We start from the raw sequence: 57671 nt of genomic DNA, 5'->3' as shown, positions 1-57671 counted from the left end.
AATATCAGTTGCAAACGTACGCGCAGAGCATTTTTTGACCTATAATTTCCCCCAAAGTAACTCGTTAAAACAACCAAGGCCCTTGCGCCGCCGATGTTGAGTTGCCAAATGAACGAGCGGGCGCGCGCGGTGTGTTTGAACTGTGTGCCAAGCCAACCGCCTTAAACAACACGGAAGAGCGACGTGCCAACTGATTTCATTAGTGCCTTTCTTGACCAAATCGTCGCGTTTATTGCTGCGAATCCGGCCTTTGCGGGCTTTATCTGTTTCTTTGTGGCCATGGGCGAAGCGCTGTTTCTGGTGGGGCTGTTCTTCCCAAGCACCGTTGTGCTGGTTGGCGCTGGAACCCTCATCGGCCTGGGAGAGCTCAGTTTTTGGCCCCTGTTTGTATGGACGACAGCAGGAGCGGTGACAGGCGATGCTATTTCCTATTGGGTTGGCTACACTTTCAAGGATCGCCTGCGCAATCTTTGGCCGCTGAACAAATACCCCGAATGGCTCAAGCGCGGAGAAGACTATTTTGCAGAACATGGGGGTAAAAGCATATTCATTGGCCGCTTTGTACCTGGCGTGAAGTCTGTCGTGCCCGGCATTGCCGGTATGGCAGACATGAATTTTGTACGCTTTTCCGTGTTTAATGTGACTTCCGCATTCGCTTGGTCAGCGCTGCATTTGGTGCCCGGCGTGTTGGCGGGTTCAGCGCTATTTGCCATTGGCGAGATCGATACCCGGCTTGCCATTGTTTTGGGGGCGCTCTGCCTCGCGTTGTTTGTGGCGCTGGTGCTGGTACGCTGGCTTATCCTTTTCCTCCTGCCCATTCTTGCGGGCTCGCATCAGGCTTTTGTTAATTGGTTAGCGGGCCGCCCTGACCGGCTGTCGCAATGGATGGCAAAGACCTACGACCCGGAAAACCCGCGTTCTGTTGGTATGCTGGTCTCGGCAGCGGTCTTGCTGTTATGCCTGCCACTCAGCTTTTGGATCATCGGAGCGATTGCGACAGGCTCAACTATGGTGCGGGCTGATTTGGCGATCTACAATTTCTTCGAGGTAGCGCGCACACCTTGGCTGGATGAAGTGATGATTGCGCTATCAATGCTTGCAAGTGGGGTGGTCAGCGCCTGTGTTGCGGCCTCAGCCGCTATCTACCTCACCGGCCGAAAAGCCTGGCGGCGTGCGATTGGCCTTGCAATTTCCATAGCAAGTTCACTTGGCTTTGTGGTGTTAATGCGCGGATTGTTTTCGCGCGGCCATGCTTTGAGCGCCGGAATAAGCCCCGATGTGCTTTCCCCATTTGCTGGGCACACCACCGTGACAACCGTGCTGATGGGCACATTAGCAGTGCTGGTGGCCCATGAACGAAGCCGTCGCAGCAAAGCTCTTATTTACTCCGCTGTCGCCATTTACACCATCCTTATTGGCTTCTCACGCATCTACCTGGGAGAGCATTGGCTTTCGGATGTTTTGGCGGGCGGGCTGTTCGCCACGGCGATTGTCGGGGCCTTTGCATTTGTCTTTGGTCATATTCACAACGAGAAAGTTGCACGCACCTCGCTCGGTCTGCTGGTTGGGCTGGTGCTGGCCCTTGTTGGCGGGTTACACATCTACACTAATTTTTCTAGCGCTCAAAAGCGCTACGCACCGCGGGTCGAACTGCGATACATGACCGAGGCAGACTGGATTGACGGTGGCTGGAGCGAAGTTGCACCCCGCCGGATTTCACTCTCCGGTGAATTGAAAGAGCCCTTAGTATTGCAATGGCTGGGCACGCCAGAGGAACTGCAGGAAAACCTGAGTGCGCAAGGTTGGGAGCCAGCTGAGCGCTGGTCCCTACCTTCAGTGACTGGATTTGTTCAAGGTTCAACTCCGGCTGCGAAGCTGCCGCCATTGCTGCTTACCAATCTGGGCAATTTGCCTGCCCTTATTCTGGTACGCGAGACCGATGCCGATCACAGAGATGTGCTGTGGCTATGGGCCACGAACTTTAAGATTTTTAAAAAACAGGATGCTGCTGCGAGTGTTCTTTTTGTTGGTGCCGTTCAGGGCGAAGAAGCGATCCGCCTCTTGGGCGAGTTCTCCGGCGTGAAACAAGAAAAACAACCTGCAAAACTGGAGGGCATGTTCCATGGATTGCCAGTTGTGGGCTTGAAATGGCGCGAAGACGGCACAAAAATTATCCTTGCCTCTCCCCAACAGGAGGCAAAGTAGATTGTTTAGCAAAGGCTTTTGTTTTGTTCTGCCTCTGGCGCGCAGTACAGGTCGTAAAGCGTCGTCAAGATTGCTTCAACTTCGGCACTTGCTAGAGAGTAGTAGATGGTTTGCGCGCTGCGCCGCGTTGCCACCAAGCTGTTGGCACGCATTTTGGCTAGGTGCTGACTAAGTGCAGATTGGCTCAGGTTTACCTCTTGCGCCAATTCCCCCACAGCGCATTCTCCCTGAAGCAATTTACACAATACCATCAGTCTTTTAGGGTGGGCCATTGATGTCAACAACTTGGCGGCCTGTTCCGCATTTTCTTCAAGTTGAGTGATGTCCATTTGGTTCAACGATTTGTCCTCTGTTGGCACATAGTTGAGTGATACAACTAACTTTACATTTCAGTGACGTAAAGGGTCTAATTGAATAGTTTTGATCGATTGCACGTATAAATTGGGTAATCCCGCAATAAATCTACCGAGTGATGTCACCAATTTCTGCTTCGGGACTAACATTTTGGGCGACAAGTGCTTGCCGTTCAGGTAATGCTGCTTTGTAAGCAGCACGAGTAGAAATCAGTGAAATTCCCTTGGTTTCATTCTCCTTTTTATCTGTTCAAACACAGGGTAACAGTTTTGAGCAACTTCGACACGCTTGGTGTGACACGTATCTTCCAGTTGGCCTTGGAGCGGATGGAGTACAAGGAACCAACACCTATTCAATCCGCTGCTATTCCTCCTATTCTTGCGGGCAAAGACCTACTGGGCCTTGCACAAACGGGCACCGGCAAAACTGCCGCCTTTGCAGTGCCGTTGCTACAACGCTTGCATGAAAGCAGGTTTAGAGCAGCGCCGCGCGGCGTTCGGGCATTAATTCTCTCGCCAACCCGTGAGTTAGCAGAACAAACGACTAAGAACGTCAAGGCCTATTGCGGCCGTTTAAAAATGTATGTCGGTAGCGCGGTTGGTGGTGTGCCGATTGTAACACAACAGCGCGCTCTGGAGCGGGGGCTTGATGTCCTTGTCGCAACACCCGGGCGCTTACTTGACCTTCATAAACGCGGTAAAGTCCACTTTGATGAGCTTGAAGTCTTTGTTCTGGATGAAGCTGACCAGATGCTCGACATGGGGTTTATCGCCGAACTGGAGGAAATCGCTTACCTTCTTCCCAAGAAGCGGCAAACCCTGCTGTTTTCTGCAACAATGCCAAGCGAGATCGCCAAGTTGGCGCAACGCTATCTGCATAAGCCAGAACGCATTGACGTAACGCCGCCGACAGCGACCGCAGACAAAGCTGACCAGCTCATCGCCCATGTAGAAAGCACGCAGAAGCTTGAGTTGTTGAAGAGTATTCTTGCACAAGAAGATTGCCGCAAGGCGCTGATCTTCACGTTGACCAAGCGCGGTGCCGTTTGGCTTGGCAAGGAACTTTCTGCATTAGAGCTGCCCTCTGCCGTGCTACAAGGCGATATGAACCAGATGGCGCGCAACACCACCCTGCAAGCCTTTACAGCCGGGCGGGTGCGCTATCTTGTGGCGACCGATGTGGCTGCGCGCGGGATCGACATCTCCGACATCACACACGTGATTAACTGGGATATGCCTAATGTCGCCGAAAACTATGTGCACCGCATTGGCCGCACGGCGCGAGCGGGAGCGAGCGGCACGGCGATTTCTTTCTGCACACCGCAAGAACGCGGGATGCTGCAGCAAATTCAGTCTCTGATCAAACAGAAGATCCCCGAAATGGAGGGGTTTACCTTCTTCCCATCTGATCAAGAGCCAAAGTCTATCCGCAAGTTTAACGGCCAGAGCAAAAAGGCTGGGGCGAGCCCGAAGAAGAAATCGACGGCACGCCCAGACGCTCAGGCAAAGCAAGCCAGCAAGCCAAAGTCAAAGGCCAAGCCTTTTGTGCGGCGGCAAAGCGAGGCCAACAAAAGCTCTAGCGCACCAAGCAGTGGCGGTACAGGTGGTTATTTGAAGCGCAAACCCGCCTCGAGCGATTAACCAGCTTAGACTGCTGCGAGGGGTGCTGATGATGTGTTAGGCTTAATTTGCTTAGCAGTAAGAGAGGCACCCCTTGGCAAATCGCATTCGTTTAAATAATCCGCTGATTGATGGACGACAATCAGAGCGCGCCCTCGCAGTGCAGCGAGGGGTGCAGCGGTATCTGCGTAGGCTAGGCTGGTTTAGTGCCTGCGAGATCATCCTTGCAAACGGGCGACGTGCCGATATTTTTTGCTTGAACGACAAAGGCGAGATTTGGATCATCGAGATTAAATCCTCACTTGAGGATTTGCGCGCCGATCAAAAATGGCCAGAGTACCGCGATTATTGCGACCAAATTTCCTTCGCTACGCTTGCAGATGTGCCTTTGCAGGCGTTTCCTGCCGATGCAGGGTTAATAATAGCAGATGCCTATGGGGCTGAAGAGGTTAGGCCTGCACCCTTACACAAGCTAAGTGCAGCGCGGCGCAAATCTGTAACCCTGCGCGCCATGAAGCAAATAACCAACAAGCTTCACGACATACTCGATCCAGAGCGGGTGGAGCTATCCGGCTACTAGCTGCTTGTTTTTGGCTGGAGATTCTTTGCGATTACCGAGATGATCCGCTCTGCAGCCTCCTGCTTTGATAGTTTAGGCAGGCTCTCTACCCCCCCGGCTGTCACCAAATGCACGGTATTGCTATCACCACCCATGACATTGTGCTGTGCACTAACATCATTGGCAACTATCATATCCGCGCCTTTGCGCTCCAGCTTTGAGCGGGCATTTTGCAAAAGGTTTTGCGTTTCAGCTGCAAAGCCGATGACCAGCTGTGGCCGGTTTGCACGTAGATGCCCGATACCACGTAGAATATCTGGATTTTCTGTTAAGTGCAGCACAGGCAAGGAGCCTGTGCCGTCCTTTTTCATCTTCTCTTGCGCGTTGGCACTGGTGCGCCAATCCGCTACAGCTGCGGCCATGATGGCGATATCTGCCGGTAGCGCCTCATTTACAGCATCTTGCATCTGCTGTGCGGTTTCTACCTTGATAAGCTTCGCCCCAGAGGGCGCTTGAAGGCCCACCGGCCCCGAGATCAGTGTCACCTCTGCGCCTTGCTTGAGCGCTGCTTCAGCCAGTGCATAACCCTGCTTTCCCGAGGACCGGTTGGCGATGTAGCGGACCGGGTCAATGGGCTCATGTGTCGGGCCAGCGGTAATCAGCACGTGCTTGCCGTTTAGCGCGCCGCTACGGTTGGCAAAGTGCTGTTCGACGGCGGCGACTATCTCCAGCGGCTCTGCCATGCGCCCAACACCTGCTTCATTTTTCTCTGCCATCTCGCCCGCTGAGGGGCCAACAAATCGCACGCCATCGGCCTGTAACTGTGCAAGGTTTCTCTGTGTTGCCGGATGGGCCCACATGCGGCTGTTCATGGCCGGAGCCATAAGCACAGGCTTATCAGTGGCGAGCAACACACAAGTGGCGAGATTATCTGCCAAACCATTGGCAAGCTTAGCCATGGTGTTGGCTGTTGCCGGAGCAACCACGATCAAATCAGCTTCACGGGAAAGGCGGATATGCCCGACATCATGCTCGGCTGCGCGATCAAACAGCTTTGTGAAGACTTGATCCCCGGTAAGCGCACCCACAGCAAGTGGCGTGACGAACTGGCATGCGCCTTCTGTCATTATTGCACGGACTTTAGCGCCCCGTTCTTGTAACCGGCGGATAAGATCGAGCGATTTGTAAGCGGCTATTCCACCGGTAATAATCAGAGCAATGCGTTTTCCGGCCAACATACGCGGCAAACTCCAGCAATTGAGGTCTTCGCTCTTTCCTAGAGCAAATTGCCATCGCTTTCCATGGTTTGTAGCGAGTTTTGTTAAGCGCATGCAGTCGCATCAGACAAATAAAAAGGCCCGCACAGGTCGGGCCTTTTTATCAAGTATAAAGTCCGAGCTTGCTCGGTCCGCTTACACTAGAAGTGCTTGGAGAACGTGCGCGGTGCTGGTGAAGCCACTTTTGCATCACCTCGTCCATTGATTTCATAGATAGCAAGACCGCGCTCGTTCCGCCCGTTAGGCTGGAAGCGGAACACCCCATCAATACCAAGGAAACCGTCGGCATTTGTCAACACACGCTGGGAGAAGCGATCCATACCTGCGGAACGGACAAGGCCGGCAGCCAGAATGGTTGCATCATAAGCCAGAGACGCATTGCGCGGCGGCGCTACCCCGTAGGCCTGCTGATAGCGACCAGCAAAGCGGTCATAATTGCTGTTATCCGGCGCAGGGAACCAGCTGCCTGCCATGACCGGTGTTTTCATCATGTCGCTGGTATTCCAAAGGCCAGAGCCCAACAGCTTAACAGCGCCGGTTGAAGCGCCTTTTTCGGTCAAGACCTGCATAACAAAGGGAGGAACACCACCGCCCTCTGGAATATAAAGCGAATCAACCTGCGAAACGATGCTGCTCAGATTGTTCACGCGGGCCCGAATGTCTTCCGCATTACCGGGCGCATAACGCTCGATGGTGACAATCCGGCCACCTACACGGCCAACAGCTTGGCGGAAGGCAGCTTCCACCACAGCGCCGTACGAGTTATTTGGTAGCAGCGCCGCATAGGAGCTGCGCTCTTGCTCGTGTGCAAAGGAAACAATGCGATTTACATCGGATTCGGGCAGGAAGCTGAGCAGGTAGGTTCCTGGGGCAGCTACATTGGTATCTGAGGAGAACCCGATAATCGGTACGTTGGAGCGTCGGGCCACCATAGATGCACCGCGCACCGCCTGCGAGTAAACAGGGCCGATAATCAACTCGGCACCTTCAGCAATTGCGGCTTGCGCAGCAAATTCTGCCCCTGCCTGTGTACCTTGGGTATCCTTGACCAACAGCTTGATATCAGCGCCTTGGAAATCGGCGAGCGCCATTCGTGCAGCGTTTTCAAACGTAGAGGCAACCGAGGCTGAGCCTTGCATTTGTCCCGAATAGGGTAGCAGCAAGGCGACGTGCACTTGACCACCGCCAATGGTCTGGCCGGTTGCGACGGGCTCGATCACGCGCTCTTGCCCGCTTGGGCCTTCATAAATAGGTGCGTTCATGCAGCCAGCCAGCAGAGCCATCGCCCCGAGGGTTGCTGCCTTCACCGCACTGGCAAATGTCTTCTTTGGTAGCTCAGCGCATGTGTCGCTCATCTTTTCCCCACCATCGCAGCCGTCCGCTTGCCCGCGGAGTGTCGGCTGGGTAAATTCTTCGCTCAAACCTTAGCCAGTGCTGATATGGAAATGCAACACCACTAGCGTTTTCTGCTGTTTGATCTGCGGTTTTACAAAACCTCGCCGCATTATAAAGCCCGAAACCTCTTTGAAGCTGGAGTTTTGCGCGAAATGCGCGCAAAAAACGCGTCTCATCATTGATTAGTTCAACAAATGTTCGCTACATGAGGGCAATCTGTGAACAAACTCCTGATTAAGAGGGCGCTAATTTGTCTAGTTTCTCCGAGGATTGCGGCAGCTTTCTGATCAAAGATCAGCAATTTCGCGCGCCGAAGCTTGAAGGTGCGCTTTACATTGTCGCGACACCGATCGGGAATTTGGGTGACATTACCCTGCGCGCCCTCGAAACTCTCGCAGGCTGCGATGTTCTTGCCTGTGAGGATACAAGGGTCACCGGCATTTTGCTGCAACGCTATGGCATCCGCAGTAAAATGATGGTCTATCACGAGCATAATGGCGAAAAACAGAGGCCTCTAATCCTGGAGGCCTTAGCCCAAGGGAAGTCTGTCGCGCTGGTTTCAGATGCTGGCACGCCGCTGATATCTGACCCTGGATATAAACTGGTTGCCGAGGTGCGCGGTGCCGGGCACAAGATTGTGCCAATCCCCGGCGCCTCAGCCATGCTTGCCGGATTGGTTGGTGCCGGATTGCCATCAGATACTCTAACCTTTGCCGGTTTCCTGCCAAATAAAAGCACTGCGCGCTGCAAACGCCTGCAAGAACTCGCATTAACACGCGCCACTCTCATTTTCTACGAGAGCCCGCATCGGCTGCAAGCTTCTTTGCAGGACATGGTGCAGTGCTTTGGAGCAGAGCACAAAGCCGTGGTGGCGCGAGAGTTGACCAAGCGCTTTGAGGAGTTTGCGCATGGCACACTCGCCGAACTGGTTACCCACTTTTCAGGGGATCGCGTCAAAGGAGAAATTGCTATCCTGATTGCTCCGGGAGAGGCGCACGAGCCAGATGCCACGCAAGCAGAAGATATGCTCAAAGCTGCGTTAAAAGAGATGCCTGTGAGCGCAGCTGCCAAACAGGTGTCCAAGGCAACTGGGGTTGATCGTAAAACGTTGTATGCCCGCGCGCTGGAGCTGAAAGATGCAGGGAGTGAAGCCGGATAGGCAACTGAGTGAGGCACAAAAACGACGGCGAGCGGCCGCAGCCCACTTGGCGCATAGCCCGCAAGAGAGAGCGCAGCGGCGCGGCTTAGCAGCTGAAGCCTTGGCAAAGGATTTTCTGGAGCAAGAGAACTGGCATATTCTGGCGCAGCGATACAAATGCTCGGCAGGTGAAATAGACCTGATTGCAACGCGCGCAGATACGCTTTGTTTTTTCGAGGTAAAAGCACGGCAATCCATAGAGGTTGGGCTACATGCCGTTTCACCCCGTGCCCAGCGCAGAATTGAACGCGCCTCTCGTATCTGGCTGTCGCAGCAAACCGGCTATGAGCTTTATTCCTATCGCTATGATTTATTGGTCGTTCTGCCCAGCGCCTACATCCATCATTTGCCTTGCTTTTTTGAAGGTGGGTAACCGAGCTTTCGACCAAGTTGCATTTTATTTTCATCCTACCATAGACAAACAGCGCCTCCCATCGCATATCTACGATAAATGCCGGTATCGACCGGCCTTGTTGGGCGGCATCTATGCCGCGTCGCGTTGGAGACCCGAATGCCTTTAAAAATCGCTGTGCAAATGGACCATATCGCATCCATCAATATTGCTGGAGACAGTGCCTTCGCCCTGATGCTGGAGGCGCAAGCACGCGGACATCAACTCTATCATTATACCCCTGATCGCCTTGCGCTGTGGGGGGAGCAAGTGATGTGCACTGTCGAGCCTGTGACCGTGCAGGACGAAGTTGGCAATCATTATTGCTTTGGCGAACCAGAGCGGGTGGATATGTCCACCATGGACATCGTGTTGATGCGTCAGGATCCTCCATTTGATCTGGCTTATATCGCAGCAACCCATTTGCTTGAGAAAATCCATCCGAGCACTTTGGTGGTGAACAATCCGGTTTCGGTGCGCAATGCACCGGAGAAACTGTTTGTCACCCAGTTTGCCGATTTAATGCCGCCCACGTTGATCACCCACGATAAGAGCGAGATTGATCTGTTCCGCGCCCAGTACGGCGATATTGTGATGAAGCCACTGTTTGGACATGGCGGGGCGGCGGTTTTTCGCGTAACCAAAGATGACCTGAATTACGGCTCTCTTTACGATTTTTTCGCGGTCACATTCCGCGAGCCTTGGGTCATCCAGCAGTTCTTGCCCAATGTAAAGCACGGCGACAAGCGCATTTTGCTGGTTGATGGTGAATTTGCTGGCGCAGTGAACAGAGTGCCTGCCTCGGGGGATCTTCGCTCCAATATGGTGCGCGGCGGTTCGCCAAAGGACAGCGACTTGACTGAGCAGGAGCGCGAGATTTGCCGACGCCTTGGCCCCGCGCTAAAGGAGCAGGGGCTTATTCTAGTTGGAATTGATGTAATCGACGGAAAATTGACCGAGATTAACGTCACCGCGCCGACCGGTATTCGCGCAATTAAAAACCTTGGTGGCCCAGATGTTGCCGCTAGGGTAATGGATGTGCTGGAGGCAAAGCGCGCCGCAATGTAGCGCGCGCGGGCGACGCGCTCGTCTTAGCAAGAAAGAGTGGCGCAGTCGGATGAGAATCCGGCGCGCTACGCCGCTTGCGTGCCCCTGTCTTCTTAACAAGAACACGCCCCTCACTTATCAAAGGTGATTATCCGGCATCCTGACAATTGCTAGTAGCCTCCTCCATTCTCTCATTGTTAGTTTAGCAAATAGAGAAGCAGGGGGGCCTATGTTTTCCAGAGTGTGCGGTGTTGCCTTTCAAGGGGTCGAGGCGGTTGATGTTGATGTGCAAGTACAGATCGGCCCTGGTGCTGTGCAATTCTCTATTGTCGGCCTCCCAGACAAAGCTGTTGCCGAAAGCCGGGAAAGGGTGCGCGCGGCCTTACTAGCAACAGGCCTAGCGCTGCCTGCAAAGCGGGTTACTGTAAACCTTGCACCGGCCGATCTCCCAAAGGAAGGCTCGCATTTTGACCTCGCGATAGCCCTTGGCCTCTTATGTGCCATGGAGATTATCCCACCTGACGCACTAGATAGTTTTGCAATTCTGGGAGAATTGTCGCTAAACGGCGAAATTGTGGGGGTTAGCGGGGTCTTGCCAGCGGCCATCCACGCCAATGCCCAAGGCCTTGGATTGATTTGCCCCCGCGATTGCGGCGGGGAAGCCGCTTGGGCGGACGAGGGCATGCAGATCTTGGCCCCGGCTAACCTCATTGAGCTATGTAACCATTTCAAAGGCGTTGCCACTATGCAGCGACCGCAGGCGAAACTTGGCAGTGCAGGTCCGACACTCCCAGATCTTGCAGATGTTCGGGGGCAAGGTAGGGCTAAGCGGGCGTTGGAAATCGCCGCAGCCGGGGGGCATAATTTGCTGTTTGTAGGCCCACCGGGCGCTGGTAAGTCGTTACTGGCGGCGCGGCTGCCCTCATTACTGCCGCCGCTTAGCGCATCAGAACTGCTTGAGGTATCTATGATTGCCTCTGTCGCGGGCGAATTAGAAGGCGGCAAGCTGACCGACCGCCGCCCGTTTCGTGCGCCGCATCACTCGGCATCCATGGCAGCGCTTGTTGGCGGCGGTATCAAAGCCCGCCCCGGCGAGATCTCATTGGCGCACAATGGCGTACTGTTTCTTGATGAATTGCCGGAGTTCCACCCGCAGGCCTTAGACAGCCTGCGCCAACCTATGGAAACCGGGAGTGCTATGATTGTGCGGGCCAATAACCGGGTTTCGTATCCTGCCCGCTTCCAGTTGGTCGCAGCCATGAACCCGTGTAGATGCGGCATGGCGGGGCAACCGGGGCACACGTGCAGGCGAGGGGAGCGCTGCGCGGCAGATTATCAAGCACGGGTTTCAGGGCCATTCCTCGATCGTATTGATATCCAGCTAGAAGTACCTGCGGTGCGAGCTGTTGAGATGATGGGGGGCACAGCAAGTGAGCCCTCGGCGCAGGTGGCACTGCGCGTTGCCAAAGCACGCGAGATACAACAGGAGCGTTATCGCGGTGATGTGGAATCCTGCCGAACAAACAGTCATTGTTCCGCAAAGAACATCGAAAAACACACAGTTCTAGAACGGTCATCGCGAGATTTGTTCTATCGCGCTGCGGAGCAAATGCAGCTTTCCGCGCGCGGCTTTCACCGCGTCCTTAAAGTTTCGCGTAGCATCGCTGATCTAGAAGGTTCAGCGCAGATAAAGCCGGATCATCTTGCTGAAGCCCTTAGCTTCAGACAGCCTACAACAAGCGAGAGGGCCGCATGAAGAACACAACGGGTTTTCGCAGGAAACGTAGGCTGCTCTCGCAGGCGGCAATAAGGCGCGGCAGTAACAGCAGCAATATCCCTCGCCATAAGAACAAACCCGCGCAAGAAAGCCGTTTTATTGCCCTTACGAGCCACGAGCTGCGCACTCCGCTTAACGGCATCTTGGGCATGGCAAACCTTCTGGAGGACACTGTACTCAGCGAGGAGCAACGCACCTATTTGGACGCTATTCAGAATTCCGGGCACATCCTTCTGGATCTGGTGGATCGAAACCTAAGCCTTGCGCAGTTAGATGCTACGGCGCTTGAACTTCATGAAAGCCAAGTGGATCTTGAAAAGCTTGTAGAAGAGCAGATTGAGTTGTTGGCACCCAAGGCCTATGACCAAGGCTTGGAGATTGGCTGCTTTGTTGCGCCAGCTGCTTTGGGGTGCTTCTTGCTAGATGGGGAGCGGCTGCGCCAAATTCTCAGTAACTTGTTATGGAACGCCGTAAAGTTTACCCAAAATGGTGGGGTTTCGCTTTGCATTGACCATCAGAACGATGAGCTTTGTTTTTCTGTCAGCGATACTGGTATCGGGCTAAAAGGTATTGATCCGGAAAACTTGTTTGCGGAGTTCTCGCAGAGTTCTTCAGCAAAAAGCGGTGCTGGTCTTGGGTTAGCCATTTGCAACCGCTTGGCTCGATTGATGGGAGGTACGCTAACAGCTTGTGACCTCAAAACAGGAGGCGCCGAATTTACCTTACGGCTTCCGGCAAAGCCCGCAAGTAGAACGCCTACGCATAGCTTAGAGATTGACCGCAGCAACGGCCCCAAGCTCTTGCATTTGTCGATGCGCCAGACCGAGAGCGCGCTTCTAACTGCAACGCTGGAGGCTGCCGGATACCGTGTTCACAACAACCCTGAAGAGGCCGCGGACATGCTGATTGTGGACATGGAATATGTTACGTCAGCTGAAGCCAGTTTGACCCAGTTTCGTCAGCACTTCCCAACCAAGCCAGCGGTGGTTTTGCTTGAACCGAGACGCCGGCACGCAATCACCCATTTGCGGCAGGTTGGCTTTGATGGTTATCTCATGCGCCCGGTGCGCCGCAGCAGCTTGCTGAAAGTGCTGTATCGCCTAGAGCATGGGCTTACGCTGAGCGCCTCTGCCCCCTTTCCGCAAAGTGCTTTTTCAACGCCGAGAAAAAGCACTGAGCCGAAACGACCAACCTGCCTTGTTGCTGAGGATAATTCGATCAACTGGTTGCTATCGCGCGTTCTGCTTGAAAAGTTGGGATTTCAAGCGCAGCTCGTCGAATGTGGCCGTGCTGCGATCAACGCTGTTAGAGAGGAGAGGTTTGATCTCGTGTTGATGGATTTGAACCTGCCAAATCTCGATGGTCTTAGCGCAATAAAGGAGATCCGCAGCCTCGCGCCTGACCTTGCAGTTATTGCTGTGTCAGCGGATGTACGGGGGAAAACCAAAAAAGCGGCCTGTGCAGCAGGAGCGAATGCCTTTGTTGGAAAGCCGGTCATGGAGCGCGAATTGCGAGAGGCATTGCGGTTTGTTGGGTTGGATTGTTCGACAAACCATCTACAGGCGAAACTCCTCTGATAGCATCGAGGCGAGAGTTTACTAGCCACCAAACAGCTGTGTAAGTAGGCTTTCTGCTTCGCCTTGTGTTTTGGGAACCGCTCTTGCATGGCCTAGCACTGCTTTTGCCGCAATTGGGACCGGCACCTGCTTACCGGGCTGTAAAATTTTCGGCAACTGGCCGCCGCTGCGCATCGCGACACCAGGAAGTGGCCCCACGGGAATGCCCTTATGGGCGGCCTCCATAGCATCATGCCAAATCTGTGCAGGTAGACCACCGCCAGTAACCTTTTTCATCGGTTTGTTGTTGTCATTGCCGAGCCAAACAGCCGCAGTCAACGACCCGGAGTATCCGATAAACCATGCATCGCGGAAGCTTTGGCTTGTCCCGGTTTTTCCTGCTACGGGCCGGCCTTGCAAGCGTGCTTTTTTACCTGTTCCAGATATCACCGTTTGCGCCATCATCCAGTTTAGTTCACTAAGCTTCGATGGGTTTATGACCCGTCCTTTGCCGGAACCGCTTTTTTTGTAGATGGTATTCCCGTCTGCATCGCGTACCCTTCGCACTACATGGGGCACAATTCCGTAACCTTGATTTGAAAAAGGTACATAAGCGGCTGCGATTTCCAGCACAGTTACCTCAGATGTTCCCAACCCGATGGCGAGGTTGTTTTTCAACGGAGAAGAGATGCCAAGGCGGCGAGCGGTTTGTGCAACTGCCTGCGGGCCAACGAAACTGGTCAGTTCCGCCGCAACCGTATTCAGCGAGTAAGCAAGCGATTGAGTAAGGCTGACGTTTCCGTAAAACTTGTTTGAATAGTTTTTCGGAGACCAACCATTAAAGCGCACTGGCCGATCCCTTAGAATGCTTTCTGGCGTGAAGCCGTTTTCCAAGGCCGCCAAATACACGAAGGGCTTGAAGGCGCTGCCGGGTTGCCTTCTGGCATAGACTGCCCGGTTAAATTGGCTTTTGGCATAGTCTTTCCCGCCGACAAGAGCACGGACCGCACCACTACGGTTAAGCATAACAATCGCTCCTTGCGAAACGTTTGCCTTCGCGCCTTCTTGCTGCAAGCCATGTCGAAGCGCCATTTCTGCCGCCTGCTGCATATCCAAATCAATCGTGGTCTCGACAACAACATCTTGCTGAAGTCGACCTGTAAAGCTGGGCAGCAGTTCCATCACATAATCTGCAACATATTGTTTGGAACTTTGATGACCGGCGCGAGCAACGCGCGCAGGATCAATAAGGGCGGTTGTAGCTTCCGCATCTGAAATAAAGCCGGCGCGGTTCATGGCTGCGATTACCACTTGCGCACGCGCCTCGGCACGGTCTGGATTGCGCGTGGGCGCATAACTGGAGGGCGCTTTCAACAGCCCGGCAATTGTCGCTGCTTCAGAAAGGGAAAGCTGGCTTGCCGGTTTGTTGAAGTAGCGCCGCGCGGCTGCGTCTACACCATAGGCCCCAGCCCCCAAGTAGACTCGATTCAAGTACATCTCCAGAATCTCAGCCTTGGAATAATGATACTCTAGCCAAAGGGACATTACGACTTCCTGCATCTTTCGCTTGATCGTACGGTCTGGAGAGAGAAACAGATTCTTGGCAAGCTGTTGGGTGATGGTGGAGCCGCCTTGCACGGTTCTGCCGCTGGTATAGTTGGTGACAACAGCGCGGGTTAGGCCTATCGGGTCAATCCCAAAGTGGTAATAGAACCGCCGATCTTCAATCGCGATCACCGCCTCTGGTAGATAACGAGGGAGTTGCTCTAGGCGGATCGCTTCACCGCCTGTTGCACCGCGATTGGCAATCAACGTGCCATCTGCAGCCAAGATACGGACATTTGGTGGGCGCTTCGGCACGGCCCATTGATCGGCCGGGGGCAGATATGCTGCGAAATAAAGCAGCGCACCAGTGATGATCACTCCTCCCCAGATACCAAGTACAAGGCCCCAGTAGCCGAGCTTACGAGCAAGCCACCACAGCCAACCGCCTCCGCCACCACCTTTTTTCTTAGGAGGTAAGTCTTGTAGTTTTTGTTTTGGCGGTTGTTTGGTGCGTGAGACTTGGCGCCGTATTGATGGATTTGGATGCTGAGGCGCAGGGCGTGTTGGGACCTGCTGTTTTGGTGCGTTGGGTCTTTGCGCGGGCCGCTTTCGCTGCGCATGTGCGCTAGCGGCGGCAACCGAGCGCGGAAGGGGGGATACCTGACGTGGGCGACGGTGTTGACCCGCATTGAAGTGCGGCTCAATTCTTCCATTGTCACCCCGATTGCCAGACATTTACGCAAGCCCCAAAAGCACTAAATCAAACGAGGCGATGCTAAAGGGGTGATGGTTTATGCGCGGTTAAAAAAACAGATAGACTTGCCGAAGCTGCCGCTAGCTGTTGTAGCGGCTGGCATCGGCGCCATAGTAATTCACATATCTTGCATTCAACGCACTCACCGGCAAGATAATCAACACATCTGTGGTGCCAAATTGATGATCGACCACTGCGCCATCGCCAATATACGCCCCAAGACGCAAATAGCCCTTTATCAGTGGCGGAAGGGAGCGCAGCACGGCTTTTTGATCTATTTCTTCCTTTGCCATGCGGTTCATTTCTGTGTAGCGCTCCGGAAGCGCACTCACGCGCCATTCTTCGGGGGCTCTTGCGTGGTGGTGGAGAAATGAAAGCTGCTCCGCCAAGAAATTAGGGTCTGTACCTTCTATGGAAGCACAACCAATCATCACATCAACGCTATTTTCAAGCACATAGGCCCAAATGCCATGCCACAGGAGATCTAGTGTCTTCTTGTTCCGATAAGGCTTTAGAACACAAGAGCGCCCTAGTTCCAGAAAGTTCAAGTTGCTGTGTTTGTCGAGAAGCGGCTGAACATCAAACTCACCAGCGGTATAAAAGCCATTGTTTAGCTCTGCTGCATTTTGTGGCAAGAGCCTATAGGTGCCAACAATTCGGGGACGGGCTTTGGTAAATGGTTTTGTCTTGTGTGGGCTGTTGTGATCATAAACCAGTATATGGTCGCATATTGCATCATAAGCATCACGGTCCAACTTGGTGAATTGCGTTTGCGCATCAGGGATCGCGGACATTTCTTCATAAAAGACGTTGTAACGTAGGCGCTGAGCTTGTCGCAATTCTCGTGTTTTTTTTGTCAAACGCGCTTCCAAGGAACCGACTTTGCCCAGAGTTGTGCAGGAGTTGCGGTTACGCATCCGCGCTGGCAACCAGATAGGAGCCTTGCTTGCCGCTGCCATGTGCGGTTTAAACTTCCTAACAAAATCCATAGGCGACAGGCGTCCTGTTCCAGCCATTGCACATCTCCCGAACGCGCTCACTCAATGCTAAGTGCGCTTTTTTACGGCAATACAATCTACTGGCGATTTGCCAGCAAATCATTCTCCTGCCTTCCTATCAATTTCAATCAACAGTTAGATGACATAGTAAAATGTCAGAGGTGATCGGATCTGCCCCAGAAATTTGATGGGGTACACGCTCCAATTACCTTATGCCTTTAGGTAATGATTTTGATTGGTTTTTAAAGGGGCCGATGGGTCCAGCACAATATTTACTAGGGAGAGTAGCAGCTAATAAAGTTTTTGCACCTATGCTTACGAGTTAAGGAGTTTCCCCATATACGTGCAGGTTATTGCCGAACTTTCTTAACCAGCTGCGGGCTTCCTTCGTTTGGGGAGCCAGAGTTTCGCATAGTTGCCAGAATTCTGCCGAGTGATCCATATGTACAAGGTGGGCGACTTCATGAGCAGCCACATAATCCAAAATGCGGGGTGGTGCCATGATCAACCTCCACGAAAACGACAGGGTACCGGTGGATGAACAAGAGCCCCAGCGCGTGCGTGTATCGCGTATAGAAATGCGCTTCACCGGGGATTTTCCAAGGGTCATTGCATGTTTCTCGACCGCTATGGTCAAGTCTTGCCGCGCTTGCTCTTGCAAAAACGACTTACTCTTGCGCGCAATCGCGCTTGGCTCTCCCGGAACTATGAGCTGACAGCTGCCATCTTCAAGCTCTTGCGCTTCTACAAGACCTCGCAGCTTGCCAGAGGGAACGATTTGATGAGGAACACCTCGCAGAGGAACGATGTCTCCCGCAAGCAGTAGTATTTTTTCCGGTCGCCCCGCCAGTCGCGCCGCAAGCCAAGATGCCTGACGGTCTGCAAATTTCTGCGCAGTTTTCAATGTGCCCCGCGCAGGAACCGTAAGAACCGGAACACCACTTGCCGGAAGCCGAAGAACATATTTGCGCGCTTTTTCGTTGCGACGCAGGTTGATACGCAGAGTTTCATTGCTGATTTGAACATGGATGTGGTCCGGTAGCGGTTTGATTGGGAAAAATCGCATTTCTTGCTACCGGACCACCTAAGTATTCACATTGGAACGCACCAAGTGTGAGATTGTAAAACCTCAGTGCATTCTAGCAGGCGGTGATGGACCTGCAAACCAGCTGCCCGTGGCATTGACCAAGTTATGAACGCCAGAAGCCGGGGTGGGAAACTCCCACGCCCGGACTTTCATAGGTCAGGTTTGGTTATGAACTCTCTGCAATGTCGTTAGATACCTTCTGCTGCGGTTGTCTGGTCTCCGCCGGTGTGCGGCTCTGTTTTACGCTTTGCCATAAAGCGATCGAACTCTTCGCGATCTTTCGCCATACGCAGGTCACGCATGTAATTATCGAAGTCTTTGCGCATATCTTCGAGTTTCTGACGCTCTTCTTCCAAACGTTTCAGCTCTTTTTCGCGGAAATCATCAAAAGCTACGTTGCCAGAGCGCATTTGCATACCCATCCCATCTACAGCATCACGAAAGCGGCTTGTATCCCATTTCTTATTTGCCTGGCTGCGAAACTCGTGCAAGTTGTCGCCCCAGAGAATGTAAGCAAGCATGGCAAGACCCAGAGGCCAGAAAACAATAAAGCCGATTACCATTATGGCAGTTGTTGCTGGTGTCCATTCTGGCCGTATCAAATTTTTACTACAGGTCATTGATTTTTCCCTCATGTTCATCACACTACTTCAGTTGGTGAGACAAAAGTGGGTTTTCAAGCCTGATTCATAAGTTTTTACATCTTCTCTTCTTCAGAGCTTCTCTAAATTTTTAAGAGGATGCTTATACAAATTAATTCCACACTTTTAGAAGCTTTTAATTACTTCTTAATTTCTGGAAATGAGTTGATAAAATCTCGAATACGCGGCGCAATTTCGGATCTAAAGCGTGAGCCATTAAACACTCCGTAGTGGCCGACACCCTCCTGAAGATAGTGAGCCCGCCGCTTTTGAGGAATATTGCTTGCCAAATCATGAGCGGCTTTCGTCTGCCCGACACCGGAAATGTCGTCTTTCTCGCCTTCTACCGTAAACAGCGCCGTGCCGGTTATTGCATCTGGGTTTACAAGCCGGCCACGATGGCGCATCTCGCCCATAGGAAGGGAATGAGAGATGAACACGGTTTCAACTGTTTGCAGATAAAACTCCGCTGTAAGGTCCATTACAGCAAGGTACTCATCGTAAAACTCGCGGTGGGCCTCGGCGCTGTCGCCATCGCCTTCCACCAAATGCTGGAAAAATTCGCGATGGGCCACCATATGGCGATCCAGATTCATGCTCATAAAGCCTGAAAGCTGCAAAAACCCGGGGTAAACCATGCGGCGGAACCCTTTATGCGGAAAGGGTACTTCCATTAACACATTCCGGCGAAACCAATCCAAACCCTTTTCTGCGGCAAGATCATTTACAGCAGTGGGGGAGATGCGCGTGTCGATCGGACCGCCCATTAAAGTCATGGTGGCAGGTGCATTAGGGTTCTTGTCTTCTGCCATCAAAGCCGCCGCTGCAAACGCCGGAACCGAGGGTTGGCAGACTGCCAGCATGTGGCAATCAGGACCGAGAAATTCGAGCATTTCGATAAGATAGTCGATGTAGTCATCAAGATCGAAACTACCTTCTGATAGAGGCACATTGCGCGCATCAATCCAGTCAGTGATGTATACCTCGTGGTCGGGCAGCAGTGCTTTTACAGTGCCACGCAACAACGTCGCAAAGTGGCCGGACATTGGTGAGACGATGAGGAGCTTAGGTAGCGGTTTTTTCGACGCTTTAGCGCGCCGAAAGAGCAGAAGGTCGCAGAAGGGCTTTTGCCAAACAACCTGCTCGGAAATAGCGACTTTCTCTCCACCTTGCTCAGTATGGGTAATACCAAACTGCGGCTTTGCATAACGGCGGGTCAATCGCTCCATCATCTCGCAGGACGCGGCAACGGTTTTTCCAAACTGGCTTTGCGAGAGGGGGTTGATTGGGTTTTGATAAAAGTGCTTGGTCGCTTCCGCAACTGCGCGCCATGGGGAAATTGCGGCGTGGTTGAGTTCATACAAATGATAGAACGGCACGGCTTTTCTCCTGTTTTGCGGCGGCTGTTCAGGTGCGAACAGGCTTTGTTCTAGGAGTTTGCATGAAAGCAGTTGCTCCCCAAACGTAGCCCTTATTTCTTGCTGCACCGCATCAATATACGGTGATATACTTAGACAGCGCAAGAGCGGTCTTGGGATAACAATGCGCCGCGATCTTTGGACTTTGGTATGTTTTGTCTTTTCAGTAGATAACTAACAGCAGTTTCCTAGGAAATGCTGCGATGCACAATTATGATTTATCACTGTTTTGAAAGAGTTTATCCTGCTGGCTATGAATCCTGCAGAAATGACTTAATAGAAAACAAAGGGGCTACAGTCAATTTGCGTCAGTCGCTCGCCAATTCTGCAAGAATAGAATTTAAAAGCGGTCGCCCGGCAATGGTTGCGCGCAAAGTATTGTTTCCAGCCCATTCAATCAAACCGTGCTCTTGCAAGTTTGACAAACGCTGGTGATCAAAACGGCGGCCGGACAACCGCTCGTAGCGCCCGACGTCCATGCCTTCTGCCAGACGCATACTCATGAGAAGGTACTCATCTGCCTGCAAATGCGGGGCAAGGTGCTCTTCCTCATGAATGGCGTGGCCCTTGTGCTGCACCGCCTGTAGCCAGCTTTCGGGATGTGAGAGCGTTGTCGTGGCCCACTTCTCGCCGCTCTTTAATGTCAAACGTCCATGAGCACCGGGGCCTACACCAACATAATCGCCATAGCGCCAATAAACGAGATTGTGCTGGCACTGTGCACCCAAAGCTGCGTGGTTGGACACTTCATAGGCCGGCAGGCCACGCGCCACTGTTATCTCCTGCGTAATATCATACATATCCGCCGCATAATCACCATCGAGCATCTCCAGTTTACCGGCCGCATAAAGGCGGTGGAACATGGTGCCTTCTTCGATTGTTAGCTGATACATGGAGAGATGGTCTGCCGCCAGATCTATGGCGCGGTGCAGTTCTTGACGCCATCCGGCATGGGTTTGGCCGGGCCTTGCATAGATCAGATCAAACGAGATGCGAGGGAATGTGTTGCGGGCGGTATCGACTGCCTGAATCGCCTCGGCAACCGAGTGTTGACGGCCAAGACGCTTCAGCTCGGTATCATCTAGCGCTTGAATGCCAACAGAAAGACGATTAACCCCCGCGCTGCGATAACCCTTAAAGCGGGTCGCTTCGACGCTGGTGGGGTTTGCCTCCATAGAGATTTCCGCAGTGCTTGGAAGGTGCCAAAGTGCGGCGATTTCATCGATAACCGCCGCTACTGTTTCCGGCAGCATGAGAGACGGCGTGCCACCGCCAAAGAAGACCGAGCCAACCTCGCGCCCCTTGGTGATTTGCGCGAAATGGCGCAGTTCTTGGCGCAGAGCATCGGCATAGGCTTGTTGCGACGGGGCCTGATGGCGGACATACGAGTTAAAATCGCAATACGGGCATTTGGCCAAACAAAACGGCCAGTGCACATATATTCCAAATCCGCCATCGGGGTTTATTGTCATTGTTTCTCGCGCCTTGGCGTTATTTAGCCAGTGCCACTAAAGGCACTCGGCCTGAAATTTCGCAAACGCGCGGGCACGGTGGGAAAGCGGTTCGCCATTTGGCAGTGTGTGCTTTTCTTCCTTACCCATTTCACCAAAGGTGCGGCTTTCGCCCTCAGGCTGGAACATCGGATCGTAGCCAAAACCTTCTAAACCACGTGGCGGCCAAATAGCTTCGCCATGCACTTCGCCGCGATAGAACTGGGTATGCCCATCGGGCCACGCCAAGCACAGCACTGCCACAAAAAATGCAGCTCTATCCTGCGCTTGGTTTGCCTGCAGCGCATCTTCCACCTTTTGCATCGCCTGGCCGAAATCCTTACTCTCGCCCGCCCAGCGTGCGGAGTAGATGCCCGGATCATTGCCAAGCGCGCTTACGCAGAAGCCACTGTCATCAGCAAGAGCGGGAAGGCCTGTTGCCTTGGCAGCTGCCAGCGCCTTTAGGGCGGCGTTGGCCTCAAAGGTTGTGCCGGTTTCCTCTGGCTCTGGCAGATCAAGATCGCCAGCGCTGAGCACTTCAAAACCATGCGGCGCCAACATCTCGTTGATCTCGCGCAGCTTACCTTTGTTGTGGCTGGCCAGCACCAGTTTTCCCGGCTGCAGTTTTCGCTCGCTCATGATGTGTTGCTCCTGCGTTTGCCGGGATTAAAGGATAGAGAGCTTTTGCAGCTCAACCAGCTTGGCGATATTGGTTTTAGCAAGACCCATCAACTGGCCGAACTCTTCCTCAGAGAAAGGTTTGCCTTCAGCTGTACCTTGAATTTCAACAATGCCGCCCGATCCGGTCATTACAAAGTTTGCATCTGTCTCGGCAGCGCTGTCTTCCAAGTAATCCAGATCAGCAACAGGAACGCCCTCATAAATACCGCAGGAAATTGCCGCGATATGATCCTTGAGAACAGCATCTTTCTTGATCATGTCGCGCGCTTCCATCCACGCAAGACAGTCATTCAACGCAACCCACGCGCCAGTAATAGAGGCAGTGCGAGTGCCGCCATCTGCCTGAATCACATCACAATCAATGGTGATCTGACGCTCACCCAGCGCATCCATATCCACCACAGCACGCAGGGCGCGGCCAATGAGGCGCTGGATTTCTTGTGTGCGGCCAGATTGCTTGCCTGAAGAAGCTTCGCGGCGCATGCGATCATGAGTGGAACGCGGCAGCATGCCGTATTCTGCTGTAACCCAGCCAGAATTGCGCCCGCGCATCCACGGCGGCACGCGCTCTTCCAAGCTCGCGGTGCACAGCACATGGGTATCGCCAAATTTCACAAGGCAGGAGCCTTCGGCGTGTTTTGTAACGCTGCGCTCCAGAGTGACTGGGCGCATTTCTTCTGGACTACGTTTGGACGGACGATTCAAGCTCGGCTCCCGTTGTTACCCCGCGCAGGGGATCCCTGCTCTTGCGGCGGTTATTCTATGGTTCGTGCCCAGTATTAGCGGCGGAACCTGCCAGTTGCAAAGGCGGAATGAACTTGGCACAGAGAAACCTGCAAAAACTTGCGGCAATTGCGAAAGGCGCGCGCACTTCGTAGAGTGCCCTTTAGAGAACCTCATGGAGGCACAAGTGATTAATGCGAGCCCTTCCGCTCCGCTGGAAAATCTGGATCAGCGCTCGCGGGAGATATTCAAGCATATTGTCGAGAATTATCTCGACACTGGTGCACCACTCGGGTCGCGCAACTTGGCCCGTGAACTAACTCAGCCCTTGTCACCAGCATCCATACGCAATGTAATGGCTGATCTAGAGCATTTGGGGCTTTTGTATTCACCGCACACCAGCGCGGGACGCCTGCCGACGGAAAGCGGTCTGCGGCTGTTTGTTGACGGATTTCTAGAGGTTGGCGACCTTACCATGGAAGAGCGCGAGCGGATCGCCTTGCAGGTCAAGGCAAAGGGAGGAGAACGGACCACCGAGCAAGTGCTCACAGAAGCAAGCCAGTTACTTTCCGGGCTGACACGCGGAGCAGGGGTGGTATTGTCCCACCGGCAAGACGCGACCCTGCGACATATCGAATTTGTGCGCATCGAACCCCTAAAAGCCCTTGTCGTGCTGGTTTCGCAAGATGGTGCCATTGAAAACCGTGTCATTGATTTGCCCGCTGGCTTGCCGCAATCTGCCTTGGTTGAAGCATCGAATTATCTCAACACGATTTTACAGCACCGCACACTGGACGAGGTGCGCACAGAGCTGGAAAAACAGCGCGAGGCGAATAAGCGCGAGCTTGATGAGCTTACTAGCAAGCTAATTGACGCAGGGCTTGCGGTTTGGGGCGGTGATGAGCAGGACGAAGGCACTTTGATTGTGAGAGGGCGCTCCAACCTGCTGAGCGATGTGGCCGCCGCTGAAGATCTTGAACGCATCCGCCTTCTCTTTGACGATTTAGAAAGCAAGAAGGATTTGATCCACCTGCTTGATCTTGCAGGCGGCGGCGAGGGTGTGCGCATCTTCATAGGTTCGGAAAATCGCTTATTTTCCCTCTCTGGATCATCCCTTATTGTTTCGCCCTATCGCGATAGCGATCAGCGTGTTATCGGCGTGCTCGGGGTGATTGGGCCAACACGACTTAATTATGCCAAGGTGGTGCCGATGGTGGATTACACCGCTCGCCTAGTGAGCAGAATTCTGGGCGAGCCTTAAGCTACCTCGAATAAACAAGAATACAATTTGGAGAACACCACGTGCTAAGCCCGAGTGAACTGGAACGTTACGCCCGCCACATTGTCCTGCAAGATGTTGGTGGACAGGGGCAGCAAAAACTAAAAGACGCCCGTGTTCTTGTTGTCGGTGCTGGGGGGCTCGGTGCACCGGTTTTGCAATATCTAGCCGCTGCCGGAGTTGGAACCCTTGGCATTGTTGATGATGATTGTGTTTCTCTTTCCAATCTGCAACGGCAAGTTATTCACCGCACTGATGCGCTGGGCGAACCGAAAGTTGCCAGCGCGGCTGAGGCAATCGCGGCGATTAATCCACATGTCACAGTGGAGCCATATCCAACGCGCTTAAACGCACAAAATGCGCTGGCCTTAATCTCCAAATTCGATGTTGTGGTGGATGGGACAGATAACTTTGATGCCCGCTACCTGATTTCAGATGCTTGTTTCTTTGCAAAGAAGCCCTTGGTGAGCGCAGCTGTCGGGCAGTTTGACGGCTCGATTACGTTGCTCAAGCCATATGTGCAGGATGAGAGTGGCCACTACATCAACCCGACATACCGTTGTCTGTTTCCGCAAAAGCCCAAGGCAGGCGTGTTGCCTTCTTGCACTGAGGCTGGCGTACTGGGAGCCTTGACTGGGCTGGTTGGCTCATTGCAAGCACTTGAAATCATTAAAGAAATTGTTGGATTTGGCGAAGGGCTGGTTGGCCGCCTGTTACTGGTTGATACCAAAGCAATGCACTTTGAGACAATCAAATACAAGCGCTCGGACAAAAACCCGCTTAACGGTGACAACCCTCTTAGCTGGGCCGAACTGCTAGAAAGTAGCGTCTAGCACCTAGACAGAGCTCAACAACAAGCTGGTTTCGCTGTTAAGCACGCCGTCGATCATGCGCACCTCACGCAAGATACGATCGAATTCGGCCAATGAGCTGGTCTGCACTTCAGCGACAAGATCCCATGCGCCATTAGTCGTGTGAAGCTTGGTGAGTTCTGGCATGCCGCGCAGGCGTTTAATCACTTGCGTGGTAGATTTGCCAACCACTTCAATTAGCATAACTGCGCGGATGGTGTTTTCATCATAGTCTTCCCGCACTCGAATGGTGAAGCCAAGCAAGGCGCCTGAATCCAGCAGTCTATCAAGGCGGTTTTGCACTGTGCCGCGGGAAACCATGAGAATATCCGCCAGTTTTGCCAGGGGTGCGCGGGCATCCTTACGGAGCAACGAGATCAATTCACGGTCAAGCTCGTCAAACTGGTGCTTGGCATGTCTTCCCGTTTCTTTCATTTGCCCTCATGCTTCACAATCTACAATTCGTCAATTTTATCTAGCATATTGCCCAGTTTTTTCCAGAAAATTTGTTTTTCTTTGGTATTTTTTTTGAAAATGCTGGTTCTTAAGCTCCTTGTCAAACGCAGAAAGCGGGCAACAAAGCAACTTCAGGAGTTCCCCATGAATGTCATCCCACCCAAGGATATCAACCTCGTTCCTTTTGTCAGTGTTGATCATATGATGAAACTGGTACTGAAGCTCGGTGTGGGTACGGTACTCAACGGAATTGCCAAGGCAATAGAAGACGATTTCCGCCGCTGGGAGCTGTTTGATAAAACACCACGCGTTGCCTCTCACTCAAAGGAAGGCGTTATTGAGTTGATGCCGACCAGCGATGGCGAGGTCTATGGCTTTAAATATGTAAACGGCCACCCAAAGAACATGAAGGAAGGCCTGCAAACCGTAACCGCCTTCGGTCTGCTTGCTGATGTCAACTCCGGTTATCCGGTAATGCTAAGCGAGATGACCATCCTTACCGCGCTGCGCACCGCGGCCACTTCCGCAGTTGCCGCCAAGTACCTCGCCCCCAAGGGCTCCAAGTGCATGGCGATGATCGGCAATGGCGCGCAGTCAGAGTTTCAGGCTTTGGCGTTTAAGGCCCTGCTCGGCATTGATGAATTGCGCCTATACGATGTGGACCCTGTTGCCACCGAGAAATGCATGCAAAATCTCGAAGGCTTCGGCTTCAAGATGACAGCCTGCACCTCCGCAGAAGACGCCGTAGAAGGGGCGCAGATCATCACAACAGTGACTGCCGACAAGCAATATGCCACGATTTTGACCGATAACATGGTTGGCTCTGGCGTGCATATCAACGCGATTGGAGGCGACTGCCCGGGCAAAACCGAGCTGCACAAAGACATCCTGCTTCGCTCTGACATCTTTGTCGAGTACCCGCCACAGACCCGCATTGAGGGCGAGATCCAGCAGCTTCCGGAGGATTACCCGGTTAAAGAGCTGTGGCAGGTAATGACTGGCGCGATTGAGGGGCGCAAGGCACCAGAGCAAGTTACCCTGTTTGATAGCGTTGGCTTTGCGATTGAGGATTTCTCGGCTCTTCGCTACATCCACGGCAAGCTAAAAGAAACAGGAATGTACGAAAATCTGGACATGATCGCTGATCCCGACGAACCGCGCGATTTGTTCGGCATGCTGCTGCGGGCTTCTGTGGCAAACCCAGATTTGCCTAGCCCTGCCCTCTAAGTGCCAATCAAACCACAAGCGAGATAGCGATGAGCGAGACTTTGACGAGACAGCGCCGGTCTGTACAGGCCCCTGACGCGGTGGTGATGATCCGCCCACACCACTTTCAGGTAAACACAGAAACTGCGGCTGATAACGCCTTTCAAAGCGATCAATCTGCCGCGCCAGAACTGTCTCGTCAGGCATATGACGAGATCACCAAGGCAGCAGAAACACTAGAAAGCCACGGAGTTCGCGTTCATCTGTTCGAGGATACTGGGAAAGAAACGCCCGATTCCGTGTTTCCAAACAACTGGTTCTCTACCCATGCTGGCGGGCATATTGCCATCTACCCGATGCATGCTGTTAATCGCAGAAAGGAACGACGCGCTGATATCATCGAGTTTCTTAAGCGAACCTATCGGGTGCAGGATATCATCGACTACTCTGGCCTCGAGCCGGACCTCCTGTTTCTTGAGGGAACAGGTGCGATGGTGCTTGATCACATTGACCGCGTGGCATATGCGGCAGAATCCAATCGAACGGACCCCATCGCGCTTGAACGCTTTTGCACGCATTTCAATTTCGAACCAATGGCATTTGCCTCCGTGGATGCGCAAGGCAAGGCTATTTATCACTCCAACGTGATGATGTGCATAGCTACCGAGTTTGCCATGGTTGGCTTAACAAGCATTGTCAATCCGATGCGCAGAGACGAAGTTGCTGACAGGCTTGCGCGTTCAGGCCGCGATGTTATCTCGCTCAGTCATGAGCAGATTTCAGAGTTTGCTGGCAATGCTATAGAATTGCAAGGGCGTGAGGGGCGCCTCTTGGCACTTTCCAGCCGGGCTCTCAAAGCCCTAACAGCGGAACAAAAGGTTGTCATAGAGCGCACCGCTCAACTGCTACCACTAGATATTCCAAGTATCGAGCTGGCAGGGGGGTCTGTGCGCTGCACTCTTGCTGGCGTGCATCTAACCCGCCGCTAGCGATTGCGAAGCAACGCTTTCGGCACCAATATGGGGCGTCGCAATCGCGCCGCCACCGCTTAGCTACCTCGCGAGTTCAGCTGGTTCACTGGTTTGATTTTAGTGGCCAGCTGATCTCTTCAAAGCGGGCATCCAGCTCTTCTTGCGCTTCCACAGGCGGTACGGAGGCCTGTTCCTGCGGATCAGAATTGGGTTTTGGCACTTCCCCTTCAATCTTGCCAACTTGCGCAAAGCGCAGGCGAGCAAGCGAAAACGCGTCCGATATCGCTTCCTCGCGATCGAATTGCACCGCGGCAGACATTGCCCCTTCCAGAGTTTGAAAGAACAAACGCGCGCCTTGTTCAGCACTTCCCTCGGCTTTTGCAGTCAACACAATTTCTTGCAGGCTACTCAATTGTTCAGCTTTCGCCGCTCTGGCTGCTTTGTGCACCTGATGACGGGGCGAGGGAAACTCGGCAACCGCCTTTGACAATATGCAGCCGGTGAAGCGACTATCTAGCAGCGTTTCTTCCAACTGTTTCAAAGGGGCATGCAGAGGGCTTTCATCTGCTTTGAGGCAAGCATCCAGCGCTTCTTGCAGATGCTCCATCCAGTGCTTTGTGTGCAATTGCAAGCAAGCGCAAATCAGGTCGTCTTTTGTGTCAAAATGCTTGTAGATCGTTGTTTTCGAGACACCCGTTTTGGTAACCAAATCCTCCATGCCGGTGGCCTGAATGCCTTGCCGGTTAAAAAGGATCAGCGCTTTATGCACCAACTGCTCGCGTTTACTGGTCGCCACTTGTGCCTCGGTATAACATTTGTTGCCTTTGTAGAACTTGGCAATACCTAAACTAGCCTTTGCCAAGCTGGATACTTAAGCGAGAAAGCAGAGATGTAACAACCCTTGTGAGATTATTCTGCCACATTCACAACCTGTTTGTTTTAGTGGGCTTCTTCCCAATTATCCGCCGCTTGCGCATCCACCTTCAGCGGAACAGAAAGCTGCATAACTGGCTCACAAGCTGTTTCCATAACCTGTTTAACAAGAGGAATGGTGGTTTCGACCTGTTCACTCGGCAGCTCGAAAATCAACTCATCATGCACTTGCAAGAGCATTTGCGCATCTGAACCCGCTTCTAGCAGCGCCGCGTCCATGCGCACCATCGCCCGGCGAATAATATCCGCCGCCGAACCTTGGATCGGCGCATTGATCGCTGCGCGCTCATAGAATTGGCGCATATTGGGGTTTTTGGTGTTCACATCTGGATAATGGGCGCGGCGGCCAAAGATTGTCTCTACATACCCATTGGCATGGACGAACTTCTTTGTCTCTTCCATATATTCCTGAATTCCGGGAAAGCGCTGGAAATACATCTTGATATAATCGCCCGCTTCGCCGCGCGAAATGCCAAGCTGATTAGCGAGCCCGAAAGCGGAAATGCCGTAGATGATACCGAAGTTGATAGCTTTTGCCTGTCGGCGGACCATGGGATCCATACCCTCTATGGGCATGCCAAACATTTCCGAGGCGGTCATGGTATGAATATCCAAGCCATCGGCAAAAGCTTTTTTTAACTGCGGTATGTCGGCTATATGCGCCAAGACGCGCAGCTCGATCTGGCTGTAATCAGCAGAAATAAGCTTGTTGCCAGAACCGGCAATAAACGCCTGCCGGATTTTTCGCCCATCTTCTGTTCGCACCGGAATATTCTGGATATTTGGCTCAGAAGAAGAGAGCCGCCCAGTGGTGGTTGATGCTAACGAGAACGAGGTGTGTACCCGCCCGGTCTGCGGATTGATAAAACCGGGCAAGGCATCGGTATAGGTGGATTTTAGCTTGGTGAGCTGGCGCCACTCCACTATGCGGCTTGGCATTTCATGGCCTTCTCCGGCCAGATCCTCCAGCACAGCTGCCGAGGTCGACCAAGCTCCTGTTTTCGTCTTCTTCCCGCCCGGCAAGCCCATTTTGCCGAACAGGATTTCGCCAAGCTGCTTTGGAGAGGCGATGTTGAATTTCTCCCCGGCCATTTCGTGAATTTCAGCTTCAAGCGCCGCAGCTTTTTGCGCGAAATCTCCGGAAAGGCGGGAAAGCATCTGCCGGTCAATCTGCACACCGCGCTTTTCCATAGCGCCAAGCACTTCCACCATCGGGCGTTCTAGGCGCTCATAAACACGGGTTACTTGTTCAGCCGGGAGGCGTTTTTTCAAAATGTGCCAAAGGCGCAGGGTGACATCCGCATCTTCAGCGGCATAAGCAACCGCCTTTTCCAGCGGCACCTTATCAAAGGTGATCATAGATTTGCCAGAGCCACACACCTCTTTAAATGGAATTGGTTTATGAGCTAGCCAGCGCTCGGATAGCTCATCCATACCATTGCCGCCCAAGCCAGCATCAAGCGCATAAGACATCAGCATGGTGTCATCATAGGGTGCAACCTGAATGCCATAACGGGACAGCACCAACCAATCGTATTTCAGATTCTGCGCGATTTTGAGCACAGCCGGATGCTCAAGCAGCTGCTTGAGAATAGGGATCGCTGCATCCATCGGGATCTGCCCTTCGACAAGCGCGCCGCCACCAAGCAAATCGCCCTCGCCGTCCACATGGGCAAGCGGGATGTAACAGGCCTTACCGGGCTTGGTTGCCAGAGAAACTCCCACCAAATCCGCCTGCATCGCATCTAGCGAGGTCGTTTCCGTATCAACAGCGATAAAGCCTTGCTCTAGCGCCTCATCTACCCACTTTTGCAGCTCCTCCAACGAGGAAACACACTCATAAGTGTTGCTATCTACTGGAATTGCAGCCTGCTCTGCCTTGACCTTTTCTGCCAGATTACTAGGAGTCCACAGACCGCCATTATCGCTTTCGCCGTCCACCTCGGGAGCGCTTGCAGCCGCCAGCGGCGCTTGCCATCCTGCTATTTCAAGGGTGACCGGCTCAACTGCTTCAGCTTCTACTCCGGTGTATTCAGAGAGCTTGCGGGTTAGGGTGTTCAGCCCGATCGCCTTTAAAAAGCCCAGCGCTTTTGTGCCATCAATCTGATCGAGTGAAAAACTCTCGACCGCGGTTTCGACTGGCACATCTTCTGCCAACTTTACAAGACGCCAAGAGATCCGCGCTTGCTCTGCAAATTCAATCAGATTTTCGCGGCGTTTTTTCTGCTTGATCTCTTCGGCTCTTGTTAGCAGCGTTTCTAAATCACCGTATTCGTTGATTAGCAATGCTGCCGTTTTCAGGCCAATGCCAGGTACTCCGGGAACGTTATCGACACTGTCTCCAGCCAAGGACTGCACCTCGACAACCTTATCTGGGCCAACGCCGAACTTCTCTTCCACTTCGGCAAAGCCGATCACCTTGTTCTTCATGGTATCAACCATGCCGATTTTTTCGGTGACCAGCTGCATCAAATCCTTGTCGCCTGATGCGATGGTAACTTTAGCGCCTTGCGCTGCGGCTTGCCGCGCATAAGTGGCAATAAGATCGTCTGCCTCATAGCCCTCTTGATCGATAGCAGGGACACCAAAGGCACGCGTGGCTTCACGGATCAGGCCGAACTGCGGGCGCAGATCCTCTGGTGGCGGCGGGCGGTGGGCCTTGTAATCTGGATAAAAATCATTGCGGAATGTCTTACCGGATTTATCGAAAATAACCGCTAGATGGGTGGTTTTGCGGCCCGTTTCTTTCTCGAAGCCTTCTTGCAGCAACTTCCATAGCATGTTGCAGAAGCCGGAAACTGCACCAATTGGCAGCCCATCCGACTTGCGCGTCAATGGCGGCAGCGCATGATAGGCGCGAAAAATAAATGTGGAACCGTCCACCAGAATTAGGTGGTCATTCTCAGTAAGAGCTGGGGCAAGACTAGAATTTGACATGGGGCGATCATGCCCGCGCTGCTGTGGTTTTGAAAGCCTTTAATTGCAGCTATTCAGCAGTGTTTTTGTGATCGGAGCGAATTGGACCGCATTTGCTAGAAACGACGATCCTCATCTGCATAAACGCCGCTTCGCGCGGGGCGCTGGCTTTGAATTTCACCAAGATCGACTGCACCCTCTTGCGGTGAGAACTCAAAATAGTTTTCAGGAAAGCTCGGGAAAAGTTGCCAGTTGTTGTAGCGAAGGTGCGATTGGGGAGCGCCGTCTAGCAGCTTATAGGTGATAATTAGATAGGCAGGCAGAAGCGTTTTTTCATCAACCCACACTTGCCAGTCGACCTTATCGGAAAAAAACGCCAGATGGTGGGCATTACCTTCAAACATACGTTCAATGCCGACATAAATGGCCGCATCGGTCCACCTACGAATAAACTTCTCCCTGTGGCGTGAAAGGAGCGCGGTGCCAGGAAGGGATACATCAAAGTTCTCCCGCATTTCCCAAAAGAGCTCATCTATCGAGCCGTCGAAATCTCCTTGGGTGTATAGATTTCTCGTATGATCATAGTAGGTAACAAGACCACGCGAGAACAACATAAAACTGATACCACTTGAGCGCGGTAACGTTAGGCGCAGATTGCTGTCGCCTTTTACATCGATCATGTAATCATAGACAAAGTTTAGCGGAACACCGTCTTTGAATATGCGCTCTTCACTTACCGAAACGTTGAAAGAAAAAGTGTAGTTTTTGCCAAAGGTCGCTAGCATCTGCTCCAAAATCAGCAAAGCCTGCTTGTCCCTACGTGTTGTTGGCAACTCTACTTGTTGCTTGAGCCGTTCCGTTGATACTCGGCTTGAGGGCTTGATACTCTTTTCTTCTGGCACTTCACGCGAGGCGGTTTCGGCATGTGCATTTGGCAGCGCAAAAAGCAAGAACAGGATACACAGCAAAGAGCTCGGCATTTTCTCCACCTATTTGTTCAAATAGCAGAGTACTTAGCGAGCCCTTTGAAAGCCTAAAGTGCTTCTCTCAAATGCCGATTAATCGCGATTTCCGTCTTTCCAAGGGCTGTCGGAGGAGCCAAGCCTTGGGCCGTCCTCACGATTGTTGTTTTGTTCCTGCTCATCTTGATTGCGGTGCCATTCACCCTCATCCAGATCGACAGTGTTTTTGGAGCCTTTGCGATAGCCTGTTGGTCCATTGCTGCTGAAGTTGACGCCGCCGCGCACATTTACATTGCGGATCAGCGCTTGCGCTGCCAGCATGCGCAGCGGAGGAACGAATAGTAGTAGGCCAATCGCATCACTTACAAAGCCGGGAATTAGTAACATTAGGGCCGCGACGACAATAAGCGCGCCTTGCATCAACTCGTTGGAAGGAACACGCCCTGCATCAGTTTCCGCACGGATGCGCATGAGCAGCGAGAAACCTTGTTGGCGCAGCATGATCGTTCCGGCAACGGCGGTGGCGATTGTGAGCAGCACAGTAGGCAATGCCCCAATGGAAGAACCAACCTGCACGAAGGTGTAGATCTCGATTGTCGGGACCAAAATAAAAGCTGCAAGTATGATAAGTCCGGCGGGCATTTTGCTGTTTCACTCCTTGATGGTCGCTCGGGCACATGCCTTAGGCATTGTTTACCCGTCTCTCAATATTGTGGGTCGAACGCAAAAAACAATAGCAAGCAGGGGCTCTTCCTCCACGTGCGGTGCAGATAAGATTCATTTGCAGGCTTGCCGAAATGCGCTTGAACCACAATATTTCACAGGAATGACGTAATTTCGTGACAGGTGCCTTTACATCAGGTAGACGAACCGTTGTAAACTTGAGCTTGTCTTTATGGCCAGAACACTTCTGGCGCGCTTGAATTCTAAGGATGGTCGGTATCACGGCATGAATGAGATTTTTGACATCGGAAACATCATCATTCTGGCAATTGCAGTTATTGTGTTTTTGAAACTGCGCTCTGTTCTTGGCCAGCGAACTGGGCACGAGCGCCCGCCCAATGAAGTGACGGAACGCTTCAGCAAGCGTGAGCAGCAGCCGCAAAAGCAGACCTCCGATGGCGATAATGTTGTGCCCTTGCCGGGTGCAAGCGAAACTCCAGTGCAACAACCAGCGCCGCTGGAGGAACGCGAGCTGCTTGAGCAAGGCAAAAGCGCGATTGACCGCGTTGCCGGGCGTGGCACCCCTGTTGCCGAGCAGTTACTCAAAGTCCTTGAGGTAGAGAAAACCTTTAACGCGCAAGAGTTCTTAAACGGTGCCAAGGCCGCCTACGAAATGATTGTTGTTGGATTTGCAGATGGCGATCGCAAAGTCCTGCAAAACCTGCTGTCTGAGGACGTGTTCTCAGGATTTTCCACGGCTCTTCAAGAGCGCGAGAGCCGGAAAGAGCGCGTCGAGACCACTTTTATCGGCATTGATAAGGCCGAGATTGCTGGTGCGATTGTGGGCGGCGGAATGATTGAAGTTACCGTGCGCATCAAAAGCCAAGTCATCACAACCACTCGCAACGTTGATGGGGTGATTGTCGAGGGGGATCCGGCACAAGTTGTCGAGAACAACGACATTTGGACATTCTCCCGCAAGATAGATGCTGCAGATCCAAACTGGTTGTTGATCGCAACGTCTTCCGCCTAAAAAGGCATAGCTTAAGGGAAGGAGCGGCGCTCCCTCCCTTTTTTCTTGGTTCATTCCGATTGATATGGCGCTATGCCGCTTTCCTCTCCCTTTCCTGAACTAATCCCCGAGCCGGTGGAGCTGGCCGCTTTGCCAATGTGGCAGAGGGAAGACCATATCGAGGCTTTACGCTTCCTGCTGAAAAACGCTGAAAGCGGATCAGAGCCGCTGGGTGCGCCCTTCCTAGCTGCCGCGCATGCTGCGCTGGCAGAGGGTGCGGCAGCGGCGCAGCGTTTTCTGGAGCAGTCCTTCATTGCTTATCAGGTGAAGGAAAGCGGCTTTGTAACAGGCTATTATCAGCCGGTTGTGAAGGCCTCACTTTCCCCCTGCGCTGAATTTTCTGTTCCACTTTATCGCCCCCCCGCAAATCCAGATGACTTGCCAGATAGGGCGGCAGTGATGGCAGGAGCGCTTGAGGGGCAGGGGCTGGAATTATGCTATTTGAAGAGCGCGGTTGATGCCTTCTTTATCGCGATACAAGGCTCTGCCACTCTTCAGCTGCGCGATGGGCGTTTTGCGCAATTGCGCTTTGCCAAAAAGTCCGGTCATCCGTATACTCCGATCGGGCGCCTGCTTATCGAGAGAGGCGAGATAGCGGCAGAAGATATGAGCATGGATGCCTTGCGGGCTTGGCTTGCAGCGCACTTGGAAGAGCAAGATGCGCTATTTGCGCAAAACCGCTCCTACATCTTCTTTCGTCTGGATTTAGAGGGTGAAGCTGCTCCTATTGGTGCGGCTGAGGTGCCACTGATTGCGGAGCGATCTCTTGCCATTGACCCACGCTATCATCCTTATGGGCGCATGCTATATGTGGCAGCGGCAGCGGCCCCGCCAGACGCCGCAGCAACCACAACAGACTTTGCCCGTATCATGCGTGCACAGGATACGGGATCTGCCATTAAAGGGGCTGCACGGGGCGATATTTTCTTTGGCATTGGTGAAAGCGCTGGACAGCGCGCCGGTTGCATGCAAAACGAGGCCACGTTTTTCATTTTGGCACAAAGGGATGACGCCTAGCGTCGGCTTCTAACGGTTTTGACTAAAAGCAGCGGAAAAAAGGGCAATAAGCAGCTTAGCAAGCCAGATAAGCTGTTGTGGCACCGGGTGACGGCTTCGCTGACCCCTGTGCAACGCAGCACTGTGCCTTTTGGAGCAAACGAGCTGAACGATGCCAAAGCTCTGGAAGCCGAAATCAAGCAGGATGCCGAGCTAAAGGCCGCTTTGAAAAAACTGCAAGAAACTGCGGGCAGGCCAAAAGCTGCAAAAGCCATGCCCCAGCAACCCTTAGCCAAACCAGAGGAACCACCTTTGCCGCCGCTCACACAAATGGCGCGGCGTGAACGCAAGAAGGTGGTGCAAGGCGGGCACACGGGCGTTGATGCCCGCATTGATTTACATGGGCTGACGCAGGCGCAAGCTCATGACCGGCTTATTGATTTCTTGTTTCACAGCCAAAGTAGAAACCACGCTGTGGTGCTAATTATTACCGGTAAAGGGACACAGGGGTACGGAGAGGAGCGCGGTGTGCTGCGACGCATGGTGCCGCATTGGCTCTCTTCACCAGAGCTGCGCCCCTATGTTATTGGTTTTGAGCAGGCGCATTTGCGCCATGGGGGGGAAGGGGCGCTTTATGTGCGTATCCGCCGCCGCCGGGGAACAACAGGGCTCTACTAATGACACCATTTGGGGCAAAGCTGCGCGAGCTGCGCAAGAAACGCGGTATCACCTTAAAAGAGATGGCGCAGGCGCTTTCTGTTTCCAGCGCTTATCTTTCCGCACTCGAGCACGGAAAGCGCGGCACGCCCACATGGTACTTAGTGCAGAGAATTATTACCTACTTTAATGTGATTTGGGATGAAGCGGAGGAGCTGCAGCGGCTTGCCGAGGTCTCCAACCCCAAAATCAATATCGACACCGCCGGGCTAAATCCATTGGCAACAGAGCTCTCCAACCAGCTAGCGCTCAAGATTAATGGGCTCTCCGAAGACTCGCTGCGGCATATGCTGCATCAACTGCGCGTTGTCGCTGCAAAGGATAATATTTAGGCAATTCGCCCAAGTTTTAGGTTTGGCTTCTTTTTAGGCATTGGCTAAAGTCCTTGCACGTTTTTTACCTGTTCAGCCAGCCGGACCGCCGCAATGACCCCGCAAGACCTTCAGATCCCCGAGTATATTGATAGCGATGCGCTCTTTACACAGCTGGTGGGGGAGTTAGATGCGTTTGGCGGCGCGGCGGATGATTTGAAATTGCGCGGTAAGCTGCTTGAGTGTCTTAAAAGCTTTAACAGAGCCGGGCGAGATCATATCGAGCAATTGCTAAAAGAAGACGGCAAAGGCAGGCGCTGTGCCGAGCGGCTTTCCGCCCTTCAAGATACGATTATTCAAGCTGCTTTTCGTTTCGCATGCGAAAAAGTTTATGCAAATCCTAGTCCGAGCGCGGGTGAACAGCTGTGCCTTGTTGCTGTTGGTGGTTATGGACGCGGTACTTTAGCGCCACAATCCGATGTGGACCTGTTGTTTTTATGGCCCTACAAGCAAACGCCGTGGGGCGATCAAGTGGTAGAGTACGTGCTCTATATGCTGTGGGACATGGGGCTGAAAGTTGGCCATAGCACCCGCAATCTTGATGAATGCATCAAACAGGCGCGCGAGGATATGACAATCCGCACGGCGCTGCTGGAATCGCGATATTTGTGCGGCGAGGTGGAGCTGTTCACCAGCTTGGTGCAACGCTTTGACAAAGAAATAGCCGAGGATACAGGGCCTGAGTTTATCGCCGCAAAGCTGGAAGAGCGCGACGAGCGCCACAAGCGCCAAGGTGAATCCCGCTATCTTGTTGAGCCGAATGTAAAGGAAGGCAAGGGAGGGCTGCGCGATCTCAATACGCTTTTCTGGATCGGCAAATACTTTTACCGCGTTCCCAATGGTAATGATTTGGTGCGCATTGGCGCATTCTCGCGGCGGCAACTGAACCGGTTTCGCAAAGCGCAGGACTTTCTGCTGGCGGTTCGCTGCCATTTGCATTTCTTGCGCGGGCGGCCGGAGGAGCGGCTAACTTTTGATGTGCAGCAGGAAATCGCGACGCGCCTTGGTTACACCGACCACCCGGGCATGCGCAGCGTTGAGCGCTTCATGAAGCACTATTTTCTTATGGCTAAAGATGTTGGCGATTTGACCCGCATTTTTTCAGCCGCACTGGAGGAAAAGCACGTCAAGCCTGCACCAACAATCTCGCGGTTTCTTGGCGCGATTGTTCCCGGCCGCAAGGCGAAACGTCAACCAATTAAAGGCAGTAAAGACTTTTTCGTTGTCAATGGCCGCATTACCGCAGCAAACGAGGGCGTGTTTCGCAATGACCCGGTGAACTTGATCCGGGTGTTTTATCTGATCGATAAATGCGATGCAGATATCCACCCGGAACTATTAAAGCTGGTTCGCTGGTCGCGGCGGCTGATCACAGCCGATTTGCGAAAAGACGAGCAGGCCAACCGTTTGTTTCTCAAAATACTCTGCTCTCGTAATGATCCGGAAACCGTGCTGCGGGCCATGAACGAGGCCGGCGTTCTAGGCAAGTTCATTCCCGAGTTTGGCAAGGTGGTGGCGATGATGCAATTCAATATGTATCATCACTATACTGTTGATGAGCATTTGATCCGCTCTGTTGGCGTGCTTTCAGAGATTGAACGCGGCCTTGGCGGAGACAACCATCCGCTGGCAACGGACCTGATCAAATCAGTGCCAAGCCGCAGGGTTTTATATGTGGCAACGCTGCTGCATGATATTGCGAAGGGACGGCCAGAGGACCATTCCATCGCCGGTGCCAAAATCGCCCGAACCCTGTGCCCACGCTTAGGTCTTTCCGCATCCGAAACAGATACTGTGGCATGGCTTATTGAACAGCATTTGGAAATGAGCACTGTTGCGCAAAGCCGAGATTTGAACGACCCCAAAACGATCCGTGATTTTTGCCGCAAAGTACAATCGCTAGAACGCTTGAAACTGCTGCTTATACTGACAGTAGCCGACATTCGCGCTGTAGGGCCGGGGGTCTTTAACGGCTGGAAAGGGCAGCTGCTGCGCACACTCTATTACGAAAGCGAAACAATCCTTAGTGGCGGCCATGGGCAGGCAAATAAAAGCCAGAGGGTGGAGCAGGCGAAAGACGAGCTCATGCATGCCTTGCCAGACTGGCCAGAGGCAGAGCTGCAGAGCTACACCAAGCGCCACTATCCAGCCTATTGGCTGCGTGTGGACTTGGCCAAGAAAATCCAACACGCCAACATGATCCGCGAGACGGATCGCCAGCCCGAGCACCTCGCGGTGTTTGTAGAACCGCACGCCTTTGAAGGGGTGACAGAAATCACCGTACTCGCGCCTGACCATCCAAGGCTGCTTTCTATTATTGCACAAGCCTGCTTTAGCGCGGGGGCCAACATCGTTGATGCGCAAATTGATACCACTACTGATGGGCTGGCTCTGGATACGATTTTTGTCCGCCGCGAATTGCCGGAGGACGCGGATGAAAAGCGGCGCGGCGAGCGCATTGGCGCATACATCTGCGATGCATTACGCGGCACCGCCAAACTAACACCTGTCCCCGCACCGCACCGTGACCGCAAGACCGCGCGGCGCAAGAAAACGTTCAAGCTGGAAACCACGGTAACGGTTAGCAACTCTTGGTCCGAGAGCTACACAGTACTGGAGGTCACGGGGCTTGACAGGCCGGGGCTTCTTTTTGACCTGACTACAGCAATTTCAGCGTTGAACCTCAATATTGCATCTGCGCATGTCGGCACATTTGGAGAGCGCGCGGTGGATGTTTTTTATGTCACCGACCTCACAGGGCAAAAGATATCCAATGTTGGCCGACAAGAGGCCATAGAAAAGGCGATAAAAGCCGCGTTTGATGGTATGGAAAAGGAAAGTGCGCCAACTGCGGCGCGGCGATCTAAACCCATTCATTAGCGAGCTTGTTTATTGTCCTCATTGATCAAAAACTTCGCCAAGGTTGGTGGAGCCACTTTGCTAAGCCGCTTGCTGGGCTTTATCCGCGATGTCATGTTGGCCGCAACCGTTGGAACCGGACCGGTGGCAGATGCTTTCGTGGTTGCCTTTCGCTTGCCCAACCTGTTTCGGCGGTTGTTTGCGGAAGGGGCGTTTAACTCTGCCTTTGTGCCACTGTTTGCCCGCAAGCTGGAAGAGGAAGGACAAAGCGGCGCAAGGCAATTTGCCGGCGAAGTTGGGGCAGGACTCTTAAGCGTCTTGCTGTTAATTACGGCATTGGCGCAAATTGCAATGCCTCTTTTGGTGATGGTTCTTGCGCCGGGGTATGGCAGTGAAGCGGAAAAATTCGCTCTCACCACGCTAATGGCGCGCATCACCTTTCCCTACCTGATCTTTATGTCTCTCTTGGCCTTTGTTAGCGGCATTTTGAACAGCCTTGAGCGGTTTTTTATGGCCGCTTTTGCGCCAGTAATGCTCAATGTCGTCATGATCTGTGTTTTTGCGATCATCTGGATACTGGGCGATCTTTCTGATCGCAGTACAGGCATAATGCTCGCGTGGGGCGTGGCGGTTGCCGGAGTGGTGCAACTGCTTTTGGTTCTGGTGGATTTGCGGCAGGTTGGCTTTTCCATTCCGCTGAAGCGGCCACGCTTTACCAAAGGGGTAAAACGCCTGCTCGTGCTTGGTGTGCCCGGGGTTCTGGCGGGCGGGATCACGCAGATAAATGTTACTGTGGGCACCATTATCGCCTCACTGCAAGAGAGCGCCAACTCTTATCTTTATTATGCTGATCGAGTCTATCAATTGCCACTTGGCGTCGTCGGCATTGCCATTGGGGTGGTGCTGCTGCCAAGTTTAACCCGGCAACTGCGCGCGGGCGAGAACGAGGCGGCATTGCACGCGCAAAACCGCTCCATGGAGTTTGCGCTTGCGCTCACCCTCCCTGCTGCGCTGGCCCTGCTTATTATCCCTGATGCGATCGTGGCCGTGCTTTTCCAACGCGGCGCTTTCAGCGGCGAAGCTGTGGCGCAGACGGCGGCGGCACTGCGCGCCTTTGCGCTTGGTTTGCCTGCATTTGTGCTGATCAAGATGCTGTCGCCGGGCTATTTTGCACGCGAAGATACCAAGACACCAATGCACTTTGCAGCTGCTTCCATGGTGGTCAATGTGGGGCTTTCGCTGGCGCTGTTTCCACTGCTTGCCCATGTGGGTATTGCCGTTGCTACCGCTGTTGCGGGCTGGGTGAATGCGGCGCTGCTAGGTGTGAGCTTGTGGCGACGAGGACATTTTCAACTTGATGCTGCGCTTTTGCGCCGCGTGCCGCTGCTGCTGCTGGCCAGCACGTTGATGGGCGGAGTTGTGTATTTTCTTGAGGGAGCCTTGGCGGCTTATCTATGGCAAGGTGTCTTTGCAGTTCGCTTTGCCGCGCTGATGGCGCTGGTACTGGCTGGGGTTGCCTCGTTTGTGCTGTTTGTGCAGCTAAGCGGGGCGGTTGATCTGCTGGGACATATGAAGCGCATGTTGCGCCGCTAACAGGCGCGCCCGTGTTTTCCGGCGGCCTGTTACCCGCCAGCACTTGCGAAAAGCGGCCAAACTCGCCATAACAGCCACGCAATTTCCAGCCCACTTTAGGCCCTTCCAACAGGCCGTAACCTAGGGATTTTTCAATGACGACCTTTCAAAGTCGCGTTTTTTCCGGTGTTCAACCCACTGGTAACCTGCATCTTGGCAACTACCTTGGTGCGATCTCTCGTTTTGTTCCATTGCAAGACCAGATGGAATCCATCTACTGCGTTGTTGATCTGCATGCCATTACTGTATGGCAGGATCCAGCCGAGCTGACACGGGCAACGCGCGAAGTGACAGCGGCTTATCTTGCTGCCGGAATTGATCCGAAAAAAGCGATTATCTTTAACCAAAGCCAAGTACGCGAACATGCGGAATTGGCGTGGATCTTTAACTGTGTTGCCCGCATGGGCTGGCTGAAGCGGATGACGCAGTTTAAAGACAAAGCAGGCAAGCATGCAGAGAATGCTTCGGTTGGCCTGTTCGCTTATCCAAACCTGATGGCTGCGGACATTCTGGCTTACCGGGCGACGCACGTGCCTGTTGGCGATGACCAGAAGCAGCATTTGGAGCTGACCCGCGATATCGCCCAGAAGTTTAACAACGATTTTGACGAGCAGATCAAAGAGCTGGGGCTAGGCGTGCCGAACCCTGAGCCGAGCCACGAGTCTCCCGAGGAAATCTTCTTCCCGCTGACCGAGCCAATGATTGCAGGGCCAGCAACCCGCATTATGAGCCTGCGCGATGGCAATAAGAAGATGTCCAAGTCTGATCCATCTGACTTGTCCCGCATCAACCTAACCGACGATGCAGACACGATCGCCAAGAAGATCAAGAAAGCCAAGACCGACCCTGACGCGCTGCCGAGCGAAGTTGATGGGCTGGAAGGGCGCGCCGAGGCTGATAATCTTGTGGGCATTTACGCTGCGCTTTCCGGCAAAAGCAAAGCGGATGTGCTGAGCGAGTTTGGGGGTCAGCAGTTCTCGGCATTCAAGCCTGCGCTTTCCGAGCTGGCCGTTGAAAAGTTGGCACCTATGAACGGTGAAATGACCCGCTTGATGAACGATGCTGCTGCTATCGACACGGTGCTGAAAGATGGGGCGGAGCGGGCCAGCGCCATCGCCGAGCCTGTTTTGCACGATGTGCGGCGAATTGTGGGCTTCTTAGAAGCGCGACGCAGCTAACAAGAGCTCTTGCGGCAAAAATACTGGGCCCCGCTTTTGTTAAGCGGGGCTTTTTTGCTAGTGGTCAAAGGAAAGGTAGTAGAGCCAAGACTGCATTCGTAGCAGAATACGGCGAATAATCTGGAGCGGTTCAAGCTCATCGGTATACACCGCCACTTGAGCAAACGACCCTCCGGGCAGTTCAAACTGCGACATGTCTTGATCGATCTTGATGATGACACTGATACGCCCAGGAGCTGCACGAGATTCCGGCGTGATTAGAGTACCTGTTGGCTCTAGCTGCCCTGCTGCGATGTAATCAAGCTGCTGATAGACTTTGCCCTTGAACACTCTGCCCGGTAGCCCCTGAAAGATGACCTCGGCCTCGTCGCCGGGGGTTAGCCGTTGCATATGGATCTGCAGAAAACTACCAACAACATCGCGCTCTTGCTTTGCGATGAACACCATGGAAGGGAACAAGCGCCGCGCCATGTATCCCGGCGTGATCGCAAAGTTTGTGGCATAGCCGTCTTCTGGTGCTCTTACTGTTGCATGCTTGATGTTCCACTTTTCTTTGGCGATCTGCGCATCGACTTCGTCAATTTCAGCCGCAGTCCCATCCGCCACTGTTGCACTTACCGCAAAGCGGGCGGTCTCCAGATTGGCATAGGCGCTTTTTAAAGAGGATTGCGCTGCCTGCACTTCGTTGTCTCGGAATTGCAATGCGGCAACAGTGCCGACCTGTTTATCTGCCAAGTCTTTGGCGTCATCGCGACGAATAATTGCAAGATCAAGCGCAGCCTTTGCCGCAGACACACCTGCCTCAGCATCGAGCACAGCTTGTTTTTGCGATTCAAACTTCGCAACGATAACAGCACGGCGGGCTTCTAATTGTCGAACGTGATTTTCGTAGGGGAAGCTATCAACCTTGAATAGCGGCTCCCCCTTTTTTATCAGGGTATTTGGCTTAACCCAGACCTCTGTCACCAGCTGACGATGAGTGGAGATGATTGGGGTGGTTCTATAAAAAGTCCGCGCGATTGTTGACGTAGGGTGCGAATAGTTCATCGCCACGATAATGGCGCCGATCAATAAAAAACCGCCAAGCGCTGCCGTTGTAACTGAGTACCCAGTTACCGGTATTTTAAACACCTTGAACGCGACCACACAAAGGGCAGCGTAGGTTAACAGCATGAGTGTTTCCATTAGTTTTGCCCTCCTTCACGTTCATCTGTGCTTTGTTTTTGTAGCTCCAAGGCAGCAACTTTCTCCTGTAGCTCAAGGAGCTTTTCACTCAGGAGCGGGTCATGCTTTGGGGAAGACAGGCCAAAACCAAAGCCACGCTCAGGTCGATAAGCCATCGCCCAAACCCATAGAAACGGCCAAAGAGCATGTAGTGTAAACAAAGACACCCAGCCAGCTGCGTGGATCGCATCTGCATGGGGGTGATGACGGCGCTCGGCTATTTGCGCTGGAATGTCATGAATATAGACGATTCCATAAACAAAGACGAGGAACACAAAGAAAATCAGGGCTAGTGCAACCCAACTTAAGGCATCGAACACAGGTACCTCCAGTAACAACCGGTAGTATCCCTAGGTCAGATTAAAATATGCTCAACGATGCAGAACACACTTTTCACACTTGCTACTGCCACTTTACACCTTTCCTGTGCATTTCCTTTCGCATCACAACCTCAGGCAAGAATGGCGCGAGTTTTGTGGCAATGGCAGGCGATTTTTATCAGGTTTGGAATTGCTTTGATTGACAAGAGAAAAAAAGCGTCTACATCAGGATAAACCCCTTTCTTTTTATGATTATGGTTGGTGGAATGGAACAGACTCGTCTTGATCGTCGCTTTGCCCAGTTAAAAGCCGAAGGGCGCCCCGCTTTGGTAACATTTGTTACAGCAGGAGACCCAGATTTGGCGACATCTCAAGCGATTTTAGACGCACTTCCAGGCGCTGGCGCTGATGTGATTGAGCTTGGAATGCCATTTTCCGACCCGATGGCAGAGGGCGTGCCGATCCAGCTATCTACACAGCGCGCACTCGCGGGCGGGCATACCATGGACAAAACACTGGACATGGTTCGCAGGTTTCGCGAAGCAGATGATGAAACCCCTATCGTGCTTATGGGCTACTATAACCCTGTCTATGTGCGCGGACCGGCCGTTTTTGCCAAGGAAGCAAAAGAAGCAGGTGTTGACGGGTTTATTATTGTTGATCTCCCAGCTGAAGCTGATGATGAATTTTGCATTCCAGCGCTTGAAGCAGGCGTGAGCTTTATTCGCCTGACAACACCCACAACCGACGAATCCCGCCTTCCTGTTGTATTGGAAAACACCTCAGGCTTTGTTTACTACGTCTCGGTTAATGGCATTACGGGTGCAAAGGGTGCTGACACGAACGAGGTGGCAGCTGCCGTTTCCCGCATCCAGGCGCATACGGCTCTGCCAATTTGTGTAGGCTTTGGCGTGAAAACAGCGGCACAGGCGGAGGCAATTGGCAAAAACGCTGCGGGCGTGGTCGTTGGCTCTGTGCTTGTTGAGGCCGTCCGTGGCTCGCTTGATGCTGAAGACAAAGCAACGGACACAACCGTTGACGCCGTTGCGTCGGTAGTGCGTGATTTGCGCGGCGGTGTTAACAGGGCCACAAAATAGCCTTTTGCTTTTTTACTCGCTTGGCGTTAGTGTCTGCCAAATTTCTCGAGATTAGTGTCAACAACTGGCGGTGTTGCCCGTGAACTGGATTAATAACGTCGTTCGGCCCAAAATCCGCAGCTTTCTTGAAAAGCGCGAGGTGCCGGAGAACCTTTGGATCAAATGCCCTGAAACTGGCGAAATGGTCTTTCATCGTGACCTTGAGGCCAACCAATGGGTGGTTCCAAACTCAAACTTCCATATGCGCATTTCTGGAAAGAAGCGCTTGGAACTGTTCTTTGATGATGGCAAGTTTGATGAAATTGAAACGCCGGAAGTCATGACTGACCCACTCAAATTCCGCGATCAACGGCGCTATGTTGACCGCTTGAAAGATGCAAAAGCAAAAACAGATCTGAAGGATTCTGTTTTCGTAGCAAAGGGTGACGTGAACGGCCTTGCCATGACGGCTGCAGTTCAGGATTTCGCTTTCATGGGTGGTTCGCTTGGCATGGCCGCTGGTGAAGCAATTATCCGCGGCATGGAAACTGCTGTTGAGAACAAAACACCGTTCATCATGTTCGCCGCTTCTGGCGGAGCGCGCATGCAAGAAGGCATCTTATCGTTAATGCAACTGCCGCGCACCACTGTAGCTGTGCAAATGCTGCGTGACGCTGGCCTGCCTTATATCGTGGTTCTTACAAACCCGACAACTGGCGGCGTCACCGCATCCTACGCGATGCTCGGTGATGTGCACCTAGCGGAACCAGGTGCGCTTATCGGCTTTGCCGGGCAACGGGTGATTGAGCAGACAATTCGCGAAAAACTGCCTGAAGGTTTCCAGCGTTCGGAATATTTGCGCGATCACGGCATGGTCGATATGGTTGTTCATAGACACGAGATGAAAGAAACCATCTCGCGGCTTTGCAATCTGCTGATGAAGCGAGATACGCCACTGCCTGTCCTTGATACGGCTTTGCTGGAAAAGCCTGCTTCTGAAGCAGCCGCAAGCGCCTAACAACTGGGCATAAGGCTCACTTAAAGAATAAAGTAAAGCCCGGCCCTGCCGGGCTTTGCCGTTTAGATCTAGGGTAATTGCAAATGCGGCAATTGCAGCGCTGAAACAATAGGGGCAAGCCTATGCAAAGCACACTACAAGGGTTGCTCGACCAGTTCATGGCACTACATCCAAGCGAGATAGATCTATCGCTTGAGCGAATGCAGCGCCTCCTGCGAGATCTTGGGGAACCTCAGCGCAAGTTGCCGCCGGTCATTCATGTGGCAGGCACTAACGGCAAAGGCTCTACGAGCGCGTTTCTGCGCTCCGCCCTTCGTGCCCTTGGCAAAAGCGCTCATGTGTATTCTTCGCCGCACCTATGCCGCTTTAACGAGCGCATTCGCCTTGGCCAACCAGATGGATTTGTTGGGGATGGCGCGCTTATCGATGCGCTTACCCATGTACTTGCTGTGAACGCGGGGCAAGAAATAACTTTTTTCGAAGCTACAACAGCAACAGCGCTTTGGCTCTTTGCACAAAACCCAGCAGATTATCTTATACTAGAGGTCGGGCTAGGCGGCCTGTACGATGCCACAAATGTGATTGATGCGCCTTTGGTGAGCGTCATCACGCCAATTTCCAGGGACCACGAGAATTTTCTAGGGTCTGACCTGGCCGGCATCGCAGCTGAGAAGGCAGGCATAATTAAAGCGGGCTGCCCGGTTGTGAGCGCACAGCAAACAGAGGAAGTTGAAAAGGTTTTGCATCGACAAGCTGCAAAGCTAAAGGCGCCTTTCACTGTTTTTGGGCAGGATTTTGCCGCAATGCGTCAAGATGGGCGTTTTGTTTTTGAGGATCAAAACGCCTTATTGGACCTAAAGCTGCCCCGTATGAGCGGCCAACATCAGATAGAAAACGCAGGCCTAGCGATTGCGGCGCTACGAGCTGGCGGCCTTTTGCAAAACACAGACCACTTTACCGAGGTAGATCATGCTTTGACGACAACACGTTGGCCGGCGCGGCTGCAAAGGCTTGGGGAGGGTGCTCTCGTTGATGATCTGCCACTACGTAGTGAAATCTGGGTAGATGGGGGGCACAACCCAGATGCAGCTCGGGCTATATCTACCTTTCTGGCAGAACTAAATGACAGCGAAGAGCGCGAAACCTATCTCATATGCGGCATGATGAATTCTAAGGATCTAGAGGGCTACTTCCGCAATTTTGTGGGGCTGGCGAGCGAGGTGCTCTGTGTACCACTCACCACAACTCCGCATGGAGTGGAGCCCGAGGAACTGGCCAAAACAGTGACCACCACCGGGCTTTGCGCATCCCACTATGCAGATTTTGAAAGTGCTCTCAGCACGCTGCGAGGTCGATCCCTTGATGGGGCTCAGCCACCGCGCATATTGATAACCGGCTCGCTTTACTTAGCCGGGGAGGTACTCGAGCGGAACGGTACGCCCCCCACCTAATGCCGCGCTTGCGCTAGCACGCGGCGAGCAAACATGCAAAAGGGCGCTTGAAGCGCCCTTTTTCCGTTCAGCCTAGCAGTTATTTTATCTTAATCGTCAAGGCCTTCAAACAGCGCTGTTGAGAGGTAACGTTCAGCAAAGCTTGGAATAATCACGACGATGTTTTTACCGGCGTATTGCTCTTGTTTACCAAGCTCAAGAGCAGCTTTCAGGGCCGCACCAGAAGAAATACCGGTTGGAATACCTTCAGTTCGCGCTACTTCGCGTGCCAACGCAAATGCATCTTCGTTGCTCACTTGCGCAACTTCGTCATAGACGCCTGTATCCAACACATCGGGTACAAATCCTGCACCGATGCCCTGAATCTTGTGGGGGCCGGGGGCGCCACCAGAAAGGATTGGGGAAGCTTCCGGCTCAACTGCCAACACATGTAGGTCCGGTTTGCGCTGCTTCAGCACTTGGGAAACACCGGTTATCGTGCCGCCGGTGCCAATACCAGAAACAAATGCATCAACTTTACCTTCAGTGTCGGCCCAGATTTCCTCTGCGGTTGTGTTGCGATGAATCTCCGGATTGGCCGGGTTTTGGAACTGTTGAGGCATTACAGCGTTTTCGATTTCACCCAGCAGCTCTTCAGCGCGTGCAACCGCGCCTTTCATGCCTTTTGGCCCTTCGGTAAGCTCCAAATCCGCGCCAAGCAACTTCAGCATCTTACGGCGCTCGATAGACATGGTCTCAGGCATTACAAGGATAAGGCGGTAGCCTTTGGCAGCGGCTGCAAACGCCAGCGCGATACCAGTATTGCCGGAGGTTGGCTCTATGAGGGTCGTTTTTCCGGGCTTGATTTTTCCCTGGTTTTCCAAGGCATCGATCATAGCGACGCCAATACGATCTTTTACGCTGGCGATCGGATTAAAAAACTCGAGTTTTGCGAGGATGTTTGCTTTTGCACCATGTGCTTTTGCCAGTTTATCAAGGCGCACAAGCGGCGTGTTGCCGATGGTTTCAGTAATGGACGAATAGATTTTGCCGCGGCCAAATGTGCTGCTCATGTGGATGCTCCAAATGCATATGCTCGCCCAAGCGAGCCTAGTTGTAATTGACTATATGCTACGCATTAAACAGGTTCATCGCGAGGAACTGCGTTTTACGGCACTGTTTTTAATTAGTGCAGTATTCTATTTTTATCACATTTAGGAAAATGCATTCCAACAGCACCGCTTTGTAGGAACGAGTTGCTAGATTTGCGCTAGCGCCTATCAAAATTTAAACTATGGTTTTAACATCTTTGCCCATATGGAATAGCATTTCCTAACGCCATTTTTGATCAACTCGCTAAACCACCTTGCAAATGAGGGGTACGCTCTATTGAAACCACAGCGCCCAGGCTTTGTAGCTCGATCTCCCAAGCACACATGATGCTGTAGGTGTCACTGCCAATCGGCATTTCAGCTGCGAGCCATGGCGCTTGTTCAGAGGGGATAGGCCTTTCTCTCGCCGCGATAATCAGATGTTCCTCTTCTAAAAACCTCAAAACCAAAGCAGGGTCCTCTCCCAAGTCAATAATCCAAAGCTGATAGCTGCTTGCAACGCGATAGCGCTTGAAAAGGGACAACCAGCTCAAAACGCTATTAAAGTAATTTTTTGAAGCCATCCTAGACACCGAGAAGGGCTGGTAACTCGGACATATGTTCAAACGGAGTTGCCCCCATGGCTTTTACCTTTTCCGGCTCTGCCAGCGGATCGCCGCAATAGCCGAATACGCGCATTCCAGCTGCCAAACCTGCCTCAATCCCCGGAATGCTATCTTCGATAACAACTGCGTCTTTGGGCTCGGTGTTCATCCCCTTTGCGGCGTAGAGGAAAATATCCGGTGCTGGCTTGCCATCTTTGCAATCTTGAGCGGAAAACAAAACATCCTTAAACAGAGGTAGCAGACCGCTAGACCCAAGAGTCACATGCATTTTCTCATAGCGCCCTGAAGAGCCAACACAATAAGGTATGCCTTCATATTGAAGGTGAGAAATAACATCTCGCAGGCCGGGAATTGCAGGCACCCCTTTCCTGAATTCCTCAATATCAGCAGCGCGCACCATATCCGCCCAGTCTTCTGGCAATTTTTGACCAGAGAGCGCCTCAACTTCTCGCAGGCAACGCTCCATGGTTTTGCCAGTAAATGCGTGATGGCATTCCAGAGGTGACATATGCAAGCCAATTTGCACAAGCTGCTGCGACAACACCTTGTTCGCCACTGTTTCGGTATCAACCAAAACACCATCACAATCGAAAATCACCAGTTTTGGAGCAGTCATTGCACGTACCTTCTTTAGATAGGTTAGTTCACGCCGGAGGAGCCGAAGCCGCCGGCGCCGCGCTCGGTCTCATCAAGGGAAGAGACCTTGAGAATTTGCACCTGAACGACTGGGGAGATTAGTAATTGCGCAATGCGCATCCCGCGCTCGATCAAAAACGTTTCGCTGCCGAAATTAACAAGAATAACTTTAACTTCTCCTCGGTAATCCGCATCTATTGTGCCCGGCGTATTAAGCACGCTCACCCCATGTTTTGCGGCAAGACCGGAGCGAGGGCGGACCTGTCCCTCATAGCCGCTGGGGATTGCCATGGAGAGCCCCGTAGGAACCATCGCCCGCTGCATTGGCGCCAGCTCTAACGGCGCATCGATTGCCGCCCGCAGGTCCATTCCAGCTGCTTCTGCACTTTCATAGGCCGGGAGCGGTAAATCTGCGGCATGTGGCAAGCTTTTAATCTTCAGGGTTGGTGAAGTCATTGAAAATCCTGTGGTTCACGCAGCACTGCCTTCGCGCGCTAATGAATTATTAACCGTGTTTCACATGAAACAATTTGCTGTTTAGAGTCAAAGGGAAAGCAGGGGTTACTTGCTTTCCCTGATGTAGTTTATGCTCGGCTTCTTTGCTGTTTTAGCCCGTAAAGTGCCTCAAGCGCTTGTTTTGGAGTCATGTCGTCAGGGTCAAGCATATCAATTGCTTCGGCAAGGGCAGTCACTGCGGGATCTTGCGGAACTGACGCAGCTTGCTCCATTTGCTCGGGCTCAAGAGCGGCAAACAGCGGAAGATCATCAATACCGGTGGTTTTGCCTTTGGCCTGTTCTTCACTTTCCAGCACCTCAAGAATGGACTGGGCGCGGCTAACGACCTTTTTGGGAAGGCCCGCCAGTTTTGCCACTTGAATACCATAGGAGCGATCGGCCGCGCCTTTTATGATCTCGTGCAAGAAAACAACCTCGCCGTTCCACTCTTTTACCTTAACCGTTGCATTATCAAGGCGTTGCAGCTTCTGCGAGAGCGCGGTTATTTCATGATAGTGCGTCGCAAACAAAGCCCGCGAGCGATTAACCTCATGCAGGTGCTCAATAGCTGCCCAAGCAATGGAAAGGCCATCAAAGGTGGCTGTTCCGCGACCGATCTCATCGAGAATAACCAAGGAGCGCTCGGTAGCCTGATTCAAAATAGCAGCAGTCTCAACCATTTCTACCATGAAAGTGGAGCGGCCGCGTGCCAAGTCATCTGCTGCGCCAACGCGGGAGAACAGCCGGTCTACCACGCCGATATGTGCTTTTGCGGCAGGTACGTAGCTGCCCATTTGCGCGAGTACCGCGATTAGCGCATTCTGGCGCAAAAATGTTGATTTACCTGCCATGTTTGGGCCGGTGATTAGCCAAACTTGGCCAAGATCACCGCAAGGAAGTGGTCCAAGATCGGCGCTGTTGGCAACAAATGGTTCACCGGTTTTGCGCAGGGCTTGCTCAACAACCGGATGGCGTGCTGCTTCTACATTAAACGCGAGAGAATTATCCACTTGCGGGCGGGACAAGTTTTCTGCCTCGGCAAGCACTGCAAGCGACGTGGTGACATCAAGCAGGGCCAAAGCATCGGCCGCCGCTTTGATTTGCACGCCAGCTGCCTGAATTTGTCCGCTTAAGCGCTCGAATATCTCCAGCTCGATTGCCAGAGCCCGTTCACCGGCGCTCGCGATTTTGGATTCCAGATCCGCCAATTCAGTTGTTGTGAAACGCATCGCGCCGGCCATAGTCTGGCGGTGAATAAAGCGCTCTGGGTTATCTTTTAGCGGGTCGCACTGGGCGGTGGGCGCCTCCATAAACCAGCCTAATACGTTATTATGCTTGATCTTTAGCGAACGAATAGCCAGCTCTTCAGCCAAATCTGCCTGCATCTGCGCGATGACCTTGCGGCTTTGATCCCGCAGAGCCTTCAGCTCGTCAAGATCGCTGTTATAGCCTTGGGCGATAAAGCCGCCATCCCGCTTCAGCAGAGGGGCTTCTTCGGCAATGGCTTTGCCCAGCTCATCCGCTAAAGGATGTGGCGCCGCCTTCAGCGCCTCCAGTGCGCCGCTTAGCTCAGCGCCAATGGGGGGGGCTGACGCAATCAACCCTGCTATTTCACGGGCATTGGCTAGAGAGACAGCAATAGCCTGCATATCACGCGGACCGCCACGCCCCACAGTGAGCCGTGACAATGCGCGAGACATATCCGGCGCTTCTTTCAAGAGTTGGCGTACATCTCCTCGCAGCATGGTATCGGCTACGAAATAATCTAGTGATTGCAAACGGTTTTCGATTACAGCTGGATCCATCAATGGGCCAGAAACCCGGCTGGCCAACAAGCGGGATCCGGCACCAGTAACAGTCTTATCTATTGCAGCCAGCAAGGAGCCACGCCGCTCACCAGACAAAGTGCGGGTTAGCTCGAGATTGGCGCGTGTCGCCGCATCAATCAGCATTTGGCCGCTGCTAAATTCTTTGTGAGGCCGGTCTAGCGGCGGGCGTTCGCCTAGTTGGGTCTTGTCGATATATGCGATAATGCCAGCTGCGGCGGCTTGTTCTACACGAGAATAATTCGCGAAACCCTCAAGTGTTTTCACGCGGTAGAATTCTGCCAAGCGATCAGCCGCTGTCGCGCTATCGAAATAGGCCTTTGGAACAGGGGATACTGCGCAGCCAACCCCTTCGACTGTGGCCCGAATTTCGGTTTCTTGCAGAAGCCCATCAGCGATCACAATTTCGCTTGGCTCAATGCGTGCCAGATCCGCGGCCAACGCAACATCATCACTTTCTGCGGTGCGAAACGCGCCTGTCGACATATCGACCCAAGCAAGTCCATAGGTTTGATTTTGGCTAAGACTGCCAGCTTTCAAGCGTGCAACGGACAAGAGAAAGTTGTGGCGCCGTGCATCCAGAAGGCGCTCTTCTGTCAATGTACCGGGAGTGACAAGGCGCACCACATCACGGCGCACAACCGCTTTTGAACCGCGTTTTTTAGCCTCTGCCGGATCTTCGGTTTGTTCACACACGGCGACACGATGGCCCGCCGCAATCAATTTTTGCAGATAATCATCTGCCGCATGGACTGGAACACCGCACATAGGAATATCTTCGCCATTGTGCTTACCGCGCTTGGTCAGCGTAATACCTAGCGAGCGCGAGGCGATTTCCGCATCTTCAAAGAAAAGTTCGTAAAAGTCGCCCATGCGATAAAAAAGGAGACTATCCGGATTGGCGGTTTTAATTTCGATAAACTGCGCCATCATTGGCGTTAACTGTGGCTTCTTGGCGGAAGCTTTCTCTGCGGCAGGTGTCGTCATGGGCGCGACCTTAGCAAAACGTTCTGGGGCTTTCACCGGGGCGAACCCACATTGGTTCTTGAGCCACCGTTTTTCGGGGGATAAGCTCCCGTAATACATATCCCATAGATGGCGAGGGGCATAAGAGCGCAGCCTCGCCGCGAGAGTAGAATAAAATGACGGATAAAACCAAAAACGAGGGCCTTAGCCTGACAGACCAGGAAGCCCTTAGTTTTCACCAGCAAGGCAAGCCGGGAAAGCTTGAGGTTGTACCAACCAAGCCCATGACGACGCAGCGGGATTTGAGCCTTGCCTACTCTCCAGGTGTAGCTGCACCTGTGCGGGCAATCGCAGAAGATCCAAGCCGTGCCTACGACTATACTGCTCGAGGAAACATGGTTGCCGTGATCTCAAACGGGACAGCTATTCTCGGCCTCGGGAATCTTGGGGCGCTTGCCTCCAAGCCGGTCATGGAAGGGAAATCTGTCCTTTTCAAACGCTTTGCTGATGTTGATTCCATAGATTTGGAGGTGGATACCGCCGATGTTGATGCCTTTATCGATGCTGTGAAGCATCTTGGGCCTTCATTCGGCGGCATCAACCTTGAAGACATCAAGGCGCCGGATTGCTTTATCATTGAGCAGCGCCTGCGCGAGATTATGGATATTCCTGTATTCCATGATGACCAGCATGGCACTGCGATTATTGCCGCGGCGGGTTTGATTAATGCGCTGCACCTGACCGGACGTGATGTGAAGGACGTCAAGGTCGTTTGTAATGGCGCAGGAGCGGCGGGGATTGCCTGCATCGAACTTATCAAGGCCCTTGGCGTGCCGCATGAAAACGTGCTGCTGTGTGATACCAAAGGCGTGATCTATGAGGGCCGCGCCGAAGGTATGAACCAGTGGAAGAGCGCGCATGCTGTGCCGAGCGAGAAGCGCACGCTGCTGGAAGCATTAACCGACGCTGATGTGTTCCTTGGGGTATCCGTGAAGGGCGCATTGACCGCAGAAATGCTGCAGGCAATGGCGCCTAACCCGATTATCTTTGCTATGGCAAACCCTGATCCTGAGATTACACCGGAAGAAGCGCATGCCGTGCGTGATGATGCAATTGTGGCGACGGGGCGCTCGGACTATCCGAATCAGGTTAACAATGTACTTGGGTTTCCCTATATCTTCCGAGGTGCGCTGGATGTGCAAGCGACAACTATTAACGATGAAATGAAAGTCGCCTGCGCGCATGCTCTCGCCGCTTTGGCGCGCGAGGATGTGCCGGATGAAGTGGCCAACGCCTATCGCGGGACGCGGCCAAAGTTTGGGCCAGATTACATTATTCCGGTGCCGTTTGATCCACGATTGATCTACACAATTCCACCCGCAGTGGCCAAGGCGGCTATGGAAAGCGGCGTGGCGAAACGTCCGCTGATCGATATGGAAGCCTATGAGCTTCAACTAAAATCCCGTCGTGACCCTATCGCGGGGACCTTGCAGCGCGTTATCTCTAAAGTGCGACAAAACCCAAAGCGGATCGTATTTGCAGAAGGGGAAGAGGAGGCGGTGATCCGCGCCGCGGCAACTTTTGTTAACGAGGAGCTGGGTGAGGCTATTCTCGTTGGCCGAGAAGATGAGATCCGCGCGAACGCAACCTCTGCCGGAGTTGATATCAACCGGAGGGGCCTGCGTATTGAAAACGCCCGCGTTTCCAACAAGAACCAAGAGTATGCGGATTTTCTTTACACCCGCTTGCAGCGCAAGGGCTACTTGCTGCGCGATTGCCAGCGGCTGGTGAACAACGACCGCAACTACTGGGGCGCTATAATGGTGGCGCGCGGCGACGCAGATGGCTTGGTAACAGGTTTGACGCGCAACTACTCGGTTACTCTGGATGTTATCCGCGATTGTATTGATACGAAGCCGGGGCACCGGGTAATCGGCACCACTGTGGTGCTTTCGCGCGGACGTACTGTGCTGGTTGCTGATACGGCCGTGCATGAGTTGCCAAGTAGTGATGAGCTCGCCGATATCGCGACCGAAGCAGCTCATGTTGCCCGCCGTCTTGGCTATGAACCGCGTGTTGCTATGCTGGCCTATTCCACCTTTGGTCACCCAGCCGGTGAGCGGACAGAGCGCCTGCAAGAGGCTGTAAAAATCCTCGATAAGCGCCGGGCCGACTTTGAATATGATGGCGAGATGGGCGCGGATGTGGCGCTGAACATGGACAAGATGGCGTCCTATCCGTTTTGCCGACTGACTGGCCCCGCCAATGTGTTGGTGATGCCTGCGTTCCACTCTGCGGCAATTGCAACACATATGCTGCGGGAAATGGGAGGTTCGACGTTGATCGGACCGCTGCTGGTTGGGCTTGATCGCCCAGTGCAGATCGTACCGATGGGCGCAAAGGATAGCGATATCTTCAATATGGCTGTCCTTACAGCCTATAACATCAGCTAGGTACCGCCTTGCTTCCAAGAGGGTGTCTGCGATTACGCAGCACCCTTTTTCGTTTTCAAGCACTGATCCATTCTTGAGAAATGCTGGAGATCTTTTGCTGAAATCTTGCGGGTTTTGCCGTGACACATTTGCAAAACTCTGATCTATATAGGCCATTCGCGAATACTGGAGACGTCGGATTGTCGAGAATACCGGTTAAAATCTGCGGCCTGAAGGATGAGGCAATGATCGATGCGGCGCTGGAAGCGGGCGCGGAGATGATTGGTCTTGTTTTCTTTGCCAAGAGCCCACGCAGCGTTTCACTGGTAGAGGCAGCCCGCCTTGCAGACCACATGCGCGGTAAAACGCAGATCGTGGCGCTTTGTGTCGACATGCCGCTGGCTGATATGGAGCAAATGGTTGCTCAGGTGCAGCCGGACATTCTGCAATTACATGGCACAGAAAGCACCGAGACATGCGCGCAAGTGCGCGAACGTTTTTCTAGGCCAGTGATGAAAGCGCTGGGTGTTTCTTGCGCCGCAGACATTGAAGCAGCGTTTGCCTATGGTGATGTGATCGACCGGTTTTTATTCGATGCCAAGCCACCCAAAAACTCCGATATCCCCGGAGGAAATGGCATCCGCTTTGACTGGACACTGCTACGCGATACCAAGCTGCCTAAGCCCTATATGCTCTCTGGCGGTTTGGATGCCAGCAACGTGGCAGAGGCGCTGCGCGTTTCTGGTGCACCTGCTGTTGATGTTTCTTCTGGTGTGGAGAGTAGCCGCGGGGTGAAAGACCCTGCCAAGATTTCTGCGTTTTTGCGCGCGGTGCGCGGCGCACACATGCAAGACTAAAGGTAGAGTTATGAGCCAACAAGCCAACACCCTGCGTTCCGGGCCCGATCACCGTGGTTTTTTTGGTGATTTTGGCGGTCGTTTCGTTGCCGAAACACTGATGCCTTTGATCCTTGATCTGGAAAAAGCCTATTCCGATGCCAAAGCAGACCCTGCCTATGCATCGGAACTGACCAATCTCAACACCCATTACACCGGCCGACCGTCACCGCTATATTTAGCCGAGCGCCTTACCGAAGAGCTGGGCGGCGCAAAGGTTTACTTTAAGCGAGACGAACTGAACCACACTGGCTCGCACAAAATCAACAACTGTATTGGGCAGATCTTGCTCGCCAAGCGAATGGGTAAGACGCGCATCATTGCCGAAACCGGCGCTGGTCAGCACGGTGTGGCAACGGCGACTGTGTGTGCCCGGTTTGGCCTACCCTGCGTTGTTTACATGGGTGCAACCGATGTAGAGCGCCAAAAGCCAAACGTTTTTCGCATGAAGCTGCTAGGCGCGGAGATTGTGCCTGTCACTGCCGGTGCTGGCACGCTGAAAGACGCGATGAATGAAGCGCTGCGCGACTGGGTCACCAATGTCGACAACACTTACTACCTGATTGGCACCGCTGCGGGGCCGCACCCTTACCCTGAGATGGTGCGTGATTTCCAATCTGTCATTGGTGAGGAAACCAAAAAGCAGCTGATGGAAGCGGAAGGAAAACTGCCGGATGCCCTAGTTGCCGCAGTTGGGGGCGGCTCTAACGCCATTGGCTTGTTCCACCCGTTCCTCGATGATGACAGCGTGAAGATTTACGGAGTTGAGGCGGGCGGCAAGGGGCTGGATGGTGAAGAGCATTGTGCATCACTGAATGCTGGCAAATCCGGCGTCCTGCATGGCAATCGCACTTACTTGCTGCAAGATGACGATGGGCAAATCCTAGAGGGCCATTCCGTTTCTGCTGGACTGGATTATCCGGGAATTGGGCCTGAACACTCTTGGCTGAAGGATACGGGCCGCGTGACCTATGTGCCTGCAACGGATACCGAGGCATTGGACGCATTCCAGCTGCTTACCCGTGTTGAGGGCATTATTCCAGCGCTTGAACCAAGTCACGCCTTGGCACATGTCATGAAACTGGCACCACAGATGGACAAAGATCAGGTTATTGTGATGAACCTCTGTGGACGCGGGGATAAGGATGTGTTCACCGTGGGCAATTTACTGGGGTTTGATCTGTAAGTGTTGCAAGGCGAAGCGCGCAGCTTCGCCTTTTTGCTAGGGTTGTTTTGTGGTGCTCAAACTTTATAGCGCTGAGGGTTCTAACTGCTCGGAAAGGGTAGAATGGGTCTTGGTCTATAAAGGACTGAAGTGGGAGAGGATTGAGGTTACAGCCGAAGATTTGGCAGGGCCTTATCAGCAAAACATTAACCCATTTGGATTTGTTCCCATGCTGGACCATGATGGTTTTAGGCTAGCGGAATCCATAGCTATTATCGAATATCTTGAAGAGCTGCACCCTAACCCCGCCGTGCTTGGCAACACCATTACTGAGCGTGCGCGCATACGCGAGATTTGCTCGTTTGTCTCCACCACAATTCATAGCCCGCAAAACCGTAGTGTTTTGACATTTTTCAGGCCAGAGCTAGAGACGCAAGACAAAAAGCGCCTAAGGGCAGCGTGGATTGCTAAAACGCTTGGCACACTAGAGCCCATGCTTTGGCAGCACAGCGGCTTTTGCCAAGGGAGCAACTTCAGCCTCGCTGATATTTTCGTTGCGACGATCTACAAAAAACTGGTGCAGCATGGCGGCGACCCGTTACCCGCCTACGAAGAGCATCGGGAGTTTCTCTTCCAACAAAACATGACCGAAGCAAGCCGCAACTAGAACGGCAAAGCGCCTTGTTGTTGGAT

Annotated in this window: 50 protein-coding genes (1 of these 50 running past the window's edge); 26 read left to right on the top strand and 24 right to left on the bottom strand. The window is 53.0% G+C overall.

The window, feature by feature from the left end; all coding sequences use genetic code 11:
* Positions 1–183 precede the first annotated feature (183 nt).
* Positions 184–2205 (top strand): bifunctional DedA family/phosphatase PAP2 family protein, encoded by a 2022-nt coding sequence (locus AYK82_RS02530; protein WP_068311018.1) that lies wholly within the window; start codon positions 184–186, stop codon positions 2203–2205.
* Between the two features lie 5 nt (positions 2206–2210).
* Here the strand turns inward: AYK82_RS02530 and AYK82_RS02525 are convergent, their stop codons facing one another.
* Positions 2211–2534, bottom strand: a complete 324-nt coding sequence (locus AYK82_RS02525) for an ArsR/SmtB family transcription factor (RefSeq protein WP_068311015.1) — start codon at positions 2532–2534, stop codon at positions 2211–2213.
* Between the two features lie 294 nt (positions 2535–2828).
* Between AYK82_RS02525 and AYK82_RS02520 the strand changes: the two genes are divergently transcribed.
* The gene (locus AYK82_RS02520) at positions 2829–4199 is read left to right on the top strand and encodes a DEAD/DEAH box helicase (protein WP_068311315.1); all 1371 of its coding nucleotides are present in this window, start codon (positions 2829–2831) and stop codon (positions 4197–4199) included.
* Between the two features lie 73 nt (positions 4200–4272).
* Positions 4273–4758 carry an MmcB family DNA repair protein gene (locus tag AYK82_RS02515; protein ID WP_068311013.1) on the top strand — a complete coding sequence of 162 codons (486 nt, stop codon included), beginning with the start codon at positions 4273–4275 and terminating at the stop codon, positions 4756–4758.
* Here AYK82_RS02515 and coaBC read toward each other — a convergent pair.
* Positions 4755–5975 (bottom strand): bifunctional phosphopantothenoylcysteine decarboxylase/phosphopantothenate--cysteine ligase CoaBC, encoded by a 1221-nt coding sequence (gene coaBC, locus AYK82_RS02510; protein ID WP_068311010.1) that lies wholly within the window; start codon positions 5973–5975, stop codon positions 4755–4757. The two genes, AYK82_RS02515 and coaBC, sit on opposite strands and share 4 nt — an antisense overlap.
* Positions 5976–6154: 179 nt before the next feature.
* Entirely contained in the window at positions 6155–7369 is a 1215-nt protein-coding gene (locus AYK82_RS02505; protein ID WP_068311007.1) for a penicillin-binding protein activator, read from the bottom strand.
* A 290-nt stretch (positions 7370–7659) separates the two neighbouring features.
* On the opposite strand from AYK82_RS02505, the gene rsmI reads away from it, so the two are divergent.
* From rsmI to AYK82_RS02480, 5 genes are all read left to right on the top strand, one after another.
* The gene (gene rsmI / locus AYK82_RS02500) at positions 7660–8568 is read left to right on the top strand and encodes a 16S rRNA (cytidine(1402)-2'-O)-methyltransferase (RefSeq protein ID WP_068311005.1); all 909 of its coding nucleotides are present in this window, start codon (positions 7660–7662) and stop codon (positions 8566–8568) included.
* Positions 8546–8980, top strand: coding sequence for a YraN family protein (locus AYK82_RS02495; protein ID WP_068311002.1), 435 nt, complete (start codon positions 8546–8548; stop codon positions 8978–8980). Before rsmI ends, AYK82_RS02495 begins: the two co-directional genes overlap by 23 nt.
* Positions 8981–9118: 138 nt before the next feature.
* A complete protein-coding gene (gene gshB / locus AYK82_RS02490) occupies positions 9119–10066 on the top strand; it encodes a glutathione synthase (RefSeq protein WP_068310999.1) in 948 nt (315 codons plus the stop codon).
* 208 nt (positions 10067–10274) lie between these two features.
* On the top strand, positions 10275–11801 hold the full coding sequence (locus AYK82_RS02485) for a YifB family Mg chelatase-like AAA ATPase (protein ID WP_068310996.1): 1527 nt from the start codon (positions 10275–10277) through the stop codon (positions 11799–11801).
* Complete coding sequence (locus AYK82_RS02480) at positions 11798–13399, top strand: hybrid sensor histidine kinase/response regulator (RefSeq protein ID WP_068310993.1); 1602 nt, start codon at positions 11798–11800, stop codon at positions 13397–13399. Before AYK82_RS02485 ends, AYK82_RS02480 begins: the two co-directional genes overlap by 4 nt.
* A 21-nt stretch (positions 13400–13420) precedes the next feature.
* Here AYK82_RS02480 and AYK82_RS02475 read toward each other — a convergent pair whose 3' ends face one another.
* From AYK82_RS02475 to rph, 8 genes are all read right to left on the bottom strand, one after another.
* Positions 13421–15658: a transglycosylase domain-containing protein gene (locus AYK82_RS02475; RefSeq protein WP_082733687.1), complete on the bottom strand. Its 2238-nt coding sequence runs from the start codon at positions 15656–15658 to the stop codon at positions 13421–13423.
* A gap of 99 nt (positions 15659–15757) precedes the next feature.
* Entirely contained in the window at positions 15758–16693 is a 936-nt protein-coding gene (gene olsB, locus AYK82_RS02470; RefSeq protein WP_156453236.1) for a l-ornithine N(alpha)-acyltransferase, read from the bottom strand.
* 304 nt (positions 16694–16997) lie between these two features.
* Positions 16998–17741 carry a M48 family metallopeptidase gene (locus AYK82_RS02465; RefSeq protein ID WP_068310987.1) on the bottom strand — a complete coding sequence of 248 codons (744 nt, stop codon included), beginning with the start codon at positions 17739–17741 and terminating at the stop codon, positions 16998–17000.
* A 209-nt stretch (positions 17742–17950) separates the two neighbouring features.
* Complete coding sequence (locus AYK82_RS02460; RefSeq protein ID WP_082733685.1) at positions 17951–18382, bottom strand: DUF2852 domain-containing protein; 432 nt, start codon at positions 18380–18382, stop codon at positions 17951–17953.
* A 161-nt stretch (positions 18383–18543) separates the two neighbouring features.
* On the bottom strand, positions 18544–19782 hold the full coding sequence (locus tag AYK82_RS02455) for a polyhydroxyalkanoate depolymerase (protein ID WP_068310982.1): 1239 nt from the start codon (positions 19780–19782) through the stop codon (positions 18544–18546).
* A gap of 347 nt (positions 19783–20129) precedes the next feature.
* Positions 20130–21293: a radical SAM family heme chaperone HemW gene (hemW, locus tag AYK82_RS02450; RefSeq protein WP_068310980.1), complete on the bottom strand. Its 1164-nt coding sequence runs from the start codon at positions 21291–21293 to the stop codon at positions 20130–20132.
* A gap of 36 nt (positions 21294–21329) precedes the next feature.
* Positions 21330–21950, bottom strand: a complete 621-nt coding sequence (rdgB, locus tag AYK82_RS02445; protein WP_068310979.1) for an RdgB/HAM1 family non-canonical purine NTP pyrophosphatase — start codon at positions 21948–21950, stop codon at positions 21330–21332.
* Between the two features lie 27 nt (positions 21951–21977).
* Complete coding sequence (gene rph / locus AYK82_RS02440) at positions 21978–22697, bottom strand: ribonuclease PH (RefSeq protein ID WP_082733684.1); 720 nt, start codon at positions 22695–22697, stop codon at positions 21978–21980.
* A 193-nt stretch (positions 22698–22890) separates the two neighbouring features.
* Here rph and hrcA point away from each other — a divergent pair, with 193 nt between their 5' ends.
* Both hrcA and moeB read left to right on the top strand, forming a co-directional pair.
* Entirely contained in the window at positions 22891–23976 is a 1086-nt protein-coding gene (gene hrcA / locus AYK82_RS02435) for a heat-inducible transcriptional repressor HrcA (protein ID WP_068310975.1), read from the top strand.
* A 41-nt stretch (positions 23977–24017) separates the two neighbouring features.
* Entirely contained in the window at positions 24018–24827 is an 810-nt protein-coding gene (moeB, locus tag AYK82_RS02430; protein ID WP_068310973.1) for a molybdopterin-synthase adenylyltransferase MoeB, read from the top strand.
* A gap of 3 nt (positions 24828–24830) precedes the next feature.
* Here the strand turns inward: moeB and AYK82_RS02425 are convergent, their stop codons facing one another.
* Complete coding sequence (locus AYK82_RS02425) at positions 24831–25280, bottom strand: Lrp/AsnC family transcriptional regulator (RefSeq protein ID WP_068310970.1); 450 nt, start codon at positions 25278–25280, stop codon at positions 24831–24833.
* A gap of 165 nt (positions 25281–25445) precedes the next feature.
* Here AYK82_RS02425 and AYK82_RS02420 point away from each other — a divergent pair, with 165 nt between their 5' ends.
* Both AYK82_RS02420 and ctlX read left to right on the top strand, forming a co-directional pair.
* Positions 25446–26528, top strand: a complete 1083-nt coding sequence (locus AYK82_RS02420; protein WP_068311311.1) for an ornithine cyclodeaminase — start codon at positions 25446–25448, stop codon at positions 26526–26528.
* A 29-nt stretch (positions 26529–26557) separates the two neighbouring features.
* The gene (ctlX, locus tag AYK82_RS02415) at positions 26558–27496 is read left to right on the top strand and encodes a citrulline utilization hydrolase CtlX (protein WP_156453235.1); all 939 of its coding nucleotides are present in this window, start codon (positions 26558–26560) and stop codon (positions 27494–27496) included.
* Between the two features lie 85 nt (positions 27497–27581).
* Here the strand turns inward: ctlX and AYK82_RS02410 are convergent, their stop codons facing one another.
* The 4 genes from AYK82_RS02410 to AYK82_RS02395 all read right to left on the bottom strand — a co-directional run bounded on the left by AYK82_RS02410 (position 27582) and on the right by AYK82_RS02395 (position 32931).
* Positions 27582–28340: a TetR/AcrR family transcriptional regulator gene (locus AYK82_RS02410; protein ID WP_068310967.1), complete on the bottom strand. Its 759-nt coding sequence runs from the start codon at positions 28338–28340 to the stop codon at positions 27582–27584.
* A gap of 77 nt (positions 28341–28417) precedes the next feature.
* Entirely contained in the window at positions 28418–31348 is a 2931-nt protein-coding gene (gene polA / locus AYK82_RS02405; protein WP_068310964.1) for a DNA polymerase I, read from the bottom strand.
* A 95-nt stretch (positions 31349–31443) separates the two neighbouring features.
* A complete protein-coding gene (locus tag AYK82_RS02400; RefSeq protein WP_068310962.1) occupies positions 31444–32307 on the bottom strand; it encodes a DUF2092 domain-containing protein in 864 nt (287 codons plus the stop codon).
* A gap of 78 nt (positions 32308–32385) precedes the next feature.
* Positions 32386–32931 carry an FxsA family protein gene (locus AYK82_RS02395; RefSeq protein WP_068310959.1) on the bottom strand — a complete coding sequence of 182 codons (546 nt, stop codon included), beginning with the start codon at positions 32929–32931 and terminating at the stop codon, positions 32386–32388.
* Between the two features lie 253 nt (positions 32932–33184).
* Between AYK82_RS02395 and AYK82_RS02390 the strand changes: the two genes are divergently transcribed.
* From AYK82_RS02390 to trpS, 7 genes are all read left to right on the top strand, one after another.
* Positions 33185–33985, top strand: a complete 801-nt coding sequence (locus AYK82_RS02390) for a Tim44/TimA family putative adaptor protein (RefSeq protein ID WP_425272554.1) — start codon at positions 33185–33187, stop codon at positions 33983–33985.
* Positions 33986–34057: 72 nt separating this feature from the next.
* On the top strand, positions 34058–35041 hold the full coding sequence (locus tag AYK82_RS02385; RefSeq protein ID WP_068310956.1) for an MltA domain-containing protein: 984 nt from the start codon (positions 34058–34060) through the stop codon (positions 35039–35041).
* Positions 35042–35059: 18 nt separating this feature from the next.
* Positions 35060–35698, top strand: coding sequence for a Smr/MutS family protein (locus tag AYK82_RS18260; RefSeq protein ID WP_068310953.1), 639 nt, complete (start codon positions 35060–35062; stop codon positions 35696–35698).
* The gene (locus tag AYK82_RS02375) at positions 35698–36069 is read left to right on the top strand and encodes a helix-turn-helix domain-containing protein (protein WP_068310950.1); all 372 of its coding nucleotides are present in this window, start codon (positions 35698–35700) and stop codon (positions 36067–36069) included. Before AYK82_RS18260 ends, AYK82_RS02375 begins: the two co-directional genes overlap by 1 nt.
* A gap of 93 nt (positions 36070–36162) precedes the next feature.
* Positions 36163–38988: a [protein-PII] uridylyltransferase gene (locus tag AYK82_RS02370; RefSeq protein ID WP_068310946.1), complete on the top strand. Its 2826-nt coding sequence runs from the start codon at positions 36163–36165 to the stop codon at positions 38986–38988.
* A 12-nt stretch (positions 38989–39000) separates the two neighbouring features.
* Positions 39001–40560, top strand: coding sequence for a murein biosynthesis integral membrane protein MurJ (gene murJ, locus AYK82_RS02365; RefSeq protein ID WP_068310944.1), 1560 nt, complete (start codon positions 39001–39003; stop codon positions 40558–40560).
* Between the two features lie 134 nt (positions 40561–40694).
* Entirely contained in the window at positions 40695–41777 is a 1083-nt protein-coding gene (gene trpS, locus AYK82_RS02360; protein WP_068310941.1) for a tryptophan--tRNA ligase, read from the top strand.
* Positions 41778–41834: 57 nt separating this feature from the next.
* Here the strand turns inward: trpS and AYK82_RS02355 are convergent, their stop codons facing one another.
* Both AYK82_RS02355 and AYK82_RS02350 read right to left on the bottom strand, forming a co-directional pair.
* Positions 41835–42962: an HlyD family secretion protein gene (locus tag AYK82_RS02355; protein WP_068310939.1), complete on the bottom strand. Its 1128-nt coding sequence runs from the start codon at positions 42960–42962 to the stop codon at positions 41835–41837.
* Positions 42962–43321: a DUF3302 domain-containing protein gene (locus AYK82_RS02350; protein ID WP_068310936.1), complete on the bottom strand. Its 360-nt coding sequence runs from the start codon at positions 43319–43321 to the stop codon at positions 42962–42964. The genes AYK82_RS02355 and AYK82_RS02350 overlap by 1 nt, the downstream gene beginning before the upstream one ends.
* A gap of 266 nt (positions 43322–43587) precedes the next feature.
* On the opposite strand from AYK82_RS02350, the gene trpA reads away from it, so the two are divergent.
* The 3 genes from trpA (at position 43588) to AYK82_RS02335 (ending at position 46866) form a co-directional block, all read left to right on the top strand.
* The gene (gene trpA, locus AYK82_RS02345) at positions 43588–44418 is read left to right on the top strand and encodes a tryptophan synthase subunit alpha (protein ID WP_068311305.1); all 831 of its coding nucleotides are present in this window, start codon (positions 43588–43590) and stop codon (positions 44416–44418) included.
* A 79-nt stretch (positions 44419–44497) separates the two neighbouring features.
* Positions 44498–45415 (top strand): acetyl-CoA carboxylase, carboxyltransferase subunit beta, encoded by a 918-nt coding sequence (gene accD, locus AYK82_RS02340; protein WP_068310933.1) that lies wholly within the window; start codon positions 44498–44500, stop codon positions 45413–45415.
* 122 nt (positions 45416–45537) lie between these two features.
* On the top strand, positions 45538–46866 hold the full coding sequence (locus AYK82_RS02335) for a bifunctional folylpolyglutamate synthase/dihydrofolate synthase (protein WP_068310931.1): 1329 nt from the start codon (positions 45538–45540) through the stop codon (positions 46864–46866).
* Between the two features lie 89 nt (positions 46867–46955).
* Here the strand turns inward: AYK82_RS02335 and cysK are convergent, their stop codons facing one another.
* The 5 genes from cysK to mutS form a co-directional block, all read right to left on the bottom strand.
* Positions 46956–47918: a cysteine synthase A gene (gene cysK, locus AYK82_RS02330; protein WP_068310927.1), complete on the bottom strand. Its 963-nt coding sequence runs from the start codon at positions 47916–47918 to the stop codon at positions 46956–46958.
* Positions 47919–48193: 275 nt separating this feature from the next.
* Complete coding sequence (locus AYK82_RS02325) at positions 48194–48520, bottom strand: hypothetical protein (protein WP_068310925.1); 327 nt, start codon at positions 48518–48520, stop codon at positions 48194–48196.
* A 1-nt stretch (position 48521) separates the two neighbouring features.
* The gene (locus AYK82_RS02320; protein WP_068310923.1) at positions 48522–49178 is read right to left on the bottom strand and encodes an HAD family hydrolase; all 657 of its coding nucleotides are present in this window, start codon (positions 49176–49178) and stop codon (positions 48522–48524) included.
* A 23-nt stretch (positions 49179–49201) separates the two neighbouring features.
* Positions 49202–49654, bottom strand: coding sequence for a dUTP diphosphatase (gene dut / locus AYK82_RS02315; RefSeq protein ID WP_068310920.1), 453 nt, complete (start codon positions 49652–49654; stop codon positions 49202–49204).
* A gap of 128 nt (positions 49655–49782) precedes the next feature.
* Complete coding sequence (gene mutS, locus AYK82_RS02310) at positions 49783–52506, bottom strand: DNA mismatch repair protein MutS (protein WP_068311303.1); 2724 nt, start codon at positions 52504–52506, stop codon at positions 49783–49785.
* A gap of 155 nt (positions 52507–52661) precedes the next feature.
* Between mutS and AYK82_RS02305 the strand changes: the two genes are divergently transcribed.
* The 4 genes from AYK82_RS02305 to AYK82_RS02290 all read left to right on the top strand — a co-directional run bounded on the left by AYK82_RS02305 (position 52662) and on the right by AYK82_RS02290 (position 57645).
* Complete coding sequence (locus tag AYK82_RS02305) at positions 52662–54938, top strand: NADP-dependent malic enzyme (protein ID WP_068310917.1); 2277 nt, start codon at positions 52662–52664, stop codon at positions 54936–54938.
* 179 nt (positions 54939–55117) lie between these two features.
* A complete protein-coding gene (locus AYK82_RS02300; RefSeq protein WP_082733683.1) occupies positions 55118–55774 on the top strand; it encodes a phosphoribosylanthranilate isomerase in 657 nt (218 codons plus the stop codon).
* A gap of 10 nt (positions 55775–55784) precedes the next feature.
* Complete coding sequence (gene trpB, locus AYK82_RS02295; RefSeq protein ID WP_068310911.1) at positions 55785–56999, top strand: tryptophan synthase subunit beta; 1215 nt, start codon at positions 55785–55787, stop codon at positions 56997–56999.
* Positions 57000–57048: 49 nt separating this feature from the next.
* Complete coding sequence (locus AYK82_RS02290) at positions 57049–57645, top strand: glutathione S-transferase family protein (protein ID WP_068310908.1); 597 nt, start codon at positions 57049–57051, stop codon at positions 57643–57645.
* Here the strand turns inward: AYK82_RS02290 and AYK82_RS02285 are convergent.
* Positions 57642–57671, bottom strand: the final stretch of a protein-coding gene (locus tag AYK82_RS02285) for a methylated-DNA--[protein]-cysteine S-methyltransferase (protein ID WP_068310905.1). Its footprint extends 903 nt past the window's final position; the window shows 30 of its 933 coding nt (coding positions 904–933); its start codon lies beyond the right edge, outside the window; its stop codon occupies positions 57642–57644. The two genes, AYK82_RS02290 and AYK82_RS02285, sit on opposite strands and share 4 nt — an antisense overlap.

The organism is Polycladidibacter hongkongensis (genome assembly GCF_001561995.1).
In the GTDB taxonomy this organism is placed as follows: domain Bacteria; phylum Pseudomonadota; class Alphaproteobacteria; order Rhizobiales; family Stappiaceae; genus Pseudovibrio; species Pseudovibrio hongkongensis.
This window is presented reverse-complemented; position numbering and strand designations above follow the sequence as displayed.

Bases quoted from the DNA above. Each gene is read 5' to 3' on its own strand.
- AYK82_RS02525 (WP_068311015.1), bottom strand. From the start codon at position 2,534: ATGGACATCACTCAACTTGAAGAAAATGCGGAACAGGCCGCCAAGTTG.
- coaBC (WP_068311010.1), bottom strand. From the start codon at position 5,975: ATGTTGGCCGGAAAACGCATTGCTCTGATTATTACCGGTGGAATAGCC.
- AYK82_RS02505 (WP_068311007.1), bottom strand. From the start codon at position 7,369: ATGAGCGACACATGCGCTGAGCTACCAAAGAAGACATTTGCCAGTGCG.
- AYK82_RS02495 (WP_068311002.1), top strand. From the start codon at position 8,546: ATGCAGGGAGTGAAGCCGGATAGGCAACTGAGTGAGGCACAAAAACGA.
- gshB (WP_068310999.1), top strand. From the start codon at position 9,119: ATGCCTTTAAAAATCGCTGTGCAAATGGACCATATCGCATCCATCAAT.
- AYK82_RS02485 (WP_068310996.1), top strand. From the start codon at position 10,275: ATGTTTTCCAGAGTGTGCGGTGTTGCCTTTCAAGGGGTCGAGGCGGTT.
- AYK82_RS02480 (WP_068310993.1), top strand. From the start codon at position 11,798: ATGAAGAACACAACGGGTTTTCGCAGGAAACGTAGGCTGCTCTCGCAG.
- AYK82_RS02475 (WP_082733687.1), bottom strand. From the start codon at position 15,658: ATGTCTGGCAATCGGGGTGACAATGGAAGAATTGAGCCGCACTTCAAT.
- olsB (WP_156453236.1), bottom strand. From the start codon at position 16,693: ATGGCTGGAACAGGACGCCTGTCGCCTATGGATTTTGTTAGGAAGTTT.
- AYK82_RS02465 (WP_068310987.1), bottom strand. From the start codon at position 17,741: ATGCGATTTTTCCCAATCAAACCGCTACCGGACCACATCCATGTTCAA.
- AYK82_RS02460 (WP_082733685.1), bottom strand. From the start codon at position 18,382: ATGACCTGTAGTAAAAATTTGATACGGCCAGAATGGACACCAGCAACA.
- hemW (WP_068310980.1), bottom strand. From the start codon at position 21,293: ATGACAATAAACCCCGATGGCGGATTTGGAATATATGTGCACTGGCCG.
- rdgB (WP_068310979.1), bottom strand. From the start codon at position 21,950: ATGAGCGAGCGAAAACTGCAGCCGGGAAAACTGGTGCTGGCCAGCCAC.
- hrcA (WP_068310975.1), top strand. From the start codon at position 22,891: ATGGAGGCACAAGTGATTAATGCGAGCCCTTCCGCTCCGCTGGAAAAT.
- AYK82_RS02425 (WP_068310970.1), bottom strand. From the start codon at position 25,280: ATGAAAGAAACGGGAAGACATGCCAAGCACCAGTTTGACGAGCTTGAC.
- AYK82_RS02420 (WP_068311311.1), top strand. From the start codon at position 25,446: ATGAATGTCATCCCACCCAAGGATATCAACCTCGTTCCTTTTGTCAGT.
- ctlX (WP_156453235.1), top strand. From the start codon at position 26,558: ATGAGCGAGACTTTGACGAGACAGCGCCGGTCTGTACAGGCCCCTGAC.
- polA (WP_068310964.1), bottom strand. From the start codon at position 31,348: ATGTCAAATTCTAGTCTTGCCCCAGCTCTTACTGAGAATGACCACCTA.
- AYK82_RS02400 (WP_068310962.1), bottom strand. From the start codon at position 32,307: ATGCCGAGCTCTTTGCTGTGTATCCTGTTCTTGCTTTTTGCGCTGCCA.
- AYK82_RS02395 (WP_068310959.1), bottom strand. From the start codon at position 32,931: ATGCCCGCCGGACTTATCATACTTGCAGCTTTTATTTTGGTCCCGACA.
- AYK82_RS02390 (WP_425272554.1), top strand. From the start codon at position 33,185: ATGGCCAGAACACTTCTGGCGCGCTTGAATTCTAAGGATGGTCGGTAT.
- AYK82_RS02385 (WP_068310956.1), top strand. From the start codon at position 34,058: ATGCCGCTTTCCTCTCCCTTTCCTGAACTAATCCCCGAGCCGGTGGAG.
- AYK82_RS02375 (WP_068310950.1), top strand. From the start codon at position 35,698: ATGACACCATTTGGGGCAAAGCTGCGCGAGCTGCGCAAGAAACGCGGT.
- AYK82_RS02370 (WP_068310946.1), top strand. From the start codon at position 36,163: ATGACCCCGCAAGACCTTCAGATCCCCGAGTATATTGATAGCGATGCG.
- trpS (WP_068310941.1), top strand. From the start codon at position 40,695: ATGACGACCTTTCAAAGTCGCGTTTTTTCCGGTGTTCAACCCACTGGT.
- AYK82_RS02355 (WP_068310939.1), bottom strand. From the start codon at position 42,962: ATGGAAACACTCATGCTGTTAACCTACGCTGCCCTTTGTGTGGTCGCG.
- trpA (WP_068311305.1), top strand. From the start codon at position 43,588: ATGGAACAGACTCGTCTTGATCGTCGCTTTGCCCAGTTAAAAGCCGAA.
- AYK82_RS02335 (WP_068310931.1), top strand. From the start codon at position 45,538: ATGCAAAGCACACTACAAGGGTTGCTCGACCAGTTCATGGCACTACAT.
- cysK (WP_068310927.1), bottom strand. From the start codon at position 47,918: ATGAGCAGCACATTTGGCCGCGGCAAAATCTATTCGTCCATTACTGAA.
- AYK82_RS02325 (WP_068310925.1), bottom strand. From the start codon at position 48,520: ATGGCTTCAAAAAATTACTTTAATAGCGTTTTGAGCTGGTTGTCCCTT.
- AYK82_RS02320 (WP_068310923.1), bottom strand. From the start codon at position 49,178: ATGACTGCTCCAAAACTGGTGATTTTCGATTGTGATGGTGTTTTGGTT.
- dut (WP_068310920.1), bottom strand. From the start codon at position 49,654: ATGACTTCACCAACCCTGAAGATTAAAAGCTTGCCACATGCCGCAGAT.
- mutS (WP_068311303.1), bottom strand. From the start codon at position 52,506: ATGACGACACCTGCCGCAGAGAAAGCTTCCGCCAAGAAGCCACAGTTA.
- AYK82_RS02305 (WP_068310917.1), top strand. From the start codon at position 52,662: ATGACGGATAAAACCAAAAACGAGGGCCTTAGCCTGACAGACCAGGAA.
- trpB (WP_068310911.1), top strand. From the start codon at position 55,785: ATGAGCCAACAAGCCAACACCCTGCGTTCCGGGCCCGATCACCGTGGT.